Below are 55,169 nucleotides of genomic sequence, written 5' to 3'. Positions count from 1 at the left end.
CAACAACGTCACCTACTACAGCTTCTTCGATACGGCGGTGAACACCTACCTGATACAGGTCGGTGGTCTGGATATCCATGACGGTGAGGTGGTGGGATTCGTAGTCAGTTCGGCGTGCGATTACTTCGCCTCGATCGCCTTTCCGGATCTGATCGAGATCGGTCTGCGGGTCGGCAAGCTGGGCAACAGTTCAGTGCAATACGAACTGGCGGTGTTCAAGGTCGGCGAAAGCGAGGCGTGTGCGGCCGGGCGCTTCGTTCACGTATTCGTCGATCGGGCGAGTAATCAGCCGGTGCCGATTCCTGCCGAACTGCGGCAGGCACTGGAATCTCTGGTGGTGTAAGAAGGCAAAAAAAATCGCAGCCCTCGGGCTGCGATTTTTGTTCAAGCATTCGCCTTAACGATGGCGATAGTACTTGTGATGCTTGCGGTGGCCATAGGCATGGCCGCGACCTGGGTGGCCATCGCGGTAGTAGCGACGATCATCATGGCGACGGTCGTAGCGACGATCGTCGTCATCGCTCTTGTTGCCCATGTAGTTACCCAGCGCGCCACCGGCGCCGCCACCTGCTGCGGAGCCGATCAGGCTGCCGGTGGTGCCGCCCATGCTGCGGCCGACCACGTTACCGCCGGCTGCGCCCAGCGCACCACCGATGGCGGCTTCGCCACGGCTGCGTTTGTCGGCGCCGACCGCACTACCACCCGCGCCGCCCAGGGCTGCGCCAATGGTGGAACCTGTATTGCCGCCTAAGGACTGACCGACGACCGAGCCAAGAACCCCGCCCAATGCGCCGCCCACACCTGCTTCGGTGGTGCCGCCTGCGGAAGCAAAACCACTGACCAGGCCAAGGGACAACAAGAGAATCGAGGAGAACTTCATAGATGAGCCTCAAAGGGATGACGGCGCCGATCCTGAGGCTGTGTAACGAGCGTGACAATCGAAATCCGACGAATAACACGACTTGTATACAATTTTGCAAGTTGCTGTTTTTTCACCGGAACTTAACCGTTTTTCGCCGGTCTTTAGCTACTTCGGACAGGCCGTTTTTGTGAAAAAACGGCCTTTTTTGTGGGCCATGGAAACGCAAAAACAAGAGATGATCGTAACCATGCTCTGCGTGGTTATGCATCCTTCGACGCTCTGCGTCTGCTATTGGGACGCGGAGCGTCCCGGTCTGCGTTCCCACGCGGAGCGTGGGTACGATCAAAAGCAAAAAGATCGCAGCCTTTAAGCGGACTTGGCCATGATCAACCCAGTCTCACTCGCCGCTTCCAACCGAATCGCAATGAACTTAGACGTCGGCGTATGGCTGCCATCCCCGGTGCTCTCCAATGGCACCAGCGGATTCACTTCCGGGTAATAAGCCGCCGCTTGGCCCGCTGGAATATCAAACGCCAGCAAGGTGAAGCCCTTCACCCGGCGCTCACGACCATCGTCCCATATCGAAACAATGTCAGCCTTCTGTCCCGGCCGGAAGCCCAGACGAATGATGTCCGCCTCGTTGGCGAACAGCACATCACGTTGGCCCTTCACTCCGCGATAACGGTCGTCGAGACCATAAATCGTCGTGTTGTACTGATCGTGGGAACGCATCGATTGCAGGATCAGATCCGGCAATTGCCCGGTGGCGCGGGTGCGTTCGTGTACCAGATCTTTCGGCAGCATGTTCGCGCGGAAATTGGCCCGGCCCGACGGCGTGTTCCACTTGCGTGCGCCGGCGCTGTTGCCGAGGTAGAAACCGCCCGGGTTCTTGATCTTCTCGTTGAATTCTTTGAAGTTGGGAATGGTGTCGGCGATCAGTTCGCGGATGCGCCCGTAATCGGCCACCAGCCAGTTCCAGTCCACCGGTTTGCTGCCCAGCGTGGCGGCGGCGATGCCGGCAATGATCGACGGCTCCGAGCGCATCTGATTCGACAGCGGCTGCAACTGACCGTTGGAGGCGTGAACCATGCTGAACGAGTCTTCCACGGTGACCGCTTGCGGGCCTTCGGTCTGGATATCGATGTCGGTCCGGCCGAGGCACGGCAGGATCAGCGCGTCTTTACCGTGAGCCAGATGGCTACGGTTGAGTTTGGTGCTGATCTGCACGGTCAGGTCGCAATTGCTCAGTGCTTCGAATGTACGTGGGCTGTCTGGCGTGGCTTGGGCGAAGTTGCCGCCCAGACCGATAAAGACCTTCGCACGACCTTCGGCCATCGCATGGATCGCTTCGACCACGTTGTGGCCGTTGTGACGCGGCACCTTGAACTGGAAGCGCCGTTCAAGCGAATCGAGGAACGCTACTGGCGGACGCTCGTTGATGCCCATCGTGCGGTCGCCCTGCACGTTACTGTGGCCGCGCACCGGGCACAGGCCTGCGCCCGGTTTGCCGATGTTGCCGCGCAGCAGCATCAGGTTGGCGATTTCCTGGATGGTCGGCACCGAATGGCGATGCTGGGTGATGCCCATCGCCCAGCACATGATCACGTTCTTGCCCTTGGCGTACATGCGCGCAGCTTGCTCGATTTCTACGAGGGTCAGGCCGGATTGCTCGACGATCTGTTCCCACGGCGTGTCATCGACCACGCCGAGATACTCCAGCACGTTAGCGCTGTGGGCATTGAGGAAGTCGTGATCGAACACAGCAGGTTCGCCAGCCTTCTGCGCATCGCGCTCCCATTGCAGAAGGAACTTGGCCATGCCGCGCAGCAGCGCCATGTCGCCACCGAGGGCTGGACGGAAGTAGGCGGTGTTGGTCGGTTTATCGCCGTTGGTGAGCATTTCGATCGGGTGTTGCGGGTGCTGAAAACGCTCCAGTCCACGCTCTTTCAAAGGATTGATACACACCACTTGCGCGCCGCGCTTCACCGCTTCACGCAGCGGTTCGAGCATGCGCGGGTGGTTGGTGCCCGGGTTCTGGCCCCAGACGAAAATTGCGTCGGCGTGTTCGAAGTCGTCGAAGGTCACGGTGCCTTTACCAACGCCAACACTCTGCGCCAAGGCGACACCGCTGGCCTCGTGGCACATGTTCGAGCAGTCAGGGAAGTTGTTGGTGCCGTAAGCGCGCACGAACAGCTGATACAGGTACGCCGCCTCGTTGCTGGCGCGACCCGAGGTGTAGAACTCGGCCAGATCCGGGCTCGGCAGGCTTTGCAGGTGCTTGGCGATCAGCGTGTAGGCGTCGTCCCAGCTGATCGGCTTGTAGCGATCGGTTTCGGCGTCGTAGACCATCGGCTCGGTCAGGCGGCCCTGATATTCCAGCCAGTAATCGCTCTGCTCCAGCAAGGAGGTCACGCTGTGTTTGGCGAAGAACTTGGCGTCGACGCGGCGCTTGGTGGCTTCCCAGTTCACCGCTTTGGCGCCGTTCTCGCAGAACTTGACCATGCCGCTTTCCGGCGAATCGCCCCAGGCGCAACCCGGGCAGTCGAAGCCGCCGTTCTGGTTGGTCTTGAGCATCATGCGCAGGTTTTTCAGCGCGTTGTCGCTGGTCAACCAGGCCTGAGCCACACTGATCAGGGCACCCCAGCCCCCGGCGGCGCCTTTGTAAGGCTTGTAGCGCGGGACAGGTTTCTGGTCGGCTTGATGATGTTGGCTCACGCTTGATTCTCCATCGCGGGGCTATACACCCGCGGCGCACTTTTCTGCGGCAGGTGGATGAGATTGAGGTTGTGTCGACGGGCCCATTGCACGGCAAGGCCCGTGGGTGCGGACAGGCTGACCAGGGTCTGGATGCCGGCACGCAAGACTTTCTGGATCAATTCGAGGCTGCAACGGCTGGTGACAATCGCCAGGCCGCCGTCTGTGGATATCTTTTGCCGGATCAGTCCGCCGATCAGTTTGTCGAGGGCGTTGTGCCGGCCGATGTCTTCGCGGCCGAGCAGCAATTCGCCGCTGGCATTCATGAACACCGCCGCGTGCACCGCACCGCAGTACTGGCCCAAGGGTTGAAATGCACTGATGCGCTGACGCAAACCGTCGAGCCATTCAATCGGCGGCAACGGCGCACCGGGCAGGACTTTCAGATCAGGCAACGCCTGTTCCACCGCTTCGACACCGCACAAACCGCAACCGCTGGTGCCGGCCATTTGCCGACGCTGTTGCTTGAGGTTCCAGAAGGCGCGGTTGGCGATAGTCACTTGTGCGTATTGCGCCGAGCCTGCGCCGGTCAGTTGCAGGTCATAAATATCGCTGGCGTCGATGATAATGCCGCTGCCGAGGCTGAAGCCGACGATGAAGTCTTCCAGGTCGGTCGGCGTCACCAGCATCACCGCCTGGCTGATGCCGTTGTAGGCGATCGCCAACGCAACTTCCTCGGCCAGCGCAGTGCTGGCCGATTCCTCGCGGGGTAAATCGCTGTAACTGTAGGTCTGGCTGGCGGCAGGCGCGGGCGTTTCGATTGCTGGCGCCGCGCAGGCTGGGCGCTTGGCGTTCATGGCATCACCGACGGTTTGATCAACGTTAAGACTAGGCGCGGCAAGTTGTCGCGTCTAATCGCTAGTGTCGATCTATTGATAGAGGCCGTCGATCATGAAGCGTCTGGCGATTGCTGATACAGCGCAAAACAGGCCTCGGCCAGCGCCGAACGGGGGGCGCTGCGGCGCATGATCAAGCCCAGCGGGGCGAGGGTCTGGGCGTTTTCGATGGGTTGCAGGCGCAGGTGATCGGTGAGTTTTTCCAGACCACCGTCCAGCGGCATGATCGCGCAGCAAAAACCGCCGTGCACCGCTTGTAACAATTGATGCACGGCGTCGGTTTGCAGCAAGGGTTGCGGGGTCAGGCCACGGCTGTGGAAGTTGTGGTCGATGGACTGGCGAAAATGCATGCCGCTGGTGAGCATGCCCAGCGGCAGTTCGATCAGTGACTGCCAACTCAACGGAGCCTCGCCAAAGGTGAAGGTGCGCTGGTCGTAGAGCAGGCCCATGCGGGTTTCGTTGAAGGTGAGTGATTCGAAGCGTTCGTGATCCAGACGATCAAGATAGGACACGCCGAGGTCTATGCGGTTGTTCGCCAAATGTTCGAGGATCTGTTCGGAACTCAGCGCCGACATTTCGAAACGCAGATCCGGGTGTGCGGCATGCAGGCGTTGCATCAAGGGCAGCGGATCGAAACTCGACAGTGGCACCACGCCCAGCCGCAACGTGCCGATCAGGTTGCCGCGACACGCCGCTGCTTCAGCGTGTAAACCGTCATAAGCCGCCATTACCGAACGTGCCCACGCCAGCACACGCTCGCCGGGTGCGGTGAAGCCTTCGAAACGCTGGCCACGGTTGACCAGCGGCAGGTCGAGTTCTTCTTCGAGGTTGCGCAGGCGCATCGACAGGGTTGGCTGGGTAATGTGGCAACGCGCGGCGGCCTGGCCGAAGTGGCGGGTTTCGTCGAGGGCGATGAGGAATTTCAGCTGCTTGATGTCCATCTTCGCTCCGGGCGCTGGCAGGGGTGGCCGATTCTACCGCTTGCGCGGTGGTAGGGTCATTGGTCGGCTTGGAACCGGGTTTGCTTGAGGTGGTCTAGGCTTGGACGACTGACCCTTTATTCCATGGAGAGAACCACGATGAGTCTTTTAAGTTTTGTAAAAGAAGCCGGTGAAAAGCTGCTCGATCTGCTGACCCCGGGTAACGCCAATGCCAGTGAGCAGTTGAAGGAACACATCAGCAAGGTCGGCCTGGGCAATCCGAATGTGCATGCGACGGTGGATGGCGACAAAGTGACCGTCACCGGTGAAGTCGCGAGTCAGGAAGAGAAAGAGAAGATTCTGCTGGCGGTGGGCAATATTGCCGGTGTTGGCAGCGTGGATGATCAGATCACCGTGAGCGGGCCAGTTGTCACTGCCGCGCAATTTGTCGTGGTCAAGTCGGGTGACACCCTCAGCGCGATTTCTCTGCGCGTGTACGGGGATGCCAACAAGTATCAGAAAATTTTCGACGCCAACAAACCGATGCTCAAGGATGTGAACAAAATCTATCCGGGGCAGACGCTGCGTATTCCTGAGTAACACGTCGTAACGCCACGCGAGCAGGCTCGCTCCCACATTGGATCGCATTCCAAATGTGGGAGCGAGCCTGCTCGCGAATGGGGCAACTCGATATCAAAGTCCTGCAATCAAACTGCGATAATCCTCAACCGCCGCAAACTCTGCCGTGTCCTTCGGCCCCTTGCGACTGTCCGGCTCTTTCACCGCCAGCAAATGCGCCACACCAAAATCCCGCGCACTGCGCAGAATCGGCAACGTATCGTCGATAAACAGGCTACGCGCCGGATCAAAGCCGATATCGGCCTGCAAGGCATCCCAGAACTGCGGGTTCTCCTTGGGATAACCATAATCGTGGGAGCTGATCAGCCGCTCGAAGTACGGTGCGAGCTCAATCCGTTCCAGCTTCAGCGACAATGAATCGCGGTGCGCGTTGGTGATCATGATCACCCGTTTGCCGGCGCGTTTGATCGCGTCCAGAAAGGTATCGGCATCCGGCCGCAAGGCGATCAGGTGCGCGGTTTCCAGCTTCAGTTCGCGTACCGATAACTTCAGCTCGGCACTCCAGAAATCCAGGCAATACCACTGCAACTGACCGGCATGCCGTTCGAACAACGGCTGCAGCTCCATTTCGGCCATGGCCCGGCTGACCCCGTGCAGTTCGGCGTAACGCTGGGGCAGGTGTTCCAGCCAGAAATGATTGTCGAAGTGCAGATCCAGCAGCGTGCCGTCCATGTCGAGCAGAACGGTATCGATGTCGGACCACGGTAATGAAGGCATGGCAACGTCTCGAAACGGTAGAAAGATATCCGACATAAACAATCGGGAAAGCCGCGTTATAGTAGCGCGTTCACGCCAAGGAGCTTTGCATGCGCCAGAAACCCACCGTACTTGCCCGCGAGATCGTCGCCACCAGTCGCCTGTTTTGCGTCGAAGAACTCAAGCTGCGTTTTTCCAACGGCGTGGAGCGCACGTACGAGCGTCTGGTTGGCAAAGGTGCGGGCTATGGCGCGGTGATGATTGTAGCGATGCTGGATGCCGAGCACGCGGTGCTGGTCGAAGAGTATTGCGGCGGTACTGACGAATATGAGTTGTCCCTGCCCAAAGGCCTGATCGAGCCCGGCGAGGATGTATTGGCAGCGGCCGAGCGCGAACTCAAGGAAGAGGCCGGTTTTGGCGCGCGACAACTGGAACATCTGACCGAGCTGTCGCTGTCGCCCGGTTACATGAGCCAGAAGATTCAGGTGGTCCTGGCCACTGATTTGTACGAAGAGCGTCTGGAAGGCGATGAGCCTGAGCCGATGCGTGTCGATAAGGTGAACCTGCGCGAACTGTCGTCGCTGGCGCTCAATCCGCAATTTTCCGAAGGACGCGCGCTGGCGGCACTTTATTTGGCCCGGGACCTGCTGACCCAACGAGGGTTTTTTGCGTCATGAGTGAGATGTCGATGAAATTTCCCCACCCGCTGATGGCGTCCGTGGTTGAACTGGCATTACAGGCCGGCGAGGCGATTTTGCCGTTCTGGCGCTCCGGCGTTGAAGTCACGGCCAAGTCCGATGACTCGCCGGTGACGGCGGCGGATCTGGCCGCGCACCACCTGATCGTCGCCGGGCTGACGATGCTGGATCCGAGCATTCCTGTGTTATCGGAAGAGGACGCCAACATTCCCCAGAGCGTGCGCGCTGGCTGGCAGCGTTGGTGGTTGGTGGATCCGCTGGATGGCACCAAGGAGTTCATCAGTGGCAGCGAAGAGTTCACCGTCAACATCGCGTTGATCGAAAACGGTCGAGTGGTGTTTGGCGTGGTGTCGATGCCGACCAATGGTCGCTTCTACGTCGGCGGTGCCGGGCTTGGCGCATGGCGCTGCGACAAGGGCGGCACGCCGGTTGCGATTCAGGTGCGCGATGTGCCGGCACCGGGAGAGGCATTTACCGTGGTGGCCAGCCGTCGGCATTCGAGTCCCGAGCAAGAGCGTTTGCTGGCTGGGTTGAGTGCGAGTCTGGGCGAGTTGCAATTGGCCAATATCGGCAGCTCATTGAAGTTTTGCCTGCTGGCGGAAGGCGCGGCGGATTGCTATCCGCGACTGGCGCCGACTTCGCAATGGGACACGGCGGCGGCGCAAGGTGTGCTGGAAGGTGCGGGCGGTGAGGTGTTGGATCTGCGTGGGGCAGCGTTCTGTTATCCGGCGCGGGAATCACTGCTTAATGAGTTCTTTTTGGCGCTGCCGGCGAAGGCGGCGTGGCGTTCCAGATTGTTGGAGTTGGCTCAGGGTTAAGTGGGCTGATCCGCAATCCCCCTCACCCCAGCCCTCTCCCCCAGGAGAGGGAGCCGACCGAGGGATATTCGAGAGTAGCGCCGACCTGGTCGAACTGTGCTGAATCCATAGTCGCTGCGATCTTTCAGGTCGATGTACAACGCCAGACACCTCGATCAGTCCCCTCTCCCTCGGGGAGAGGGCTAGGGTGAGGGGCTGTTGATCTTCAGCGATGCAAAACGTACTGCCCGGTAAACCTCACTGCATCCTCATCGCTACCCGCATTGGCGATCCGCGTATCGAGCGCCAACCGCGCCCGCCCATAACGCCGATACATCGTCAGAAACTTCTTCCACACCGCTGAATCCGGCGCCGGGCAAATCGCCACGGCATCTCCAGTGACCGGAAGCGGATAACTGATCTGCCCCTCCTGAATCACGATGTGCCCGTCGGTGATTCCTTCTTCCTTCAAGCGCAAATGCAACCAGCCCCAACCGGCCAGCACCGCGCCGCAGTAAAGGCTGCCGCCGAACATGGTGCTCTTGTGATTGACGTTCGGATCGAGGGGCAGATGCAGACTCAACTGCTGCTCATGCCAGGCAAGCACTTTCAGCCCCATGTCCCGGGTCAGGGGAATGTCGTGATGCAGAACCGACTCCAGATAGCGACTATCTGTGCTCATTCGTTCTCGTCCCCATGGCTACTGTCGCCGAAGTTGAGGCCATGCTTGCGCAATTTGTCATGCAGGGTTTTGCGCGGAATGCCCAAGGCTTCGGCGAGGCTGCGCACTGAACTGTGGGAGCGCCCCAGTTCGGCCGCGATCAAGGATTTTTCGAAATTTTCCACCTGCTCGCTGAGCCCGCCGCCAGTGACTTCCACGGTGGCGCCGGCACCTTCGGCGCCGCTGTTATCCAGCGCCAGTTCCAGTCCAAGAGCAAAGCGTTCGGCGGCATTCTGCAGTTCACGCACGTTGCCCGGCCAGGTGTGGCGCAGCAGCAAGGCGCGCTGTGCCGGTTGCAGTTCGTGTGGCGGCAGGCCGTGGCGGGCGCTGGCTTCATCGGCGTAATGCTGGAACAGCACCAGCGCATCTTCACCACGTTCGCGCAGCGGCGGGATGCGCAGTGGCGCGACGTTGAGGCGGTAATACAAGTCGGCGCGGAAGCGGCCTTGATCGGCGGCCTGACGCAGGTCTTCCTTGGTCGCGGCGATGACGCGGATGTCCAGCGGGATCAGTTGATTGCCGCCCAACCGTTCGACCACGCGCTCCTGCAACATGCGCAGCAGTTTCACTTGCACGTCCATGCTCATGCTTTCGATTTCATCGAGAAACAGCGTGCCGCCATTGGCGAATTCGAATTTACCGATCCGGCGTTTTTGCGCACCGGTAAAAGCGCCGGGTTCGTGGCCGAACAGTTCGCTTTCGACCACCGACTCGGCCAGTGCGCCGGCGTTGATCGCCACGAACGGGCCGTTACGGCGGCTGGACAAATCGTGCAGCGCACGGGCGACCACTTCTTTGCCGGCGCCGGTTTCGCCGAGGATCAGCACGTCAGCCTTGGTCGCGGCGAGCGCGCCGATCTGCTCACGCAGACGTAGCATCGGCGTTGAGTGGCCGACCAGACGTGCACTCAATTCGTTGCGATCGCTGAGGGCCAGGCGCAGGCTGCGGTTGTCCAGCACCAGCCGGCGTAGCGCGAGGGCGCGACGCACGCTGTCGAGCAGCGCGTCGCTGGCGAAAGGTTTTTCAAGAAAGTCATAAGCGCCGGCGCGCATGGCCTGCACCGCCAGCGGCACATCGCCGTGCCCAGTGATCAGCAGCACGGGTAATTCCGGATCCTGCGCGTGCAGTTCGCTGAGCAATTCGAGACCGTCCATCCCCGGCATGCGGATATCGCTGACCACCACACCCGGCCAGTCACGCTCCAGCTGTGCGGCCAGGCCCTTGGCTTCGGACAGCGGCAAGATTTTCAGGCCGGCCAGATCCAGGGTCTGGCCGAGGGCCTGACGCAGGTGCGGATCGTCGTCGATCAACACCACCTGAATGCGATTGTCGATGGTCATGCACTTCGATCCTCGGACGGTTGCAGGCTGACCCCGGGCGCACCGGCGCGCAGTCGCAGGGTAATCAAGGCGCCACCTTGCTTGTGGTTGGCAAACGACAGTTCACCACCGAAGGCGCGCATCAGCGTTTCACAGATGGCCAGCCCCAAACCCAAGCCCTGAGTGCGGGTCTTGGTGGTGTAGAAGGGCTCGCTGGCGCGGCCGAGGGCTTCCATGCAGAACCCTGGGCCGTTGTCGCGAATGTACAGATTGACGCCCTCGGCGGTGGATTCGGCACTCAACCACAGTTTGCGCGGCGGGCCTTTCTCGGTGAGGGCATCGAGGGCGTTGGCGAGCAGATTGCCGAGCACTTGGCGCAGGCGGGTTTCCCCGGCCTCGACCCACAGCGTGGCGGCCGGCAGATCGCGAATCAGCTCAACCTCCATGCTGCGGCGCCGTTTGGCGAGCAAGGCCAGCGCATCGTCGAGCGCCGGTTGCAGGGCAACGCTTTCCGGCGCGTGGCGATCGCGGCGGGCAAAGGCGCGCAGGTGGGCGATGATCGAGGCCATGCGCCCGGTCAGTTCGCTGATCAGTTTGAGGTTGCCGCGTGCATCGTCGGTGCGCTGATGATCGAGCAACACTTCGGCGTTTTCCGCGTAGCTGCGGATCGCTGCCAGCGGCTGATTGAGTTCGTGGCTGATGCTCGCTGACATGGTCCCCAGCGCCGACAACTTGCCGGCCTGAACCAGATCGTCCTGGGCGCGCACCAGTTCCTGCTGGGCTTGTTCACGTTCCAGTACTTCTTCTTTCAAACGCCGGTTGAGGCCTTCGAGGTCGCTGGTGCGCTCGGCGACGCGGCCTTCCAGCTCGCGGCGTGCCTTGGCCTCGAACGCGATGCGTTCCAGATAATGCCGACGGCGCTGCATCAGCAGACCGAGCAATAGCATCAGTACCAACAACGTGGCGCCGCCGATGGCAACCACGGTCCGCACCGGGCGATCAATCAGCGTGCGCGGGGCAAGGATGCTGACGCTCCAGCCTGTTTCGGCAATGTCGTGGGTCTGGATCAGCCACGCCGTCGGGCTAAGGTTAAGCGGGCGCGGATTGCGGGTCGGGTAGGGCTGGATGGCAGTGATCGCCGAGCGTTCGCTGTCGCTCAAGTTACGGGTCGAGCGAAAGCGCCATTCCGGGCGCGAAGTGAGGATGACCACGCCGTTGTGGTCGGTGACCAACAGTTGTTCCGGGGTTTTGCCCCACAGACTTTCGGTGTGGTCGAGGTCAACCTTGATCACCAGCACGCCGATGATTTTTTCGCCGTTACGCACGGCGGCGGCAAAGAAATAACCGCGCTTGGCCGACGTGGTGCCGAGGCCGAAGAAGCGCCCGAGACGTCCGGCCATGGCTTCGCTGAAGTACGGGCGGAACGAGAAATTGCGGCCGACAAAGCTGTCGTGCTTGTCCCAGTTCGACGCCGCCAGTGTCTGGCCGCTGGTGTCCATCAGGTACATGACTTCGGCGCCAGTCTGCGCGGCAATGTTCTTCAGCAGGCGGTTGGCATTGCCTTGGGTGACGCCGTCGTCCGGCGCACCGAGGACCGCGCGCAGCGCCGGCAGGTCGCCGAGGATTTGCGGCAACACTTCATAGCGGTGCAGGGTGCCCAGCAGGTTGGCGACGTACAGGTCGAGGGTCTGGCGGTTCTGGCCGGCCAGTTCGCTGCGGTAATAGCGCTCGGCGAGATGTTCCAGCGGCCACAACAGCGGCGCCAGACACAGGGCCAGCAGGGCGAGACTGCGCCAGCGAGGTCTGGGGGGAAGGGTTGGTTTCATGAGCCGATGCGCCTGTAGGGACAGGCGCATTATGCCCGGCCTCAGGCGAAGACGTCAGCGTCCTTGAAGAAGGCTGCAGCCTGATCTTTGGCGGACAGCTTCGGGGCTTCGTCCAGTTGCCAATCGATGGCCAGATCCGGATCGTCCCAGCGAATGCTGCGTTCTGCCGACGGCGTGTAGTAATCGGTGGTCTTGTAGAGGAATTCGGCGAACTCGCTCAGCACGACGAAACCGTGGGCGAAACCTTCCGGGACCCACAACTGACGGTGGTTGTCTGCCGACAGGCGCACGGCCACCCATTTACCGAAGTGCGGTGAGCTGCGGCGAATGTCCACGGCGACATCCAATACTTCACCGACGGTTACGCGGACCAGTTTGCCCTGGGTGTTTTGCAGTTGGTAATGCAGACCACGCAATACGCCTTTTTGCGAGCGCGAGTGGTTGTCCTGAACGAATTGCGTGTCCAGCCCCGTTGCGTTCTGGAAAGCCTTGGCATTGAAACTTTCGTAGAAAAACCCGCGCTCGTCACCAAACACCTTGGGTTCGATGATCAGGACACCGGGCAGGTCGGTGGTGATTACATTCATGGGGTTTCCATAGGCCAGTGTGAATGGTCGACATTCTTGCGCAAACGGCCGGAGGGTGCGAGTGCCGGAAGACAAATAGCCCGGATACCTTTACGCGGTTGGGGGGTTGCGGATCCTGCCAAGCAATGGCGATATAGGCGCCTAATAAAATTTCAGGGGTCGTTTCATGCCGCTCGCCACTTTGATTCATCGCGCCAGTTTGCCCAGCCCGCAGGTGTCTGCCGAGCAGGCCCGGCAATGGCTGGCGGAGCACTACGGGCTCAGCGGCACGTTACAGGCTCTTGGCAGTCAGCAGGATCTGAATTTTCGCGTCGACAGCCCGCGCGGGCGGTTCGTGCTGAAAATCTGCCGAGGCGATTACGCCCTGGTGGAGCTGCAAGCCCAGCATGCCGGCCTCAAGTACTTGGCTGAGCATTCTGCGGTGACGGTGCCGCGAGTGATCGTCGCCAATAACGGCGAAGACCTGCTGTCACTGGAGGTTGGGGGCGAAGCCGTTCATGTGCGGCTGCTGGATTACATCGAGGGCCAGCCGCTCACGCATCTCGATCACTTGGGGCACGACGTGGTAGCGGGGTTTGGCCGGCTCTGCGGTGAGATGGATCTGGTGTTGGCCGGGTTCGACCATCCGGGCCTTGAGCGTACGTTGCAGTGGGATGCACGTCACGCCAGTGCACTGATCAGCCATCTGCTGCCAGTGATCAAGGATGAGCAGCAACGCGCAGTGATTGCCGATGCGGCCGAACAGGCCGAGCACCGTTTGCAGCCGTTGCGGGGCAAGCTGCCGGTGCAGGCGATCCATATGGACATCACCGATGACAACGCCGTTTGGGCGCGCGATGCCCAGCGTCACTGGCAGTTGCAGGGCGTGATCGACTTTGGCGACCTGGTGCGCACGTGGCGCATCACCGATCTGTCGGTGACCTGTGCGGCGTTGTTGCATCACGCCGGTGGTGATCCGTTTGTCATCCTGCCGGCGGTGCAGGCCTACCACGCGGTCAACCCGCTACAACATGAGGAGCTGCAAGCACTGTGGCCATTGATCGTCGCGCGCGCGACGGTATTGGTGCTTAGTGGCGAGCAACAGGTCAGCATCGACCCGACGAATACTTACAGCCGCGACAACCTCAGCCATGAGTGGGAAATCTTCAGGGTGGCGACATCGGTGCCACAGGCGCTGATGGAAGCGGCGATCCTCACGGCCGTCGGTCACGCATTGCCGGCGATCGACAGCGCAGGTTTTGCGCCATTGCTGCCCGGTCTGGTCGGGCGCGAGTTTGCGCTGATCGATCTCGGTGTCCTGAGTCCGCATTTCGAGGCCGGTAACTGGGAACAGGCAGGCATCGATCAGCACCTGTTGAACGAAGCAGCGGCGGCCCATGGTTTGGCGGCGAGCCGTTATGGTCAGTACCGTTTGTCGCGCACTCGTCCCGACAGTGCCGTTGAACCGGACACCTTCCCGTTGCACGTGGAATTGCGCGTGCCCGATGGCACCGCCGTGGAGGCGCCGTTCGCAGGCGTCGTGCATCAGGCAACTGACGGCGTGCTGCAACTGGATGGCCCGCAACTCAGCGTGCGCCTGTGGGGCGTGACACCTTCGCTGCACAGCGGCGCGGCGCTGGTCAAAGGTCAGGTGCTGGGCGCGGTCAGCGGCCCGTTGCGGGTGCAGTTGTGTCGGGGCGCGAAGCTTAATGCGCCGCTGTTTTGCACTCCGGCGCATGCCGCGGCTTGGCAGGCGCTGTGCCCATCGCCGGCCGCATTGTTGGGGCTGGCCTGCGATGCCGAGCCGGAGCTGGACGCGAAAACGTTACTCGAACGCCGCGATGCCAGTTTCGCCCGCACCCAGAAACACTACTACGTCGACCCGCCGCGCATCGAACGCGGCTGGCGCAATCACCTGATCGACATGCAGGGCCGCTCCTATCTGGACATGCTCAACAACGTGGCGGTGCTCGGTCACGGTCACCCGCGCATGGCGGCGGTCGCGGCGCGCCAATGGTCACTGCTCAACACCAACTCGCGCTTCAACTATGCGGCTGTCGCCGAATTCTCCGAGCGCTTGCTGAAACTGGCGCCGGAAGGCATGGATCGAGTGTTTCTGGTCAACAGCGGCAGCGAGGCCAACGATCTGGCGATTCGTCTGGCGTGGGCCTATAGCGGCGGTCGCGACATGATCAGCGTGCTCGAGGCCTATCACGGCTGGACCATTGGCGCCGATGCGGTCTCGACGTCGATTGCCGACAACCCGAAAGCCCTTGAAAGTCGCCCGGACTGGGTGCATCCGGTACCTGCGCCAAACACTTATCGCGGTGAATTCCGTGGCCTCGATTCGGCGCCGGATTACGTGCGCAGCGTTGAGCATCACCTGGCAAAACTCGCCGAGCAGAAGCGCCAGTTGGCCGGATTTATCTGCGAGCCGGTGTACGGCAATGCCGGCGGTATTTCACTGCCGCCGGGTTATCTGAAGCAGGTGTACGCGCTGGTACGCGCGCAAGGCGGCGTGTGCATCGCCGACGAAGTGCAGGTCGGTTACGGGCGCATGGGCCACTTCTTCTGGGGCTTTGAAGAGCAGGGCGTGGTGCCGGACATCATCTGCATGGCCAAGGGCATGGGCAACGGTCAACCGCTGGGTGCGGTCATCACGCGGCGGGAAATTGCCGAGGCGCTGGAGGCCGAGGGCTATTTCTTCTCATCGGCGGGCGGCAGTCCGGTGAGCTGCCAGATCGGCATGGCGGTGCTCGATGTCATGGAAGAAGAAAAGCTCTGGGAAAACGCGCAAGTAGTCGGTGGCCATTTCAAGGCGCGGCTTGAAGCGCTGATCGATAAACATCCGTTGGTGGGCGCGGTGCACGGTTCCGGGTTCTATCTGGGGCTGGAGCTGATCCGCAATCGCGAGACGCTGGAAGCGGCGACCGAAGAAACTGCTGTGCTGTGCGATCGCTTGCGCGAGTTGGGGATTTTCATGCAGCCGACCGGTGATGATCTGAACATTCTCAAGATCAAGCCGCCGATGGTGACGTCGCGTCAAAGTGTGGATTTCTTTGTCGATATGCTCGATCGAGTCCTCAGCGAAGGTCTGTAAGCACGCACACTGACCCCTGTGGGAGCGAGCCTGCTCGCGAAAGCGGTTTCTAATTCAACAACTGTGTTGATTGAATAAACGCCTTCGCGAGCAGGCTCGCTCCCACATTTAGTTTCGGTTTCTAATTCGATTTGTATCGGTTTTTTCTCGGTTTATTTAGACGAAAGGCATTTAACAAGCTTCTAAAGTCGATATTTATCGGCTATAAAGTCGCCATTGCTCCGGCACGGCGTCTTGCTATCCGGTGCGCGCGTTTTCTTTTCGGTCGAATTGTCGACCGCCAAAGCACTTGCCCGGAGATGATTCATGAGCCGTATCGTTACCGTTGCCGCCACTCAGATGGCCTGTTCCTGGGATCTGGAAGCCAACCTCGAAATCGCTGAAAGGCTGGTGCGTGAAGCTGCCGCCAAAGGCGCGCAGATCATCCTGATTCAGGAGCTGTTCGAGGCGCCGTACTTCTGCCAGAAGCCAAACCCGGACTATCTGCAACTGGCGACGACGGTAGAAGACAACGTCGCGATCAAGCACTTTCAGAAAGTCGCCAAAGAACTGCAAGTGGTGCTGCCGATCAGCTTCTACGAACTGGCTGGCCGTGCGCGCTTCAACAGCATCGCGATCATCGACGCCGACGGCAGCAACCTCGGGATTTATCGTAAAAGCCACATCCCGGATGGCCCGGGTTACCACGAGAAGTACTACTTCAACCCGGGCGACACCGGTTTCAAAGTGTGGAATACGCGTTACGCGAAGATCGGCGTGGGCATCTGCTGGGATCAGTGGTTCCCGGAAGCTGCACGCAGCATGGCCTTGCAAGGTGCAGAAATACTTTTTTATCCAACCGCAATCGGCAGCGAGCCGCACGACAAAACCATCTCCTCGCGCGATCACTGGCAGCGCGTGCAACAGGGGCATGCCGGCGCCAACCTGATGCCGCTGATTGCCAGCAACCGCATCGGCAACGAAGAACAGGACGGCTACGACATCACGTTCTACGGCTCTTCGTTCATCGCCAACCAGTTCGGCGAAAAAGTGCAGGAGCTGAATAAAACCGAAGAAGGTATTCTTGTGCACACTTTCAACCTCGACGAGCTCGAACACATTCGCAGCGCGTGGGGTTCATTCCGCGACCGCCGTCCGAACCTGTACGGCGCGTTGAAAACCCTCGACGGTTCCCTGGAGTCCTGATCCCGATGACCACCTTGAAAAGTACCCCGCGCGCCGACGGCTTTCACATGCCGGCCGAGTGGGCGCCGCAGACACAAACCTGGATGATCTGGCCCGAGCGCCCGGACAACTGGCGTCTGGGCGGCAAACCGGCGCAAGCCGCACACGCAGCGGTGGCCAAGGCCATTGCGCGTTTTGAACCGGTAACCGTGGCCGTGTCCGCCGGCCAATATGAAAACGCTCGTGCACGCCTCGACGTGCCGAATATCCGCGTGGTCGAGATGTCCAGCGATGACGCCTGGGTACGCGACAGCGGCCCGACCTTCGTCATCAACAACAGCGGCGAAGTGCGTGGTGTGAACTGGGACTTCAACGCCTGGGGCGGTTTCGATGGCGGTCTGTATTCGCCGTGGAATCGTGATTCGCAGGTCGGCGGCAAGATCCTCGAGATCGAGCGCAGCCCGCGTTATCGCACTGAAGGTTTCGTGCTCGAAGGCGGTTCGATTCACGTCGACGGCGAAGGCACGCTGATCACCACCGAAGAGTGCCTGCTCAACCGCAATCGCAACCCGCACCTGGGTCGCGAAGAAATCGAAGCGGTGCTCAGTGCCAATCTGTCTGTGGATAAAATCATCTGGCTGCCGGACGGTTTGTTCAACGACGAAACCGACGGCCATGTGGATAACTTCTGCTGCTACGTGCGTCCGGGCGAAGTGCTGCTGGCGTGGACCGACGATCCGCAGGATCCGAACTACCCGCGCTGCCAGGCTGCGATGAAAGTTCTGCAAAGCAGCACCGACGCCAAGGGTCGCCCGTTCACGGTGCACAAAATGCCGATTCCGGGTCCGCTGTACGCGACCGAAGAAGAGTGCGCCGGTGTCGATCCGGTGGACGGCACGCAGGAGCGCAATCCGTCCGTGCGCCTGGCCGGTTCCTACGTGAACTTCCTGATCGTCAACGGCGGCATCATCGCGCCGAGCTTCGACGATCCAATGGATGCCCCGGCGAAAGAGATTCTGCAGAAGCTGTTCCCGCAGCACGAAGTGGTGATGGTGCCGGGCCGTGAACTGTTACTGGGTGGCGGTAATATCCACTGCCTTACCCAACAGCAACCCGCGCCGCACAAAGAGTGAGTTGAGTCGTAACAGCTTGAGTTGATTAACAAATCGGCCGAGCAATGATTAGCTCGCTATGCATGCACAGAAGCCCGCAGCCCGGTTGGACTGCGGGCTTCTTTGTATCCGCTTGTCGACAACAGCGAAACATTGGCATAGCTCTTGTATTCATCACCCGTGCACTAGGGAGGGGGGAGAACTTCAACAGTTCTGTCATAAACCTTGGATAACGTAGCCGCTCATGAACGGGGAGAGAGCGCTGAAATGAACGCCGAAGTGAACGTAGTCAGCGAGCGGACGTTGCATCCCATGGCCGTTAACGGCGAATCGCTCCAGATTGTCGCGCACTGGTTGAAGTCCAATGGAACGCGTCAGATCAGGCAACCTGATCCGCGCCGGATGATGATCGAGCGTTACCCCGCTGACCTGTTCAGCGAGGCCGAACTGGACGCGTTGTGGGCTGTGATGGAAGGATAAGAAGAACAACAGGGATTGGTCAAAGCGCTGCCGGGATGGCGGCGCTTTTTTATGCCCGATTATTTTGTACGCACCCATTCAATGTGGGAGCGAGCCTGCTCGCGAATGCGGTGGATCAGGTTACGACGATGTCGACTGACCCGACGCTTTCGCGAGCAGGCTCGCTCCCACAGGGATGTGTGTGAAGTCAGAAACTGTAGGTGCCGGTCATCACCACGCTGCGTGGTGCGCCCGGCTGGATTTGATACTGGCTGGTCGCCGACGCGTAATACTCGCGATCAGTGATGTTGTTCAACGCCCCACGCAAATCCCAATCCTTGAAGCGATAACCGACCAGCGCATCCCAGCGGCCGTAACCCGGCAACACGGTGGTGTTGGCGTTGTCGGCATAACGCTGGCCAACCAGAGTCAGACCGGTTTCGCCGTACCAGCCCATTTCCGGTTTCCAGGTCAGGAACAGGCTGCCGTTGTGCTTGGCGACGTTGTTGATGCGTTTGCCTTCCAAGCCGTTGTTGTCCTTCTCGATCTTCGCATCCTGCACACCGACGCCACCGCGCATGTACCAGTTGCCGACGATGTTACCGGTGGCGGTCAACTCGATCCCGCGCGAACGTTGCAGGCCGGACATCACGATCAGGGTCGGGTCATTAGGATCGCTGGTGCGGCGGTTGTAGAGCTCCAGGTCATAGATCGCCAGCGTGGTGCTCAAGCGGTCATCAAACCAGTCGCTCTTCACGCCGATCTCTTTCTGCTTGGTCAGTTCGGGGCTGAGGTCGTTGGTGTTGCCGGCCGCGCCAGGGGTGATGCCGATCAAGCCGCCGCCCACGGGTGAAAATGTCTTCGACCATGAGGCATAGAACGAATGGTTTTGCAGCGGCGTCCAGACCAGGCCCACACGCGGGCTGGTGCTGTGGCTGTCGCGGTCTTCGGAGATGTTGCGCAGCTTGTTGGTCGACTCGATATCGAAGGTGTCGTAACGCAGCCCCCCCAGCAGTTGCCATTGATCGTTCAGGCGCAGTTGGTCCTGGACGTACACCGCACGGCTTTCGACTTCGGTGTGGCTGCTGCTGGAGACCTGCATGCTGCCGGTGTGGCGCAGATCGCGGTTCGGGTTATACAAGTCGAGCGACGGCACCGGCTGCGCGCCGGGCGTTCTGCCAGTGGCGGCGTTGTACAGCGTCGGATCGCGGCGCTGGCTGCCGATCTCGACGCCCGTGAGCAAGCGATGCTCAAGCCCGAAGGTATCGAATCCACCTTCCAGTTCGAGGTTGTTATAGACGTTGCGGGTGGTCAGATCCTGCTGCCAGTGCTGGCGCGTGACCTTGTTGGTCGCCGGCGTGTAACCGGTGAGGTAGGTGTTGTCGAAATCACTGTCGAGCTTGAACACGCCGAGGGTCTGGCGCAGTTGCCAGTTGTCGTTGATTTCGTAAGTGAGTTTTGAGCGCAATGACTGCGACTTGTCATCGATGAAGTCGTGATCGTTGCCATAGGTCGTGTCGCGACCGACATCCGCCGGGCGTCCGTTGACGCCGGGGATGCCGCGATCCGGGGTGCGGTTGTAACGGCTGTATTCGTACTGCACCAGCCAGTTCAGATCCGGCGTCAGTTGCCAGCTCATCGACGGTGCGAACAGTTGGCGGTTGCCACTGACGCCGTCGCGGAAGCTGTTTTCATCCATGTTGCCCATGTTCAGGCGCAGGCTGATGTTTTCGCTCGGGTCGGTGCTGAGATCGGCGTAAAGACTGCGCAAATCTTCGCTGCCAGCCTGGGCTTCGATGGTCGAGCGGCGGCCGAACTCCGGCATTTTGCTCACGCGGTTGACGATCCCGCCCTGACTGCCACGGCCGTACAGCACAGCGGCTGGGCCTTTGAGTACTTCGACGCGTTCGATGTTGTGCAGGTCGCGCTTGTATTGGCTGTCGTCGCGGATGCCGTCCAGATAGAAGTCGTTGCTGGCGTCGAAACCGCGAATGCGCAGGCTGTCGAAGCGAGTATCGGCGCTGCTGCTGACGTTGGGCATGCCGCTCAAGGCGTCGGCGATGTCATTGGTGCCGTAGTTGGCGACGTTTGAAGTCTTGATCGAATCGATCGCCTGCGGCACATAGCGCACGGGTGTCGAGGTGCGGGTCGCGGTGCTGCTGAGCTTCACGCGCGGGTCATCGGCTTGCGCTTCGGCACTGATCGCGGTGGCGGGTAATTCGGTCGCCGAATAGGCAAAACCGCTCGACAGAAAAGCAGAAAGCCCAAGGGTGACGGGCGTAAGACGGAACGGGGCAGGCATTGAACAGCGCATCCGAAAGGGTGGAGGAATTCGATCGCGCGAATGGTAATGCTTTGCATTTGCTTCCGTTAATTATTCCTTATAAGTTCACTTGTCTGATTGTTTCAATTTGTGTCCGGTTCGACACAATCTGACCGGTCGGCCAATTCGACCGATTCGTGAAACAGACTGAAAGCCATTCCAGCGTTTTTCCGCATGAGTGCGGGGACTAATCTGCCGCCATCGATTTTCCTCACTTTTGCCGGAGTTTTCCCATGATTCTTCATTACATCTACGACCCGCTGTGTGGCTGGTGTTATGGCGCCAAGCCGCTGGTTGAAGCCGCGCAACAGGTGCTGCCAGTGATTGCCCATGCCGGGGGCATGATGAGTGGCGCCAACCGCCAGCCGGTTTCCTCGCAACTGCGCAATTACGTCATGCCCCACGACCGACGCATTGCCGAGTACACCGGCCAGCCTTTCGGCGAGGCGTATTTCGACGGATTGCTGCGCGATCACTCGGCCGTGTTCGATTCGACGCCACCGATTGCGGCGGTCATGGCGGCCGAAGCCATCGACCGAGGCGGCCTGCGCATGTTGGGGCGGTTGCAGACCGCGCACTATGTGGAAGGGCGACGCATTGCCGATTCAGCCGTGCTGTTGGAATTGGCCATGCAGATGGGCTATGCGCAGGAAGATTTCCACATTGCGTTTGAGTCCGTTGATAGCGAGGGGCATATAAAAGCCAGTCGCCAGTTTTTGGCTCAATTGGGCGGTCAGGGTTTTCCTACGATTGCTCTGGAGCAGAATGGCACGTTCCAGTTGATCGACATCAGCCCCTGGCTGGGCAAGCCGCAGGCATTTGCCGATTGGTTGCAACAGGCAATCATCCTCGATGAAACCGGTAAAATTTCTGCATTTTGTTCTATCGATGGTTGCGCCTGATACGCGCTGGATTCACTGGCTGTTTGCATTTCCCAGCAAGGAGTCAGCGCAAAATTTACGTTTCTTAGACGATTTTTACCTATTTAAAGACGATTCTTGAAATTGACACATTGTTCAGGGCGCGGCTACGATTCGGCCCAACGCCTGTGGCCAACCGCCATGACTCAAAACAAGGAGCAGGCCCGCCATCACTTTATCGTGGGCGGGCCTTTTTGTTTCGGGGTGAATAAAAGAGTGCAAAAGCGCCGTTTCCGCCGTTCGACACAGCGCGTTTCAACCCGTAATAAGGAAAACAAAATGTTGAACAAGCGAATCAGTCTGATCGCACTGGGGATGTTGAGTGCCACTCAGGCCATGGCTAACGACCAGGCCGAGTCCAAGGGTTTTGTTGAAGACAGCAGCCTCAAAGTGCTGCTGCGCAATGCCTACATCAATCGTGATTACAAAAACGGTAACGACGACAAGGCCGAGTGGGGCCAAGCGGCCATCGGTACGTTCTCGTCCGGCTTCACCCAGGGCACCGTGGGTGTCGGTGTCGACGCTTTCGGTCTGTACGCACTGCGTCTGGACGGCGGCAAGGGCCGCAGCGGCGCCGGTGGTATCGATTTCTTCAAGCAGGAAAATGACGGTCGCGCGAACCATGACATAGCCAAGGGCGGTGCCGCGGTGAAGTTCCGCTTCTCCAACACCGTCTTGACCTACGGCGACCAGATGCCGGCCCTGCCGGTGCTGAGCTACGACAATGTGCGTCTGCTGCCGGAAAGCTACACCGGTACCCTGATCACTTCCAAAGAGATCAAAGGTCTGGAACTGAACGCCGGTCGTTTCACCGCCGAATCGCGCAAGAGCGACGAAGGCCGTGACAGCGGTGGTCTGAAGTCGATCAACGTGTTGGGCGGTAGCTACCAGTTCACCGAGAACTTCAAAGGTGCGTTGTACGCTTCCGACGTCGAAGACGTATTGAAGAAACAATACGTGAACGCCAACTACGTGTTGCCGTTCAACAAGGATCAGTCGCTGACCCTGGACTTCAACGGTTACCGCACCAAGCTGGACAACTCCTATGTCCGCGAAAACGGTGTTACCGGCGACGACAACAAGATCTGGAGCCTGGCTGCAACGTTCGCCACTGGCCCGCACTCGTTCACCGTGGCCCACCAGCGTTCCACCGGCGACAGCAACCTGGGCTACGCCTATGGCGGTTACCAGAAAGATCAAGGTCGTGTCGGTGATGGTGGTAACTCCATCTACCTCGCCAACTCCTACTGGTCGGACTTCAACGCTGAAGACGAGCGCAGCTGGCAGTTGGGCTACGGCCTCGACTTCAGCGCATTCGGCGTACCGGGCCTGAGCTACAACTTCGCTTACGTGCGTGGCGACAACATCACCACTTCCACCAGCGAAGGCGGCACCGAGCGCGAGATCTTCAACCAGTTCAAATACGTCGTGCAGTCTGGCCCGGCCAAAGACCTCAGCGTGAAACTGCGCAGCTCGATCCTGCGTGTTTCGCAGAAATCCAGCGAGTACAACGTCAGCGGTAACGAACTGCGCGTATTCGTGGACTACCCGATCAACATCTTCTGATGCCTGATCAAGTGTAAGAAACATGAGAAAAACCCCGACTGGTTCGGGGTTTTTTTTCGACGGTTTTTCGGTGGAAACCGGAAAAAACCGCTGTTTTTGTCATGTAAAAGTTGTTTTCAGGTGACTGCAAACGCCGTTTCAAACAGGGCTTTAAATGCCTGAAATTCTTTCTCATGGACGCAAATTCTGCACCTAATAGATTAGGCCGCTCAACGCAGCGGAGAATTTGGTAATGATCGTTTTGAACAGAGAAGTGGGCGAATCGCTACGGCGCGACAAATATGTCAACGTCCAGGGTGGTGACTTCAATCTCTACGGTCATTTTGCCGACTTCGTCAGACTGACCAAAAGTTGGGAAAACATGGAGCCTGACAGTTACTACGGTCAGGCCGAAGCCGGCATGCGTTACCGTCGTTACAGCGACTTCGAGTACAACCCCAAGACTCGCGAGTTGAAGCAACTCGAGCATCGCGCCTACGTGCAGTCGAAAGAGAACAACGCTTATGTTGGCGGCCTCGTGCGGCACTTCCAGGACTTCTCCGATGAAGTGATTACTTCACCAGTGATGCGCAGCCTGATCGACACCGATTTCGAAGTGTACAAAAGCGTACTGCCGGAAGAGCTGCACGATGAAATCTGGCAGTGCCAGATTCATCAGATCCGCATCGAGATCAAACCCGGCAAACAACTGGAAATCACCCCTGAAGGCATTCACTGCGATGGCTATCCGTTCAGCGGTGTGCACTTCTGGGGCCGTAACAACGTCGAGGGAGCGGAGAGTCGTCTGTACGACATCCACGAGCATCAACTGGCGTCGACCACTTACCAGGAAATTCTCGACACCACTTACTTCCTCGATCGCGACATGCGCCACTACGTGACCCCGGCGCGCAACACGCACACGCATGCGATGGCGTACCGGCAGATTCTGGCGATTTCCTTCTCGCGGCCCGGGACCGCTTTCGACATTGTTCGCTAATCAGATCACCCCAGTCGACGGCGTCGAGTGCTCGACGCCGGTGGTGCTGCGCCGCGCCACGGCCAAGGATGCGCAGCGCATGGAGCGCTTCTTCCGCCAGTTCGACGAAGTGTCCTTCTGCGAGTGGCAGGACGCCAAGTGCCTGCGCGGCGTGCTGATCCAGAAAACCACCACGGCCTATCTCGCCTTCGACGTCGCCGGCGAAATCGTCGGCGCGGTGCTCGGTGGCATGCTCGGCAGTCGCGGCACCATCAATCATTTGGCGGTCAGCCCGCGCTATCGCAGCCAAGGCGTCGGTCAACGACTGGTTGAAGCCGCGTCGTCCGATATGAAACGGGTCGGAGTGTTGCGGATGTTTCTGTTCGTCGACGATGCTAACCTCGCGGGCAAGCGTTTTTGGACCGCCCAAGGTTTTTGCGAGCCTCATGGCGAACGGACATTTGAGAGGGATCTATGAATGAAACGTCCGGCAGTGCGCCGCTGATGGCTGCCAATCAGCCGTCGCGCACGTTCGCCGAAGCCAGTCCGGTGGTCGCCGGATATTTCACGGTGTCATTTGTGTTCGGGCTGATGGCCGTCAACGCAGGCCTGCCGATGTGGTTGCCGGTGGCGATGTGTTTGTTCGTTTACGCCGGCGCTTCGCAATTCGCTGCACTGGCGCTGATCTCCAGCGGCGCGTCGCTGACCACCATTGTGCTGACCACGTTCCTGATCAACGCGCGGCACATGTTGATGTCGGTGTACATGGCCAAAGCCCTGCGCGCGTTGGGGCTGAGTCGCATGGAGCGCTGGGCTTACGCCGGTGGCCTGACGGACGAATCCTTCGCTTTCCACAGCGTTAAACTCGGCACGGGTGCGCCGGTCAACGTGCGTTACCTGATCGGCTTCAACCTGTTCTGCCACACCTCTTGGGTGCTCGGCGGTTTGCTTGGCGCGGTCTGCGCGCAATACGCCGCGCACCTGATCAAATATCAGCTCGACTACGCCCTGACGGCGATGATGCTCTACGTGCTGGTGTCGCTGTGCAACACGCGCAACAAACTCATCGCTGCCGCTGCTGCGGTGATTTGCATGGGCGCACTGAGCCTGGTCGGCAGCTCGCCGTTCAACGTTTTCATCGCCACGTTTGTGGGCTGCGGGGTGGGTGTATGCCTGACCAAACGTTCCTGATTCTGGTGGTCGCGCTGATGATGGCCGTGACCTTCCTGCCGCGCGCCTTGCCACTGCAAGTCAACACCGAGCACTGGCCGCCGTTTGTTGCGCGGGCGCTGGAGTACTTGCCGGTGGCGATCGTCGCTGCGATCAGCCTGACACCCTTGTTGATCAAGGATCAGCACATACAGCTCGATCGCCCGGAATTCTATGCCGCAATTCCGACGTTGTTATGTGCGTATTTCAGCAAAAACCTCTTTCTCAGTGTGGCGGTTGGGACGGCTGCGTACATTGCGCTCGGCTCGTTCATGTAGCGGCAGATCGACGACATTGTTCAACGCCTGGCTCGACAACTCCGGATTGTTCACCGCCAGGCGCACTTCGAGGAAATCCTCGAAACCGGGGAAAATCGTCAGGCCGTTCTTCTGCGCGGCCTCACGCGAGACCATGCCGACCGCGTCCATCTGCGTGATCAGCGACAGCGTCAACGTTTCACTGCACGAATAAACCATGCGCTGGCCGTTCTCGTGATTGCCCAGCCCGGCGTCGAGAAAACGCAAAAAGCTGTGGGAATACGGACAATCTTCCGCAGGACGCACCTGAAACTTGTTGCCCAGCAACGTCAGTGGATCGTTCTCCTGCCCGCAATGCGCGCCAACTACCTGCACCTGTACATCGGGCAGGACGATGCTCGGCAACCCCGGCCGCTGCGGGCCGATCAGCACCGCAAGGTCAAAGTCTTCGTTCTTCAGCTTGCTGAGGTTTTCCATCGACTCGGCATAGCTGAACTCCATCTGATAATCGGGAAACACCTCGATCAGGCGCCCGATCATTCGCCGATTGAAATCAGGCGACAACGTGTTGTTCAACGCCACCTTCAACGTACGCTGGCCCGGCACCTTCAGCGCCTCGACCTTTTCTTCCATCTGTCGCGTGGCAATCAGCACTTTGTCCATATAAGGCGTCAGCTCGGTGCCCTGCGGCGTCAGCGTCAGCCCTTTGTTGGAACGTCGAAACAAGCGGAAACCGAACTGCTCTTCGACCTTGTTCAACTGCGCGGCCAACGCCTGCACAGTCAGGCACGAATGCTCGGCTGCGGCCGACAACGAGCCGGTCTGCACGATGCGCATGAGGTTTCGTAAGGTTCTGCTATCCATGGGTAATGCCCTCTGAAGTGGGCTGGGTATTGTTGTTTACGAGACTGCCGGTCAGGCGCCATATGCTGGCTATATTCCTGTACCTGAGCATAGTTGTCGCGGGTTTAGTAGCGAATTGATGTCCTCGCCGATGGCTGGAGGCTGACACAGGATCGGGGTTTTTGGTGACGTGGGGGTGATGGGGGTCAAAAAAAGTGCGTGGTTTTGGTGCGTGAGATGGATTTTTGTCGACGGTTTCTGGCGAAACTCTAATTCGTTTATGTATTAAAGATTAATTTTTATCCGTATCTGTACTAGGCTCATATTCAGGTCCCTAACCAAGGAGGCGGCCACATGACCACCTCATCGCAGGCTGTAACCCCACGCGAACAACTCGACGCCCCCGAAGCCGGCCGCGTTGCGCTGAAGTTCTTCTTCAACCTCATGGAACGTTGGGGTTGCAGCGCCGAGCAGCAACGCACGCTGCTGGGCGGCGTCGGCAACACCACTTTCTACAAATACAAACACCTGCCGAACATACGTCTGCCTAACGACACCCTTGAGCGCATCTCCTACCTGATGGGTATTCACAAGGCGTTGAGCATCATCTTCAGCAACAGCCGCGAGCGCGCTTACACGTGGGTCAGCAGCCCTAACACGGCGGCGCCGTTCAATGGGCAAACGGCGCTGGATTACATGCTGGCCGGACGCGTGGTCGATATCGCCGATGTGCGCCGCTACCTCGATGGGGTGCGCGGTTGAAGGCGCCCGATTTGGTTGATGTGCCGTGGCCGCGAGCCTACCGGATCGTCAACAGCAGCTTCCCGCCGATTGCGCTGTTCGAAGACGTGCTCGATCCCGAAGACCTGGAAGTTGCCTACGCGATTGAAGCGCTGACCAATGATCGCCTGATCGAACAGGCCGGGGTTCTCGCCCGAGTGCGTCCGGAGGATCGACTCTCCGGCCCCGGCTCGACTCCGGTGATGGCCGCTTTCACCCACATCGGCAAACGCAGTCGTTTCTGTGATGGCACCTTCGGCGTTTACTACGCTGCGAGCAGTCAGGCTGCGGCCATCGCTGAGACTTGTTATCACCAGGAGCGATTTCTTGCGGCGACCCAGGAAGCGGATCTTGAGTTGACCATGCGCACTTACGTCAATCGGGTGGTTAAACCGTTGCACGATGTTCGCCACGATCACCCCGAAGTGCACAATCCGGATCCCGAGGCTTATGGGCCGTCTCAGGTTTTCGCCCGGCAACTGCGCGAAACCGAGTCGTGGGGACTGCTCTACAACAGCGTCCGCCTGCCGGGCCATGAATGCGTTGCCGCGTTTCGCCCGCCAGCGGTATCGATTCCGAAGCAGGGCAAGCATCTGCGTTATGTGTGGAGTGCGAGTCAGCAGAAGATTTCGTTTGTGCTTGAGATCAGTCAGGTCTGAAATGCAAAAGCCCTCGCATCGGCGAGGGCCTGAAACCGGCGTTTACATCAACGGCTTGTCCGGCGGCGCATCCATCACTTTCACTACATCATCGATCAGCGCTTTGCTCAATTCCTGCAAATATTGCGAGGCATAAGCGTGAAGATCAGGATCGCGCGAGACTGAAGTGTCCGCAGTGAGCAGTCGTGAAATATGAAGCAAGTGGGATGCGTGGGAAAGGGCGGCTATTACCGGCACACCACGATTGGTGCGGAACATTGCTTGATTGGAGTGGAAAGAAAAGTGGGTGAGGCCGAGGGTTTTCAGATCTTGAGAATGGGTCATTTCGCTTCACCTGCCTTTCGAGAAGGGCTGCGTGAAGTGACCGAGGTTACTGACGGATCAATGGCTTTCATTTGTGAACTCCCTGTATCAAATGAGAGCTGCCAATTCGTTATCAGACGAATGGGTGGCAGCTATGCGCGGGCTGATAAACCGGAGATACAGGAACCCGGCAGACCCGAAGGTCTCCCACGCACAGCCGCCATTGCACGGTAATGCAGACACAAAAAATGCGCCGGCAAACGTGAGTTGGGGCGCTGGTGCGCCTGTATCTTACCCGGGTTATCAGGCCCGGTCGCTGAATTGGCAGCGACGGGTTTGACGGTAGCTTGCGGAGGACGGATGCGCAATCGTGGCCAGGTGGTGGCTGCTGGTGTTTCGTTGTAGTGCAACACTTATGTTGCATGTGCAGCAAATATGTTGCACATTCGCTCTACCGAAACGGCGAGTGATGCACATGAAGTACAGCGAGTTTCGGCGATGGTTGAAAGCCCAAGGCGTAGAGTTCCAAAACGGCAAGGGTAGCCACTTCAAGGTTTCCTTGAACGGCAAATCAACTGTGTTTCCCGACCACGGAGCCAAGGAAATGGGCGAAGGGTTGAGAAAATCGATAATCAAACAGCTGGGCCTCAAGGATTGAGGCCCAGCTGTACCCCATGAGAGGAATCGTGATGTTCGAATATGCGTTGGAAGTTCACGAAGAGCCGGACAGTGTCTGGTTGTCCTGCGCAGAAATTCCAGAGATGCACGCCGTTGGCGACACCCTTGAACAGGCGCTCGACAGTGCTATCGATGCCATCGAGACCGCCCTGTCGATCTACGTCGATGATCGTCGATTGATTCCGACAGGTGATGCGGGGGAGCAGGAAAGTGACGCGGTGCTGCGGCTGCCTGCACTGACTGCGGCAAAGGTTGCGTTGTGGAATACGCTTCTGGAGTCTGGGGTCAGCAAAGCTGAACTGGCACGACGCTTGGGTGTACAACGGCCTCAGGTAGATCGGTTAGTCGATTTCCTGCATCACTCCAAGATCGAGAATGTCGAGCGTGCTTTGCAGCAGCTTGGGCGTCGGATTTTGCTTTCGGTTGAGGCTGCGTAGGATTGTAGAAAGCCCCCGACAGCGATTGCTGTCGGGGGTTTTTCATTTGGGATGGAAAAAAAACCCAGAAACAACAAAGCCCCTGCATTTCTGCAGGGGCTTCGTTTTGTATGGTGCGGCACCAGGAGTCGAATTTTCGCTTATGTTATTAATTTTTTTATATTTTTTTGTTGGTTTTCTAAGGGGTACCCTTAAAATTACCCTAATTAGCATGATACGACTATCCAACCCCAACTTTAAGATATTTAGAAGGCCGGTATAATAGCTAAAGTCTCGAAAAAGACTGTTCATCTTTAAATTGTAAAGTTAGATCGTGAACTTGCTTAATAGAAGTGACAGATATGATTGTATCTAAGAATTGTGTTTTAAGAAAACCCGAGGAGACCAGGTTTTCAAATAATGAAAGCAATGGCTTATAGAAGTCTGAAATGTCTACTAAAAATATTGGTTTATTGTGCTCCCCTATTTTTTGTGCGGAAATGTAGCTAAGTATCTCATCAATAGTGCCAATGCCGCCTGGAAGCGCAAGTATTAGATCGGACTTAGCAAGAATGGTCTCCTTTCGGTTGGCAGTATTGGCAGAAATAGTTATGTTGACGATGCGCTCATCTATACTTTCTAGTTCTTGTTTCAGGATGACTGCTTGTATATTCTCCGGATCTGCATAATTTTCTATGAACGTACCTATTAAGCCAGTTTTTCCGCCGCAGCATATTATTTCGCAATCTAGTGAGCTTAGCGCAGCTGCCAGATCAATTGAGGCTGATTGATATTCAGAAGTCTGGCCAATTGAGCTGCCGCCAAGGATAGCTATTGAAAATTTGGCCATCAACGAATCTTCAACGTTGGCTTAGGGGAAGGGATCGATCTCTGATAGCTAGAAATATCTGACTTCAGACTTTCCAAGGCTTCGTCAAGCTCGGTGCGCTTTTTATTGAAGCTGTTAACATCTTTGTCAAGTTGCAGGCGTTGGTTCTCGATTTTTTTTGCAGATTCAGCCGCGCTTTCTACGCTCTTAGTAATTTCTTTAATATCCTCGCCTACTTTTTTCTGTGACTCACTAAGTGAGGTAAGTTGCCAAATAGCGATTCCAGCAAATATTGCGACTATTGCCCAAAATGCGGCAAGGTTGATGTTGAACGTGGACTTAATTTCAGAGTGCTTACTGTTTATATATTCTAATATTTGACCCCCTGGCTTTTGTGAGTCGTTTCCGTCTAAAAACTCTGTAAAGTCACGCTTACCTTGGTATTGAGCCATGTAGCCGTCGGCACTATTGCTGGATAACGTTTGGAACTGTATTGTCGCGAAATGCTGTCCGCGATTTAGCCCGACAGGGGAACCGCTGGCATTATATAGCATACAAAAAAGCCCGCCCTGATATCCAGGGTCAACTTGTGGGCCATTAGATAAAACAACTCCGGAAAAAAATAATTTCACCCTGAGATCGAAGGTGCCACATATAAAGCGCGGGAACACTGCAGTTTCAGTCGCCTGAACCAGAACAAATGAGTATGGAGGTATATGAGCGGTTGGATTTTCCAAAGTTAGAGTATGATATTTACCCTGACACCAGTATTTGTCAGCCAAAACCAAATCATAACTGGCAGTTTGAATTCTTTTCGAATCAGCTTCTTGAAGAAGTGAATCCGCTTTTATTAATGTGGATATGGTTTTTTTACCTAAGACGCCCCCTCGACCTCCTAAGAGGTTAGCAATCTCAAATACAGCTTCGAATATTGTTTCTTCATTGCCTCTGATAACTATATCGCAATTCTGTACAACAATTTTATCAGCGTCAAAAGTTGCCTGGGTAGCTTTTCTGCTTCCCTCATTGTTAACTCGTTGGTGTTGAGCTGCGAGGTCAGAAATCGTGTCAAGACCAACAGTCACGATCTCAAAATTCCGGCTAGTAGCAGATGCAGCTAAACTGCCGATATGAGCAGGATGGAAAACAGTAATCCCAACTTGATCAATTTCTTCAAGTTGAGATTTTCTCATGCCATATTTGGAACTTCCTACGTCAATGGTCCAAGCATAGTGCGTATCGACCCATTGGTCTACATAGTCGTATTCGGTGTCACCTACGTAGCGAGGCGCTCTAGTAGTACTAGGCTGAAGAACACGATATGAGGTCTCAGAAGCAATCCGATTTAGAGCCGTAGATTTTCCTGAGCCCTGTAAGCCAACCAATATAACTAATGTACGCATCCATTTATACCTTAACTATAATTTCCAAATATGTGGATGGTTTCTCGTTTGATTGAAGTCCACGACTGTCGCGCTCGAACCTGTCTTATAGACCGATCTACTTCAATTACTTTTTCCCATCGATTTTTAATTAGGCAATCGGTCATTGCCTGTGTTCCGATGTCTCTGCCTGCGTCTTTGTGCGGTAGAACAAATACTGCATGTCCTGAATGTTCTATATAGCTTAGTTGGGTATTAAGCGCTGCAGAAATTTGGTTAGCCCAGTCAACATGTGAGGTTGATAGGAAGCGCTTTCTACGGGCGCCGATTTCCTTTTGGCACATGCTAGCTACTGTCGAATCGGCAAATCCAAACATGTAGAGTGACAGCCTTTGAGCTAATGTGTAGTCAATTGCTCCAGCGTAAGGCGGACTGGTCACAAGTAAAACACCAGTTTGGTTCGGTATATCAGTTGGAGGGGTTGCATCGCCCCAGTTGTGCAATGAGACGGTAAGTCTGATATCGTTCGATTGCTTTTCACTGAGTGTGTCAACTTCCGTATTTCGCAGCATCGTTTCAAATCGCGTTAGCCATCGACCGGCCGTACCAAAAACATCCTTTTGTACACGTTGTTTAGGCTTAACGTTATCTGCAATATGGCCCCAGCTTTTATTTTGAGAAGAGCAGGCACGCAGAATAGACGACGTCATGGCTTTTATGATGAGTCCAACAAAATCGCTGCCTAGGTTCCAGTTATCAAGATTGTTGAGTATTAACACTCGTCTTAGCGTGTCCTCCTCGAACCAATCAGAAAGTAGATCCGTACAGCTATCATTTGTATAGACTTTTATGAATTTTTCTGGAGAGGGAGATATCAGTCCATTCATGATATTGTCAATATCAAATGTAAGGGATGCTGTTCCGTCAAGTAAAGGCTGAGTATCCAAATCTCCCGCGAGTTGCTTTAATTTTTGCCTTATTTGATTAAAGATCAAGGCCACCAATCGCGGATCTATCGTTTTTAGTAGTACCATTCCCCCAGCAACATACGCCGCTAAACAGCCGATTGGATTAGCTTCTAACATCCATGCCTTGCGGGCCTGACGGACTGCCTCTAATCCTGTGGTACCAACGCCACCATAAGGGTCGATAACTAAGTCATCAACTTTTGATAAGGCTTGGATAAGTGTCGCTGGTAAGTCGGATGGATACGTACCAGGGTACCAATGGATGCTCTTAGTTATTCCTGGTAAATGTTCCGAGAAATCCCAGTCTACAACTTCAAGTTGTCGCTTTATTTTCTCAGTAATCATAATAGTGAGGTTTGGCTCATTGGCGCTGTACCCATAGGATCATCGAGTTCAATTAAGTTTTCTAATCCTTCGCTTTGGAAAATATCCAAAGAGGTCTTTATTATATCCCGGTGCTCGGCTTCCGAAAGTAGTGATTGTGAAAATAATCCAATTAAAAGTTGTCTGCTGTCTTGGCCAACAACCATTTCTTTTGATTCTTCGGTTGAAATAAATGTGACACTACGTTCGGTCTTTCCTTTATCTAAAATTAAGTGAAGTAAAATTTTAGATGTTTTGGACTTTCCGGATGTCAATATTTTTTTCTCGATTCTGCTTTTGGCCTCTGTTGTCGACAGCTCTTGGTATTTACTAATACTCGTGGAGGATAACATTGTTATAGGGTGATACAACTCGCCTCGGCGTAGTCGGAGAACCAGTTCTTTTATTTCCTGTGGCGCACCAATCGATTGGCTTTGAATAAAATCTAAAAACTCTAGGTCTGTTTTTATCCAAGAGTCGGCGCCAATTATTTTATATCTGGCGGCAAGCTCTATTGCTTTAGTTAGCATAGCTTTCGCAGAAAACTCTGCCCAGTCGAGTAGCAACAAGCGATAAAGATTTGTTCTAATGACTTGCCACCGTTCGATGAGGGAGGCGGAGGCGCTTGGAAGGGCTAGTCTTCCATCTTGAATACAGATATTTTTCAAAAGCTCTAAGGGTAATTTCTTTTCGCTCTGATCGACTATCCCGACGTGAAAAGCAAGTCTCACAACATTGTCTATATTGTCTAAATCCATTGTCCCAGCTATCAACGGACCATATAATCCATCGCCGTGAATAATGCTGGTCACGTTTTCCCACCGACTGCCTAGAAAACGGGATGCAGAAAATGTCTTACCAGCAAAGGCTGCACCTGCTAGCATCTGTTGATGATATGTAGATCTCCATCCATGTTTAATATCATCGTGCAGAAATTCTTCTTCTCCCAAGTTATCCTCTAACACGTATTGCATGGAGTGGCCAAAGGGTCCAGTTTGCATGTCGTGGAGAGCCGCAGCTGCTACCAGGTCGCGCGCTTCGCTTTCAGGTAGCTTTTGAAGCTTTGCCCACTCTTTCGCCAGATGCATCACTCCGATAATATGCTCAAATCTAGATATCTCGGAAGCTCCGGTCACCAGCATGGAATTTATATTGCACATGCGTACGTAACGTAGTCGCTGGATTTCAGGGAGCAACAACAGACTATTTTCAAACTCAGAAAAATCGATGCGCCCATAAAGGGGATCCCAAGATCGCCTAACGTACATCTCCATACTCCTCTGCCGCAAACCACCCCGAGATTGCAGCTTGAAGTAGTCCCCGAGCATGTCCAGAACTATCGCCCAGTGCGTACAGTCCTGGTTCTGTTGTTTTATGAGACTCTGGGAGCGCAAATGTGCTCCAATGCCAATCTAAAAGCGGCAAATGGATTTTATGGTCCATGCGCGTATCCCAAAGTTTGCATGAGTCTAGCATTCGACCGAACTGCTCTAACTCATTAACTATTTCGTCCCCGAATAGATTACGCATTATAGATGGGATTGTGAATTCCTGCTCGGATTTTCTTACAATGTCACTTTCTAGTAATAATTCTTTATGTGATAAGTATGCTGTATTTTTGAAGTTTTGAAGAATTAAATCTTTGTCGCTTGTTCGGCAAAGTATTCCGACATTGGCCGTATTGATCGTGTCATCGGCAACGACCCCGCCAGGTATGCTGCCGCTTAAATAGTCATATCTGTAGATCGTTCCTGGGGAGTTCAAGCAAAACGTCCTACAGTTTCCATTAAGTATTTTCGCGTCAGGTCCATAGCTTCGCAGCCCCGATACCCCATCCTTAGACAAAAACTCAACTCTAACCCCGATATCCAGTCCCTTTCCCGTAGTTGGTAATGCGCCAGCGGCCGCAATTATATTATTGGATAGGCGACCTGCGGCATAGAATACGGTACTACATGTAATGGTTTTCTCTATTTCTTGTCCGTTGTCGATGCGTACTGACCACCCTTCTTTCGATTTTACAATATGAGTTGCTTTTCCGGCTATAATTCTGGTGCTGGAGCGAACTTTGTGGTCTAGTTTATCTAAGAGTATGTCAATTTCCGTAGGGCTGAGAACTATAGAGCTATACTTTCGCAGGGTTGCGTTAGAAGATAGTTCAACAAAATTATCACTAGATAGGGCAGTGTTTTTTTGTTCAAGTGATAATATCTTTAATATTTTTTCAATTGCTTCGGACAGCCGAATCTCTGACCCCGCCACATGTACTAACCCCATGCCTGCCGGGGGTAATGAGAATTTAGCACCTGAAAATCTTGCAAACCCCCCAAGTCGAGATTTTGCGTCCGGGAGTGGGTTATCGATCAATATATGTGGAATTCCCTGATTAGATAAATTTATCGCAGAAAATATTCCTGCTAGGCCCCCTCCAATAATTACCACTTCAGTATCGGTTATAGTATTGGAAGCATAATTTTCATTATCCATGTGTCTGACACCCTCCCTGCTCATGCATATTAGATATTGATGTGATGATAACCCGTAGCCAAGCACACCTCTGTGCAAGAGTGGGTTGAACCTACCTAGCCCACCTAATCTACCGCATTCAGGTGCCTACCATATAATCCCGAGTCTTGGGTTGTGAACGAAGGATTGTGGATTGCGGGTACGGACTTGGCAGTATTTATAGTGGTGCGTCCATGTTGTCGACCCCCGCTTTCCTTGTTGGAGCCACACTGTAGTGACCGGTCTGGAGGGAGCATCGATGCTGAATATTGCTGAATTGCCCGATGCAGTATTCCAATGGAAGCTCCATTGTTGAAGGCTTGATTTGAACACATTGGCTGGGTAGCGCCCGCTAAGCTACAGATCCTGCAAGGCACTCTCCACGTCCGTCCAGAGCTCAACAGTGGTGTCGTCGGCCCATTCCTCGCCCATAGAGGGGCAAAGGTACGCGCTTCGCCAAAATGGCATGATCCTAGTGCGCAAAACAGGGAGGCAGACCACGATAATCCGGTAGGCCCATCGTATTAATTCTCATGTTTCGTACCAAAACAAGCTTTGCTATGCCTAGTGGCTGAATTTCCGGGATTTTCCTAATCGTTTTGTGAGCAGCTGCACCGTCAGTAAAAAGTAATAGCGTGTCGATTCCGCATACCTATTCACGTGGTGATTTAAGAACCACTCGAAATGCTTTTGCTTCCACGTCCATGGATTGTCTCGATGCCAGCGGTCGGCAATTGCAATCTGGATGGCCTTGGCCTGCCGAATGTGGCGCAATCGTGTGGTATGCGATCCGCTCAGGACGCTCGCCAGGAATAGCTCCATATCGAATGCTTTACTCATGTCCGGCCACCGATGTACGCCGATACCACGTCGATTCGACCGTGTCCCAGCTCATAGCTGATTTTTAATCGTGCCTCTCGATCAAGGTGTGGATCGAGCCGTCTGCACCCGCCACTGTTGGTGGGCGCTAGGTGATGGGTGATCTGTTCATAGCGCTCGCACGCGTAGGCCGCGCGCAATTCGTGGAACCCTTTGAGGTAGTGCTTATGGAGGATGTCCCGCGCGAGGCGAACGATCCGCTGTTGGAAACTTAGGTAGCTTTCATCCGGTGCCAGCAGGTTGCGGCTACCATCGGGCGAGACCTGATGGGCGAATGCCAGGGCATCGCGGATGTAATCGTTCACTGTGATCCAGCGAGGTGCCGACGCGCCTGAGCGGCCACCCTTGGTGCCGTCTTGGATGTTGATCTTGCCGTATTGTTCGGCCTCACGATTAAGGCGCGGAAGGTCGGCCAAGATCGCCTCGCGCAAGCGCATGCCAGTGGCGCGCGCCAAGAGGGCGATGGCGGCAGCACGTGGATGCTGTTCACGAAGCGCTTCGACGATGCGCATAACTTGCTCATGAGCTTGGCCTTGGGGAGCGGTTGTGCGAACGGTGGTCCGTTGCATTCCCAGCGCGTCACTCGGGCTCGGCACTTTTACATACTGATCACCACGAAGCGCGGCCATGGTCTGGTTCACGCTGGACAACCGGTTTTGCGCGGTGGCGGTGCCTATAACGCCTTGTTCTACTTGCTTACGCAGATGTCCTGCGTAGTCCAGCAAGGTCTGCCGATCAATCTGGCGCGCGTCGTTAAACCCGGGTCCATCCTCCGACCGACACCAGCGCACAAACGCCTGCCACCGATCACTGTGTGCTTTGACCGTGCCGTAATGCCCGCCGCCAAACATGTCCCGCAACGCCTGTGCCCCGGCATAACTCAATTGCCGGCCATAGCCAAAATTTCGCCCGTTTCGTCTACCTACCAATGCCATGATCAAACTCCTCTCGAAGCCAAAACCTTTGAAACTTTCCCCACGTCATCCCGCCAAGAATGTTGAGTGTTATCAGGGATCAAGGCCCCTGCGACCTGTGAGGTTTGTCCACTGACGCGGGACTGGCGGCTCTTTACGACCGAGAGCTTGGGCATCTCATGATCTGGCCTCCTGAACACCGATAGCGGTGGGCGGGTGGAGGCTGCACTGGCTGACGAGACCGGTGCCGCGAGATCCTGAGTCAGGTGAAGGCAGCGAGGCGATGACCGGGGCATACCTGACTGTCAGTCAGGGGCAGTCCATTCCGTGGGCTGCGGCATCATCATCGGCATCTCTGTGGCGAGTGAGCATTCGGTGTTTGTCATGCCGATTGTCACGAGGGGGAAAGCCGCCAAGCCCGATGCGAGCAGGGCTGCAGCAGTTTGAAAGGCGCCCGTCTCTTTCCGGAAGAAAGAGACGGGCGCAGGTTGGCGCAATGAAATGGCCAAGCGGATAGGTTGCTGCAGGGCAGCTATAAAGGGGTATGAGTTGCCGCAGTGGGCACTCTGGTAGAAGTAGGCATCCATCACATCGCTGTGACCGTGCGAGCCACCGGACGCTAATCGCACTTTGGGAGAACCACCACCGTGTGGCGTAGCCTTAAAGGTTCTGGCTACCTGGGTTGCTGTCGACGACAGCGTTTTGCCCGATCTTTTCTACGCCTGTGGATAATTCGGGTCAAGACACCAATTTTCGGGAGTTCTGCGGCTGTGGATGAAATTATCCACCGGTGGAAATCTGTGGTTTTCCACAGACAGTTGCGTGGGCTTTAGTTTTTTTTAAGTGAGGTCCATCCAAGCAGGGCGGCTTTGCGGCCCTGTTTAGATGGACCCGCGTGGACAAGCGGATCACTGAGATATGAAGACCGAGCGCTTACTCGGTTGCGCCACGTTTTGCTTTTAGGCGAGTGACGTTCGCTCCGGTCTGGTTCGCGAACTCGTGTGGAGTGATATGTTCCTGCCGGTTCGCCTCTAGGTACCGGCTCCACCAGTTCATGATCAGCCTGCGCTCCTCGATGAACTCGGCCTTGTGGATGTAAGCGGCGCGGACGTTGTTGCGCTCCTTGTGGCTCATCTGCCGTTCAATAGCCGTCTCCGACCACAATCCTGACTCGATCAGTGCGCTGCAGGCCATCGAACGAAATCCATGCCCGCAGATATCGGTTTTGGTGTCGTATCCCATCGTCCGAAGCGCGTTGTTCACGGTATTTTCGGACATGGGCTTCCAGGGTTTGGCATCCCCTGCGAAGACCAATGCGAATTTGCCTGTGAGTGCATGGATTTTTTCGAGTAGCGCCACTGCTTGCGGCGATAAGGGTACTAAATGGATATCCCCTGCCATCTTCGTACCCCTTGTGGAAAAGGGTACTCCCTCCAACGCAGGTCGAGTGTCCGGTATCTCCCAGGTGCCGCGCTTGAGGTCGAACTCGCTCCAGCCGGCGAAACGCAGCTCGCTGGACCGTACAAACACATGCAGCGACAGCATCACCGTCAGACGGGTAAGTGCCCGGCCTTTATAGGTGTCGATCCGCTCCTGCAGTTCCGGCAGTCGCGATAAGGGTAGAGCGGGGCGATGTACCACCCGCGGGGCTTTGATCGAGCCTTCGAGATCGTAAGCAGGGTTTATGGCAATAAGTCGGAGGCGCTTTGCCTCGCGCATGATGCTCTGCAGGTAGTTTTGTACCCTTAAAGCAACGTCGATCGTTCCGCGCTTCTTGATCGCTTCCAAGGGCTGCATAAGGTCATGGGTATCGAGATCAACAATGGCGCGTGCGCCGATCAGCGGGAATACGTGGGTTTTGAGGCGGCTCATCACTGTCTTGGAATGGCCTGGCGCCCACTTGGCCGACATTTCCGTATGCCAGTCGAGCGCAACGCTTTCAAAGGTTCTGCCTTTGATTACGGCTTCCGCCTTAGCTTGGTGCTTGGTCTCTATAGGATCAACGCCATCTGCCAGCATTCGCTTGACTTCCAAGCGCTTGCGGCGCGCATCGGCGAGGCCAATGACGGGGTAGTTGCCGAACGAGGTCAGTCCTTCCCGTCCGTCAGGTTTGACGTAACGGAGCCGCCAGCCTTTGCGGCCATTGGGTTGGACTAGGAGATAGAGGCCATCGCCGTCGAAAAGCTTGTAGGCGCGGTCTGTAGGTTTTGCCAAGCGGCAAGCTGCGCCGGAGAGCGGAGCTGTGGTGCGCGACATAAGGGTACTCCCTTTTATCGAAGTGACCTGTATCCCAAACTCTACCCTTAAAACGGTTGGAATCCACCAGTTTCTGACGGAAACCGATGGAACGCCAAAACGAAAAAACCCGCCAGAAGGCGGGTTTTTCGGGGATTCCAGAGATTTTGAAAGCTTTCTATGGGACCTTGTATGGTGCCGGCACCAGGAGTCGAACCCGGGACCTACTGATTACAAGTCAGTTGCTCTACCAACTGAGCTATACCGGCGTTGTGGGCGACGATTATAGCGATTGGGAAGATCCTGTAAACCCCTGAATTCAGACTATTTTTACATCGCAGCAAATTAAGCCCTGCGCAATGCGTAACGCAGCATTTGCGCCTTACGCAAGATAGGGCTGTTTTGCAGGACAGGCAGTTGAGTTTCGGCTTTCGTGAGGCCGCAATTATTCGCTCGGTAAGCCCATTATTCGGCGGTTATGTCGTTTTGATTGGCAGCTTATGCACAACTGACAGCCACGAAATCGGATTCAGGCGGGGTTTTGTGAACCCATTCTCATTTTGTTCGCAAATCCCTGTTTTACAGGTTTTTTATTCATGTGAACAAAAAATGACCAGTGCTGTTAACGTAGAGAAACAGGCGCAGATATTGGATCCATGGGAAAACCATCAACAGAGTTATCCACAGGCTGCGATGTTTTAAACGCGTTCGGCCAGTAGCAGCAAATTACGCGGAGTCAGCGGGGTGTCGCAGAAGGTGCCGAGTCGGACGGCGTAGCCCTGTTCTTCAAGGAAAAGCGCTCGATCCAGATTCAGCCAAAGCTCCAGCGGCCGTCGGAACAATCCGCGAAGCAATTCGAGATTGCGAACTTCGGCTAACCGCTGCCAACCGGCCGCTTCCAATGCTGACCAATCTGGTGAGCCGATTGTGGATAACTCTTTGAGCGCGGCCAGATCGCGACAGTAATCGGCGAACGGTTTTTCCAGCCAGGCGCTGGGCAGGGAGGGCGTTGGCAGGTATTCGTCGACGCCGCGCACTTGCCGTTGCAGCAGGTCAAAGGCCAGGCGACGGGCCATTGAGGTGTCACGCTGACGTCGGACGCGAGCACCGGCGGTGACGGTTTCACTCATTGGCAGCGCCAGATCTTCCAGCGAGAGCTGTAGGAACGTTCTCGATCCAGCCGAGGACAATGGCTGATATTCGCTGCGACTGATGCGGTTGTAGCAGCAAGGCGCAATTGCCATTTGCTGGCAACCCACAGCACTGGCCAGTTGCATCAATCGCACATGCAGGTCACCGCAGGCGTGAAGGGCGACGGGCGTGTGATTCGCGCTCAATACAGCAGAGGCGTCCGCCGCCAGGACATCCTGTTCCACATGCAAAGCGTGCAAGTGATGACGCTGACTTAACGCCTGACCGCTGGCGACCAATAAAGGATCGTATTCAACGCAAGTCAGTTGCTGCCCCGCAGCCAACAAGCGTCGCCCCAAATGCCCCTTGCCCGAACACCAGTCCAGCCAATGCGTCGGCTGCGAGGCAAAAGACAAGCGACTGGCAAACGCCTCGATCTGCTGCCACTTACGCCCCGGCACATCGACATTCAATCGATGCCCCGCAGCCTCCAGCGCATGTCCCGGCAACTCGCCAATCGAGCTCAACTCAGCCGACATCGCCGCCAATGAAGCGAACGGCTTCGGCGCATCGGCAAGATCAGCAGGTTGGTTGTGAGCGCTTTCCGCGTCTTCCAGTGAGCGCCCACGCAGCCAAGAGGCCAGCTCCGGGTAGGATTCTTCCCAAGGAAGATGTAGATGAGTGAACGGTCGAGGTTTCCACAGCGCCTGATGCTCAATCAAAAAAGCATTCAGCGCCGTGAAACGGGCGAGTAAGTCCTCGCCCGTCAGCACGTGGGAAATGTCAGCGCCCTTGGCAGGCATCGACGCGCAGCCAGCGCTCCAGCAGCTTGAAGCCGCGTACCAGCACGTAAGCCATCAGCAGATAGAACACGCCCGCCGCGAAGAAGATCTCCACCGGCAGATAGGTGCGCGCAATGATCGTGCGCGCCATGCCGGTCAGTTCCAGCAGAGTCACGGTGCTGGCCAGCGCACTGGCCTTGAGCATCAGGATCACTTCGTTGCTGTAGGCCGGCAGGCCGATGCGCGCGGCACGCGGGAGGATGATGTAGAACATCGCTTTGGGCTTGGACATGCCCAAAGCCCGCGCCGCTTCGATTTCGCCGGGTGGAATCGCCTGAATCGCCCCGCGCAAGATCTCGGCGATGTACGCCGCCGTGTGCAGCGTCATGGTCACGGTCGCACACCAGAACGGATCGCGCAGGTACGGCCACAACGCGCTTTCACGCACCGCGTCGAACTGCGCCAGGCCGTAATAGACCAGGAACAGTTGAACCAGCAACGGCGTGCCACGGAAAAAGAAGATGTAAGCGTAAGGCAGCGAGCGTACGTACCACAGCTTCGAAGAGCGGGCGATGCCCAGCGGAATTGCCAGCAACAGACCGGCAATCACGGCGATGGCGACCAGTTCCAGGGTCAGGGTCGCGCCCTGTGCCAGTTTCGGCAGCCACTTGATGATGACTTCCCAGTTCATTAAGCGCTCCTCGCAAAGCCGCGAGCGGCGCGTTTTTCCAGGAAGTGCATGCCGGTCATCGCCAGCACCGTAAGGCCCAGGTACATGATCGCGGCGACCATATAGAAGGTGAACGGTTGTTTCGACACGGTTACGCCGATTTGCGCGTGACGCATGATTTCTTCCAGGCCAATCACCGAGACCAGCGCGGTGTCTTTCATCAGGATCATGAACAGATTTCCCAGGCCGGGCAGGGCGATGCGCCACATCTGCGGCATGATCAGACGGGTGAAAATCCGCCATTTCGACAGGCCCAGGGCCTGGCCGGCCTCACGGTGGCCTTTGGGAATGGCGAGGATCGCGCCGCGAAACACTTCCGTGGCGTAGGCGCCGAAGCACAAGCCCAGGGCGATCACGCCAGCGGCGAAAGCGTTGAGTTGCAGGTCGGGGTTGCCGAAGAACTCACCGAGGGCGCGCATCAGGTTGACCGTACCGAAGTAGATCAACAGCACCCAGAGCAATTCCGGGACGCCACGCACCAGGGTCGAATAAGTGCCGCCAAGCCATTGCAGCGGCTTGTACGGGGAAGTCTTGGCCAAGGCGCCGAGCAGACCGAGCACCAGTCCCAGGCACAGGGCCGTAAGGGCCAGTTGGACGGTCATCAGCGCGCCGGCAGCGAGGGCCGGGCCGAATCCGTAGAGGTCGATAATCATGGGTTTCTGTTCAAATTGCGGCAGGCAAAGTCGGGAGCTGGCGCCGTTGCATCACGGCGCCAGTCCCACAGGTCAGGATCAGTAGATGCTGAACGGGAAGTACTTGTCGTTGATCTTCTTGTAGGTACCGTCGGCGACGATTTCCTTCAGGGCAGCGTTCAACTTCTCACGCAGTGGATCGCCTTTACGTACAGCGATGCCGATCTTGTCGCTTTCTACGACCGGGTCACCTTTGAACTCGTAGTTCTTGCCCGCGTCGCTTTTCAGCCAGTCATAGTTGGCGTACTTGTCAGCGAGGATCGCGTCGACACGACCGGAGGTCAGGTCGAGGTAGGCGTTTTCCTGGGTGTCGTAGAGGCTGACCTTGATGTCATCGGCGTAGGTGTCTTCCAGCCAGGTACCGGCCAGGGTCGCACGCTGGGTACCGATGGTCTTGCCTTTCAGCGAGTCTTTGTCGGTTTTGAAGTCGACGTTTTTCGGTGCGATGAACTGCAGCTTGTTCGAGTAGTACGGGTCGGTGAAGTCCACCGCGCCTTTGCGCTCGTCGGTGATCGACAGCGAGGAGATCAGGAAGTCGAACTTCTTCGCGTTCAGGGCCGGAATGATGCCGTCCCAGTCGGAAGTGACTACGGTGCACTCGACTTTCATCTTCGCGCAGAGGGCGTCGCCGATGTCTTTGTCGAAGCCGACCACGTTGCCGCTGGCATCTTTGTTGTTGAACGGCGGGTAGGCCGCTTCGATGCCCATCTTCAGGGTTTCAGCCATGGCACCGGCGCTGAACGCGAGGGTGACGGCGGCGGCCAGGAAGACCTTCTTGAAATTCTGCATGCATGTTGCTCCGTTAGCGGTTGCTGGACATGAATTGTTTGCAGCGCGCCGAAAGCGGGTTTTCGAACACCTGCTGAGGCGATCCTTGCTCTTCTATCAGGCCTTGGTGAAGGAACACCACTTCGCTGGAGACCTGACGGGCGAAGCCCATTTCGTGGGTCACGAGCAGCATGGTGCGGCCTTCTTCGGCCAATGCGCGGATGACACTAAGTACTTCCTGAACCATTTCCGGGTCAAGCGCCGAGGTGGGCTCGTCGAACAGGATCACCTTCGGTTGCATCGCCAGCGTGCGGGCGATTGCCGCTCGCTGTTGCTGACCGCCGGACAATTGCGCCGGATACGCATGGCGCTTGTCGGCGATGCCGACCTTGGCCAGCAGCGCTTCGGCGACTTCGATCGCCTCGGCTTTGCTCTGGCCGAGCACGCGACGCGGTGCCTCGATGATGTTGTCGAGGATGCTCATGTGCGGCCATAGATTAAAGTTTTGAAACACAAAACCAATCTCGGAGCGCAGGCGGTTGATCTGTTTGCCGTCGGCGGCAACCAGTTCGCCATTTTTGGCGGCCTTGAGCTTGAGTTCTTCACCGGCCACCAGAATCTGGCCCTGGTGCGGGTTTTCCAACAGGTTGATGCAACGCAGGAACGTGGACTTGCCGGAACCGGAGGAACCGAGGATCGAGATCACATCGCCGTCGCGGGCGGTCAGCGAGATGCCTTTGAGCACCTCCAGCTGTCCGTAGCGTTTGTGCAAGTTGCGGATTTCAAGCGCGGGCGTGGCCTCAGCCATGTGCGTTCCTCATATATGTTGCGCTCCTGCTGTTGGATGGCCTTCCTGGCGAGGCGGCCAAGCTAGCATAGCGTTTCAATGGCAGCCAACAGCGCTACGAGCGGTTAACGGGTGGCATGTGGCAGGTTGTCGCATCGGCACAGCAGACTGTCGCCCCATCAACAACCGAACGGGTGTTTGATCGTGCAAACCCGTGGGTGTCGCGTAAAAAAAGGCGCGATGTTGCCAGCTTTGGCGGGGTGTTGGAAGCGCTATCCGGCCGATCGTTCCTGATTCGCCCTTTTATTGTGCATCCCACACTTTTTCAGTGTGTTTCTGGTGCGCTGTTTCGTTTGAAAAGTGAGTCGCAGGGTAACGCTCTGGCGGATTGCCATTAAATCCAAGGACTTGCGATGACTGTCCGGTCGCGCGCAAAGCCGCAGCACAGAAGAGTTTGAAACATTTTGGCGCAAAACTTGCGTGCAGAATAAGGAACGCCCCGTTGGTTTCTTTTTACGAGAAAGAAAATGCCAGACGGGCCGGACGCAATCGCTTTCCTTGCAAAGGTAGTTTCGATGAGCAGTACCCCAAGCTCCAATGGCCTCGAACAGGGGCTCAAACCGCGTCATGTGACCATGTTGTCGATCGCCGGTGTAATCGGCGCCGGTCTGTTCGTTGGCTCCGGCCACGCCATCGCTGCCGCCGGCCCTGCTGTGCTGCTGGCCTACGCCGCCGCCGGTACCCTGGTGGTTTTAGTGATGCGCATGCTCGGCGAAATGGCCGTTGCCTCGCCGGACACTGGCTCCTTCTCGACGTACGCCGACCGTGCCATCGGGCACTGGGCCGGTTTCACCATCGGCTGGTTGTACTGGTGGTTCTGGGTGTTGGTGATTCCGCTGGAAGCCAACGCCGCTGCGACCATCCTGCACGCATGGTTCCCTGACGTCGGCATCTGGGCGTTCGCGCTGGTCATCACCATGCTCCTGACCATCACCAACCTGTTCAGCGTGAAGAATTACGGCGAGTTCGAATTCTGGTTCGCGCTGATCAAAGTGCTGGCAATCATCGGCTTCATCATCCTCGGCCTTGCGGCGATCTTCGGCTTTCTGCCGAACAGCCAGGTCAGCGGCGTTTCGCATCTGTTCGACAGCGGCGGCTTCCTGCCCAACGGCATGGGCGCGGTACTGGGTGCGATCCTGACCACCATGTTCTCCTTCATGGGGACCGAGATCGTGACCATCGCGGCCGCGGAATCGAAGAACCCGGGCAAGCAGATCTCCAAGGCCACCAACTCGGTGATCTGGCGGATTGGCTTGTTCTATCTCGTGTCGATCTTCATCGTTGTCGCCCTGGTGCCGTGGAACGATCCTACGCTGGCCAACCTCGGTTCCTACCAGACCGTGCTTGAGCGCATGGGCATTCCTAACGCGAAAATGATCGTCGACATCGTGGTACTGGTCGCTGTGACCAGTTGCCTGAACTCGGCGCTGTATACCTCGTCGCGCATGCTCTTCTCCCTCGGCAAGCGTGGTGATGCACCGGCCATGGCGACTCGGGTGAACAAAAGCGGTACGCCTTACTGGGCGGTGATGCTGTCCACCGGCGCGGCGTTCCTGTGCACCTTCGCCAACTACGTGGCCCCGGCTGCGGTGTTCGAATTCCTGCTGGCCAGCTCCGGTGCGATCGCACTGTTGGTGTACCTGGTGATCGCCTTCTCGCAACTGCGCATGCGTAAACAACGCATGGCACGCGGCGAGAAAATCGTCTTCAGCATGTGGCTGTTCCCGGGCCTGACCTACGCGGTGATCATCTTCATCGTCGCGGCCCTGACCATCATGCTGTTCCAGGAAGCGCATCGCGTGGAGATCCTCGCGACTGGCCTGCTGAGTTTGATGGTGGTGGCAGCCGGTCTGCTGGTGGCACGCCGTCGCAAGCTGGAAAAACGTGGCGCGGTGGTGTTGAACTGATCCGTAACGCGTAATGCAAAACGGCCGCTGTCAGTGATGACGAGCGGCCGCTTTTGTTTGTGAGCGTTGTTTATTCGCTCTTGTCTTCCTGCGCATCTACCGACTTGCCATAAGCATCCAGCGCAACCCCGAAATCGGTGATGAACTGCGGTTCGCTCAGCCAGGCCTGGGCTTCTTCGATCGTTACGCCTTCGGCCCACATGCGGTAGTCGATCAGCATGTCGGCGGCCAGGTGGGTGGCGGCCATGCCTTCGTTGTCGGCGTTTTCCATGTCCAGCAGCTCTGGATGGTCAACGATGACGAACGCCAGTTCGCGCAGCAGGGTCAGCAGCATCTCGTTGCGGCTGATGGCTTCGGCGTCGCGCATTTTGCTGAACATTGCCAGGACGTACTCCGGCACCGGCTCGGCGAGGTGGTCGAGGTCTTCGTCCTGTTCCAGCGGCTTGCGGCCGACCATACGGATTTGCTTGGCTTTGGCCTTGGCGCGTTTGGCGCGTTTCTGTTGCTTGTTCAGGGATGCCATGGGAACTCAGTTCTTCTGTTGGGTTTGCGCGGCGATTGCGTCGGACGCCGCCACATAGTCGGCCTGGAAGGCCGGTGATTCGATCCACGCCAGTGCGCCGGCCTCGTCGGTTTCCTGCGACCACTGGCGATACTCGATCAGTGCGGCAAGGATGAAGTCCATCGCGCCTTCTTCGCCTTCCTGTTCGTAAACCAGTTCCAGCAACGGGTCTTCGAGGAAGGCGCTGCACAGCGCTTGCTGGCTGATCTTCTCGGCGTCGATCATTTTCTTGAACAGCTCGGTCAGGTCCACCGATTCGAAGTCGATGCGGTCATCGTTCGGGTCCAGCTCGACCGGCACTTCGGCGCGTTTGGTGCGGTTCTGTTTGGCCTTGGTTTTGGCCCGGGTGGCGCGTTTTTGCTGCTTGTTGGCGGAGGCCATGATGTGTTCCGTCGTGCGTTGAGAGGGGCTCAGCTGCGCGGGACTTGCCGCCCGGGCGTGTCGGGGGCCAGTGTGCCGGTTTGCAGCCAGGTCAGAGCGATGGGCCATAGTGTGGCTTGGTATGCGTTGCGAAAAAAGGCGAAATGTCCGACTTGTTGTTCGTTGATGTCCTGCGGGGTGATGCGCAGGTGGGTTTTTTCAGCGTTGTCGAAGTAGCCGAGCAGGCGTTCGATGGCGGGAATCGTGCCGTAGGGATCGTCGCTGATGCTGATGGCGAGGGTTTTTGCGCGGACATTAGCGAAGGGCAGGGCGCCGGGTTTGTCCACGAGTGAGCGACCGCTCGGTCGGTCTTCGTAACGCGCGGCAGGCGTGCTCCAGTCGCGCACAACGCCTGTCGGTGTATCTTCCAGCCAGCCGAGACGTTTACCCGGGAAGAACCCGCAGAACAGCGTCAGCAACGGCATCACGACATGCCATTTGCCGAACATGCGCCAGCGATGCTCGGGGGCGTAATCGCGCCAGTACGCGAACTGCGCGCCGACGGTGACCAACCGTCGGATAATCTGTCCGGACTCGGCCAGCCCCGCCGCACAACCGCCAAAGCTGTGGCCGACCACATCGATCGGCTGACCGGGAAACTCTCGTTGTGCGCGTTTGAGCATCGCTTCGAAATCCAGTGCGCCCCAATCTGTCCACGAGGCGCTCAAGCCTTTGATCGACGCGGATCGTGATTCGCCGATGCCGCGGTAGTCGTAGGTCATTACGTCGAAGCCGTTTGCGAACAGATAAGCCGCGAAACGCGAGTAGTGGTGGCAACGTACCGACGTGGCGGCGTTGATGATCACTACCGGGCGTTGGCTATCAGGCAAGAACTGACGCCAAGTGAAACCACCAAGTGCAAAACCGTCGGCGGCAGCTTCTTTGAAAGGCTCACCTTGCTCAGCAGTCAAGTTTGGCGACCCGACTGCATGTCTTGCCTTGCGGGCGTGTCCTGACAGCTCATGACGCTCGACCTTGAAGAGTAAGTTGACAACGATAGTCTCAGCGCCGCCCGGCAACAATCCGCAAGTTTTACTCGGTGGATTGAGTGAGCCTGCGCTCCTCGATCAACGCCTGCTCGCGATTGAGTTCCGCGCGTAACTCGTCTTCACTCGGCAGGATCGTCTTGTAACTGCTGGCAAACAGTTGCTCATTGCCCTTGAGCATTGAGTAGCGCGCCACCGAGTCGTTGCTCTCGGCAGACAGAATAATCCCGACTGTCGGCTTGTCGCCCTCGCTGCGCATGAGTTCGTCGTACATGCGCACATACATGTCCATCTGCCCGACATCGCGGGCGCTGAGCTTGCCGCGTTTGAGATCAATGATCACAAAGCATTTGAGCAGGTAGTTGTAGAACACCAGATCGATGTACAGATCGACGCCGTCGGTACTGATGCGTTGTTGGCGGGCGACAAAGGAAAAGCCTTTGCCCAGCTCAAGCAGAAAGCCCTGCAGATGGTCGATGAGCGCTTGTTCGAGGCCGCTTTCCCTGACCTTGCCTGCCGAGGGCAGACCGAGAAATTCGAGCATGACGGGATCGCGAATGAATTCACGCGGATTGCATTTCATTGCTTCGATGTTGGTGGTGGCTTCTTCGATCACATCGGCTTTGTCTCGACTCATGAGAAGCCGCTCGTAGTAGAGCGTGAGGATCTGGCGGTCGAGGGCGCGGCTTGACCAGTTCAGGTTGGCGCATTCGTCCATGTACCAGTGGCGTGCTTTTTCATTGGTCACGCCCAGAAGCCGACGATAGTGGGTCCAGCTCAATTCGTGACGCAGTGCGTCACGAATTGGAAACGCCTGATAAAAGAGGCGCATATAACGCAGGTTGGAAGCGTCAAAGCCCTTCCCGAACTTCTCTGTCAGATCCTTTGCCAGCAGCGCTAGCAACTGTTTTCCATAGCCCGCACGCTGGGCTCCCTCTTGTTCAAACTCGACAATATGCCTGCCGATCTGCCAGCAGGTTTGCACTTGAATCGTGTCCACCGCACGCAGCACTTTTTGCCGCGCCTGGCGAATCAGTTCGCCCAGCTCCCCCAGCAACGAATCGATTTTCGGGTCTTGCGTGTCAGCAGGTTTTAGCGGGCTCATCGGCTCTTCCACATCGTTGGATACAGGCGTCAAAGCATGCCAAGAGTCGCCGCGTGGGTATGTCGGGCGAGCCGGTTAAATGGGACGGAAGAAGGGATTGATGTTGCAGGACGTTGCCGCTGAAAGATGCGCCAGAGAGTCATGGTCTGTAGTCCATTTCATACACGCGCCAAGTTCCAAACAATCTAAAACCCGCCCCGATACGCAAAATCTAAAAGGAGTAACGGTTGGGTTCTGCAAGAACCCGGGAGTCGTGATCATGAAACGCGTTCTTTCATTCATGCTGCCCATCGCCGCAGTTGCTGCATTGCTGTTTCCGGTGATGTTGCAGGCAGCCAGTCTTGAGCCCATCGACAGTGCCGGTGTGCAAGTTCAGCCGCAACAACAGAACGGCGTCATTTATCTGGCCGGCGGGATCGGTGAGGATGAGGCGAAGGCTATTCAACAAAGCAGCGGTTACAGCCTGCACATGACATTCGCCGTGGGCGCGCAAGATGAGTACACCGCTGATGTCGATGTAAGGATTGAAAAGTCTTCAGGGCAAACCGTACTTACGCTTAGCCAGACGGGCCCGCTGGTGTATGTGCAATTGCTGCCCGGCAAGTACACGGTGGTGGCCACGCGTAAAGGCGAAACGCGGCACGACGTGACCGACGTTGGCAGCGGCACCCCGCGCAATCTGGTGTTCCACTGGAATGACGCTGGATAGCGATAGGTGTGATGGCAGAGTTGAGGCGCGGGTACAATCGCGCGCCTCATCTTTTGTGACGTAGGGAAGCGCTGGTTTGAAAGGGATTTTGCGTGCTGTTGGTATTGCAGGCCTGGTGTTGCAGTTGGCCGGCTGCGGAACGTTTATCGGGCGTTTGAATGACGGTTTGTCCGATGCTCAGTATTACCGAGGGGTTGATGGCAACCTGCACCTGCTGGGTGTACGTGGTGGGGGCAGCGATGGCATGCCGGCGGCGATCGTCTGTTACATGATGATTGTCTGCCCGCTCATCACCGTCGTATCCCTGCCAGTGGATGCCGCGCTGGATACGGTTCTGCTGCCTGTCGATTACATCAATACGCTTTAGGTTTTCTTTGCGCGGCGTTTGCGATTCGCTGGCTTCGACGGCTTCTGCACTTTGCGGTAGATCCACACGCCGAACACCGCAATTGCCAGCAGCAACACCATGACGACGCCTTGCCGCACAAATTCAAACCAGAACCGCCGGGGTTGCTCGGCCAAGGTGTAGGTGCTGCGCGGGCCACGGTTGGTGGTGGTGATGGAGCCGCTGATCCAGCTGTCGATCAGCATCCAGATTGATGCGCCAATGGCGAAGGCAATCAGCACAACAAAGAGCACGGTCAGCCAGTAACTCGTGCGGCTCTGACGATAGGGCGGCGGATGAGGCAGGGGGACGCGGGTTCGTTTCTGGTTCATCGCGGGGATGACCCTCTTCCGTAAGGGGTCGCCAAAATAGCGCGTATTCAGCTGACTGAAACACTACTCACCCAATCGCAGGCATAAAAAAACCCTGAATCTTGCGATTCAGGGTTTTCGGTATTTGGTGCCCAGAGACGGAATCGAACCGCCGACACGGGGATTTTCAATCCCCTGCTCTACCGACTGAGCTATCTGGGCAACGGGGCGCATTAAAAGGGTTTTTCGGATTTACGTCAACGACTTTTTTAAAATTTCTTAAATTAATTCCGTCGCTTACGATCCCACCCCCGATTTTGCAGGGTTTACTCAGCAGGCGGAACGTAGCCTTCGGCCTTGGCGTATTCCTCGCCGGAGAAGTACTTGTCCATTTCGCCCTGAAGATATTTGCGATCTTCGGCGTTCATCATGTTCAGACGCTTTTCGTTGATCAGCAGGGTTTGGTGTTTCTGCCAGTCAGCCCAGGCCTTGGCCGAGACGTGGTCAAAAATATCCTGACCTTTGGCGCCCGGGAAAGGGGCGCGGTCCAGCGCGGGCAGTTCTTCTTTGTACTTGCGGCACATTACGGTGCGGGTCATGGCGACTCTCCTGCATTCAAGACGGCGGCCGCGCGTTCGAGCAAGGTTTTGACCGGGGCGGCGAGGCCCAGGCGCGGCGGGGTGGCGAGGTTATACCAGAGCCAGTCGGCCTCGGCCACGTGATGGGCGGCCTCCTGCACCTGAACCAGCCAAGGTTCGATGGACAGCTGGAAATGGCTGAACGTGTGAACGAGGTTCGGCAGGGCCTGCTGCTCGCCCATGGTCAGCGAGTGCTGAGCGGCGAGATGTTGCAGATCGTCGAGGTCATCGAGTTCCGGCAGGCTCCACAAACCGCCCCACAAACCACTCGAGGGGCGGCGGTAAAGCAGAATCGCGCCGTCGCCGTTGGCGAGCATCGGCATCAGCGTGCGCTTCTGCGGGATGGCTTTGCGCGGCTTGGGAATCGGGTAGCGGGTTTCGAGGCCGAGCATGTGCGCCTCGCAACCGCGCTCCAGCGGACACAGCAGGCAACTCGGCTTGCTGCGCGTACAAAGTGTGGCGCCGAGATCCATCATCGCCTGGGTGTAGGCGTTGACCCGATCGTGCGGCGTAAAGCGCTCAGCGTTGGCCCAGAGCTGTTTGGCGACCTTCGGCTCGCCGGGGTAGCCCTCTTGCGCAGTAAAGCGCGCCAGCACGCGTTTGACGTTGCCGTCGAGGATTGGCGCGCGCAGCCCCATGCTGATGCTGGCAATGGCGCCAGCGGTGGACAGACCAATGCCCGGCAGATCGGTAAGCTTATCAACGTCACGGGGAAACTCTCCACCGTACTGGCTGACGACGATCTTCGCAGTCTTCTGCAGATTGCGCGCACGGGTGTAGTAACCGAGCCCGGTCCACAGGTGCAGCACTTCGTCTTCGGGGGCCTCGGCCAGCGCTTCGACCGTCGGCAGCGCGGCCATGAAACGGTCAAAGTAATTGAGCACGGTGCTGACCTGGGTCTGCTGCAACATGATCTCCGACACCCACACCCGATACGGGTTGATGTCCTGCTGCCAAGGCAGATCGTGGCGCCCGTGGCGGTCGAACCAATCCAGCACCGCCGTGGAAAATTGCTCCGCTCTCATCGCTTGAACAGCCCCTTCAATGCGTTTTTCAGTTCCGGGCTGACCTTGTCACCGAGTTTTTCGTCGATTTTTTCACTGAGCTTGTCGCCGGCCAGTCTGGTCGCGACCTGACCGAGGCGGTCGTTGTCGACGCGGCAGGCTTTGGCGCCCAGTTCCAGAGGGCCACGGCAGCGCAGCGGCCATTCGACACCGACGAATTTTTCGCCGACCTGACAGGCTGGATCCGGCATGGCGCTGGTGTCGCCTTCGACGATGATGCCGACGCGGTAGTCCATGCCGAGCACGCGCAAATCGATGTCGCCGTCACCGTTGACGGTCATGCCGGGGATGCGCACTTTCAGGTCCGGATTGCTGGCGACGCCGTTGCGGAAGGTCAGGTTGCCCTTGAGTTCCTGGAATGGCGTGTCTTTGCCGCGTGGCTCGCCGCTGAGGGTTTTGCGGTTGAGCGTGGCGATGCCTTTACACAATTGCTGCTCAAGGTTGGCGTTGAGCAGCACGCCGTTGTTGATCACGAAGCTGGCGTTGCCGTTAAGCGTATCGATCAGTGCCTGCTGGCTGTTGCCGCTGCCAGTGACATTGCTGGTGAGGGTCACCAGACCTTTGACCGGTGGGTTCTTGCCTTGGCTTTCGAGGATTTTTTCTACAGGCACGCGATTGAGCCGGGTCTGCAGGTTCAGCACAGGCGCGCTCGGGCGTACATCGAGAGTCCCGTTGGCGGTGAAACCGCCGTTGTACAACTCGCCGCTCAGGTTGGTCAGGGTCAGCAGGCCGCCCTGGCCGGTGGCTTTCAGTGCGGCGTTCTGGATCGGCAGTTTATCGAGGGTCAACTGGCCGAAGGTCAGATCGGCGTCCACGTCGAGTTTGGCCAGGCGTTCAACCGGCAGCAGACGCTCGGTGCTCCAGGCGGTTTTGCTCGGTTTGTCCGGCAGCGGCGTGGAGCCGGCACCGGCCATGGCATCGGCTTCGGTGCTGGCGACTTCGGCCTGACGCACTTGCGTGGCGCTGTTGGCTTGCGCCGATTTCGGCGGCAGGTAGCGGTCGGCGTTGAAAGTGTCGGCCTTGAGGATCGCCCGCAGCGATTGCTTGGCGAAGTCTTCGACGGCGATGCGGCCGCTGAAGCTGCTGTCGTCCAGTTTCAGGTTGATATTGTCGAACGCGATGCTGCTTGGCGTGGCTGCCACGCGACTGACCAGTTCGACCTTGCTCAGGCTGCCTTCGGCCATGGCTGGCAGTTTCTGGCCGATGCTGTCGACGAATTTCGCCAGATCGAACTGGGCGATGGAGAGGCCGCCAGTGATTTGCGGGGTCTTGTCGAGGTCGTTGGCTTTGAGCTCGCCCAAGGCGCGCAATTGGTTGGCGGAGATCTTGATGCCGGTCCATTCGGCGACGTTCGCGGCTTTGTCCAGCGATAACTGGCCCTGAGCTGCGAAGGTCATGGTCTTGCCTTGCAACGGATCGCCGGCCAGCTCGCCGGACAGCTTCATGTCTTCGAACCTGTAGCGTTGCAGCGCGCGCTCGATGCGCAGCTCGCCGGTGAGCTCGGTACGCACGCGCAGGACGGGCTGGTTGGTGCCGAGGAATGCCGTGGCTTTCACCGGAATATTCGTCGAATCGTGCACCGGGCCGGTGCTCAGCTGAATGCTTTCGGCGCTGAACTGCTTGCCCGTCAGTTCATCGTTGTATTCAACACGGGCGTTGTTGACGGTCAGGCTGTCGATATCCAGACGGATCGGCTGTGGCGGTTTTTCGGGTTGGGCAGGGGCCTCGGCAGCGGCTGTGCTGGCCGGCGCCGGAGTGCCGGCAGGTGCGGCGGCTGTCGGCACTTTGCCGATGTCTTCCCAGTTACCGTGGCCGTTCTTGTCGCGTTTCAGGCGCAAATTCAGACCTTCAACGCGCACATCGCTCATTTGCACTTCGCGGCGCAACAGCGGTAGCACGCGCACGGACAGGCCGAGCATCTGCAGATCGGCATACGGTTCGGTCGGATTGATCAGGGTGGCGACGCTGGCTTCGTGCAGTTCCAGGCCGAGCCACGGAAACAGGCTCCAGCCGATGTCGCCATTGAGCGTCAGCTCGATGTGGGCCTTGTCACGGGCTATCTGGCGGATCTCGTCTTTGTAGTCGTTGGGATCGAAGAGGTGGGTCAGGGCAAATCCTGCCGCCACGATGATCAGCAACAGCCCGAGAAGTACCAGACCCAGGATTTTGCCGAACGCTTTCATGGGCGAGTCCTTGTAATTAGTCGAATTCGTAATTTAGCCGGGGAGTATAGCGCTGCAACTGCCCGGTTCGCTGTGCCGTCATGTTGCCGGGACTTCCAGCGGAACACACAATTTGGCGGCGAGTGCCTGAGCCTCCAGATGCCCGGCAGGCGCCAGCAGACGCAACTCAGCCCCCGCTTGCGACGCCATTTTCTGTGCTTGGTTCACCAGCCGTTCGGCAACTCCACGGCGGCGGGTAACTTTTCGTACGCATAAATGGGACAAGTACCAGACGTCGTGGTGCCTTTGCAGAATGCCGGCGCCGAGCAGGCGATCGTTGAAGCGGCCGGCAATAAGAGCCCCGTCCGCGAGTGCGCTTTCGATCAACCCGGCCTCTGCGGAAAACGGCGCCAACAGCCATTGCGGGGCGTCGCGATAGATCTTCTGCAGATCCTGTTGATCCTGATAACTGACGTCTTTCAAGGCTTGGACAATGATCGGCATGACGTTTTCC

General features: G+C 57.2%; 56 protein-coding genes, 2 tRNA genes and 1 pseudogene (1 of these 59 cut by a window edge). 23 read left to right on the top strand and 36 right to left on the bottom strand.

All coding sequences use genetic code 11. The features are described from left to right. A protein-coding gene (locus ACOYXJ_RS08010) for an acyl-CoA thioesterase (RefSeq protein WP_150649944.1) crosses the window boundary here: on the top strand, positions 1-343 show its 3' portion. It extends 83 nt beyond the left edge of the window; the window shows 343 of its 426 coding nt (coding positions 84-426); its start codon lies off the left edge, out of view; the stop codon is at positions 341-343. Between the two features lie 54 nt (positions 344-397). On the opposite strand, the gene ACOYXJ_RS08005 is transcribed toward ACOYXJ_RS08010, so the two are convergent. Further along, complete coding sequence (locus tag ACOYXJ_RS08005) at positions 398-880, bottom strand: glycine zipper domain-containing protein (protein WP_007909074.1); 483 nt, start codon at positions 878-880, stop codon at positions 398-400. Positions 881-962: 82 nt separating this feature from the next. Here ACOYXJ_RS08005 and ACOYXJ_RS08000 point away from each other — a divergent pair, with 82 nt between their 5' ends. Beyond that, positions 963-1,232 carry a hypothetical protein gene (locus tag ACOYXJ_RS08000; protein WP_460368814.1) on the top strand — a complete coding sequence of 90 codons (270 nt, stop codon included), beginning with the start codon at positions 963-965 and terminating at the stop codon, positions 1,230-1,232. Here the strand turns inward: ACOYXJ_RS08000 and ACOYXJ_RS07995 are convergent. The 3 genes from ACOYXJ_RS07995 to ACOYXJ_RS07985 form a co-directional block, all read right to left on the bottom strand. Beyond that, the gene (locus ACOYXJ_RS07995) at positions 1,229-3,577 is read right to left on the bottom strand and encodes an FdhF/YdeP family oxidoreductase (RefSeq protein ID WP_150794182.1); all 2,349 of its coding nucleotides are present in this window, start codon (positions 3,575-3,577) and stop codon (positions 1,229-1,231) included. The two genes, ACOYXJ_RS08000 and ACOYXJ_RS07995, sit on opposite strands and share 4 nt — an antisense overlap. Next, the gene (gene fdhD, locus ACOYXJ_RS07990) at positions 3,574-4,413 is read right to left on the bottom strand and encodes a formate dehydrogenase accessory sulfurtransferase FdhD (RefSeq protein ID WP_150794181.1); all 840 of its coding nucleotides are present in this window, start codon (positions 4,411-4,413) and stop codon (positions 3,574-3,576) included. The genes ACOYXJ_RS07995 and fdhD overlap by 4 nt, the downstream gene beginning before the upstream one ends. 92 nt (positions 4,414-4,505) lie before the next feature. Continuing rightward, a complete protein-coding gene (locus ACOYXJ_RS07985; protein WP_460368811.1) occupies positions 4,506-5,393 on the bottom strand; it encodes a LysR family transcriptional regulator in 888 nt (295 codons plus the stop codon). 138 nt (positions 5,394-5,531) lie between these two features. Here ACOYXJ_RS07985 and lysM point away from each other — a divergent pair, with 138 nt between their 5' ends. After that, complete coding sequence (gene lysM / locus ACOYXJ_RS07980; protein ID WP_150794180.1) at positions 5,532-5,972, top strand: peptidoglycan-binding protein LysM; 441 nt, start codon at positions 5,532-5,534, stop codon at positions 5,970-5,972. Between the two features lie 93 nt (positions 5,973-6,065). Here the strand turns inward: lysM and yrfG are convergent, their stop codons facing one another. Further along, entirely contained in the window at positions 6,066-6,728 is a 663-nt protein-coding gene (gene yrfG / locus ACOYXJ_RS07975) for a GMP/IMP nucleotidase (protein WP_460368809.1), read from the bottom strand. A gap of 89 nt (positions 6,729-6,817) precedes the next feature. Between yrfG and nudE the strand changes: the two genes are divergently transcribed. Next, entirely contained in the window at positions 6,818-7,384 is a 567-nt protein-coding gene (gene nudE / locus ACOYXJ_RS07970) for an ADP compounds hydrolase NudE (RefSeq protein WP_150708010.1), read from the top strand. A 5-nt stretch (positions 7,385-7,389) separates the two neighbouring features. Further along, the gene (gene cysQ, locus ACOYXJ_RS07965) at positions 7,390-8,223 is read left to right on the top strand and encodes a 3'(2'),5'-bisphosphate nucleotidase CysQ (RefSeq protein WP_460373103.1); all 834 of its coding nucleotides are present in this window, start codon (positions 7,390-7,392) and stop codon (positions 8,221-8,223) included. A gap of 205 nt (positions 8,224-8,428) precedes the next feature. On the opposite strand, the gene ACOYXJ_RS07960 is transcribed toward cysQ, so the two are convergent. Genes ACOYXJ_RS07960 through rfbC form a run of 4 tightly spaced genes read right to left on the bottom strand, consistent with a single transcriptional unit; the run spans position 8,429 to position 12,655 of the window. After that, positions 8,429-8,884 (bottom strand): YiiD C-terminal domain-containing protein, encoded by a 456-nt coding sequence (locus ACOYXJ_RS07960; protein ID WP_460368807.1) that lies wholly within the window; start codon positions 8,882-8,884, stop codon positions 8,429-8,431. Next, entirely contained in the window at positions 8,881-10,263 is a 1,383-nt protein-coding gene (locus ACOYXJ_RS07955; RefSeq protein WP_102899577.1) for a sigma-54-dependent transcriptional regulator, read from the bottom strand. Before ACOYXJ_RS07955 ends, ACOYXJ_RS07960 begins: the two co-directional genes overlap by 4 nt. Continuing rightward, positions 10,260-12,068: a sensor histidine kinase gene (locus ACOYXJ_RS07950; RefSeq protein WP_460368805.1), complete on the bottom strand. Its 1,809-nt coding sequence runs from the start codon at positions 12,066-12,068 to the stop codon at positions 10,260-10,262. The genes ACOYXJ_RS07955 and ACOYXJ_RS07950 overlap by 4 nt, the downstream gene beginning before the upstream one ends. A gap of 41 nt (positions 12,069-12,109) precedes the next feature. Further along, positions 12,110-12,655: a dTDP-4-dehydrorhamnose 3,5-epimerase gene (gene rfbC, locus ACOYXJ_RS07945; protein ID WP_102899576.1), complete on the bottom strand. Its 546-nt coding sequence runs from the start codon at positions 12,653-12,655 to the stop codon at positions 12,110-12,112. Between the two features lie 166 nt (positions 12,656-12,821). Between rfbC and ACOYXJ_RS07940 the strand changes: the two genes are divergently transcribed. The 4 genes from ACOYXJ_RS07940 to ACOYXJ_RS07925 all read left to right on the top strand — a co-directional run bounded on the left by ACOYXJ_RS07940 (position 12,822) and on the right by ACOYXJ_RS07925 (position 18,490). Then, the gene (locus tag ACOYXJ_RS07940) at positions 12,822-15,734 is read left to right on the top strand and encodes an aminotransferase (RefSeq protein ID WP_460368803.1); all 2,913 of its coding nucleotides are present in this window, start codon (positions 12,822-12,824) and stop codon (positions 15,732-15,734) included. A 306-nt stretch (positions 15,735-16,040) separates the two neighbouring features. After that, positions 16,041-16,919: an N-carbamoylputrescine amidase gene (aguB, locus tag ACOYXJ_RS07935; protein ID WP_460368801.1), complete on the top strand. Its 879-nt coding sequence runs from the start codon at positions 16,041-16,043 to the stop codon at positions 16,917-16,919. 5 nt (positions 16,920-16,924) lie between these two features. Further along, positions 16,925-18,031, top strand: coding sequence for an agmatine deiminase (gene aguA / locus ACOYXJ_RS07930; protein WP_095120796.1), 1,107 nt, complete (start codon positions 16,925-16,927; stop codon positions 18,029-18,031). 246 nt (positions 18,032-18,277) lie between these two features. After that, the gene (locus ACOYXJ_RS07925) at positions 18,278-18,490 is read left to right on the top strand and encodes a hypothetical protein (RefSeq protein WP_016986304.1); all 213 of its coding nucleotides are present in this window, start codon (positions 18,278-18,280) and stop codon (positions 18,488-18,490) included. A gap of 187 nt (positions 18,491-18,677) precedes the next feature. On the opposite strand, the gene ACOYXJ_RS07920 is transcribed toward ACOYXJ_RS07925, so the two are convergent. Then, on the bottom strand, positions 18,678-20,771 hold the full coding sequence (locus ACOYXJ_RS07920; RefSeq protein WP_460368799.1) for a TonB-dependent receptor: 2,094 nt from the start codon (positions 20,769-20,771) through the stop codon (positions 18,678-18,680). A 254-nt stretch (positions 20,772-21,025) separates the two neighbouring features. Between ACOYXJ_RS07920 and ACOYXJ_RS07915 the strand changes: the two genes are divergently transcribed. The 6 genes from ACOYXJ_RS07915 to ACOYXJ_RS07890 all read left to right on the top strand — a co-directional run bounded on the left by ACOYXJ_RS07915 (position 21,026) and on the right by ACOYXJ_RS07890 (position 25,723). After that, positions 21,026-21,694, top strand: a complete 669-nt coding sequence (locus tag ACOYXJ_RS07915) for a DsbA family protein (protein WP_460368797.1) — start codon at positions 21,026-21,028, stop codon at positions 21,692-21,694. A 297-nt stretch (positions 21,695-21,991) separates the two neighbouring features. After that, positions 21,992-23,278, top strand: coding sequence for an OprD family porin (locus ACOYXJ_RS07910; RefSeq protein WP_102899571.1), 1,287 nt, complete (start codon positions 21,992-21,994; stop codon positions 23,276-23,278). Between the two features lie 232 nt (positions 23,279-23,510). Further along, positions 23,511-24,257, top strand: coding sequence for a 2OG-Fe dioxygenase family protein (locus ACOYXJ_RS07905; protein ID WP_034151909.1), 747 nt, complete (start codon positions 23,511-23,513; stop codon positions 24,255-24,257). A gap of 79 nt (positions 24,258-24,336) precedes the next feature. Beyond that, positions 24,337-24,714 (top strand): GNAT family N-acetyltransferase, encoded by a 378-nt coding sequence (locus ACOYXJ_RS07900; protein WP_008080517.1) that lies wholly within the window; start codon positions 24,337-24,339, stop codon positions 24,712-24,714. After that, complete coding sequence (locus tag ACOYXJ_RS07895; protein ID WP_460368795.1) at positions 24,711-25,427, top strand: AzlC family ABC transporter permease; 717 nt, start codon at positions 24,711-24,713, stop codon at positions 25,425-25,427. Before ACOYXJ_RS07900 ends, ACOYXJ_RS07895 begins: the two co-directional genes overlap by 4 nt. Further along, a complete protein-coding gene (locus ACOYXJ_RS07890; protein WP_007952614.1) occupies positions 25,406-25,723 on the top strand; it encodes an AzlD domain-containing protein in 318 nt (105 codons plus the stop codon). Before ACOYXJ_RS07895 ends, ACOYXJ_RS07890 begins: the two co-directional genes overlap by 22 nt. Here the strand turns inward: ACOYXJ_RS07890 and ACOYXJ_RS07885 are convergent. After that, positions 25,640-26,566 (bottom strand): LysR family transcriptional regulator, encoded by a 927-nt coding sequence (locus ACOYXJ_RS07885; RefSeq protein WP_095190045.1) that lies wholly within the window; start codon positions 26,564-26,566, stop codon positions 25,640-25,642. The two genes, ACOYXJ_RS07890 and ACOYXJ_RS07885, sit on opposite strands and share 84 nt — an antisense overlap. Before the next feature lie 333 nt (positions 26,567-26,899). Here ACOYXJ_RS07885 and ACOYXJ_RS07880 point away from each other — a divergent pair, with 333 nt between their 5' ends. Both ACOYXJ_RS07880 and ACOYXJ_RS07875 read left to right on the top strand, forming a co-directional pair. Then, positions 26,900-27,307, top strand: coding sequence for an MbcA/ParS/Xre antitoxin family protein (locus tag ACOYXJ_RS07880; RefSeq protein WP_123592950.1), 408 nt, complete (start codon positions 26,900-26,902; stop codon positions 27,305-27,307). Positions 27,308-27,318: 11 nt separating this feature from the next. Further along, positions 27,319-27,984 (top strand): RES family NAD+ phosphorylase, encoded by a 666-nt coding sequence (locus tag ACOYXJ_RS07875; RefSeq protein WP_460373101.1) that lies wholly within the window; start codon positions 27,319-27,321, stop codon positions 27,982-27,984. 42 nt (positions 27,985-28,026) lie between these two features. Here ACOYXJ_RS07875 and ACOYXJ_RS07870 read toward each other — a convergent pair whose 3' ends face one another. Then, positions 28,027-28,308, bottom strand: a complete 282-nt coding sequence (locus ACOYXJ_RS07870; protein ID WP_064388945.1) for a DUF3077 domain-containing protein — start codon at positions 28,306-28,308, stop codon at positions 28,027-28,029. Between the two features lie 454 nt (positions 28,309-28,762). Between ACOYXJ_RS07870 and ACOYXJ_RS07865 the strand changes: the two genes are divergently transcribed. After that, the gene (locus ACOYXJ_RS07865) at positions 28,763-28,945 is read left to right on the top strand and encodes a type II toxin-antitoxin system HicA family toxin (RefSeq protein ID WP_095190108.1); all 183 of its coding nucleotides are present in this window, start codon (positions 28,763-28,765) and stop codon (positions 28,943-28,945) included. 31 nt (positions 28,946-28,976) lie between these two features. Beyond that, positions 28,977-29,402 carry a type II toxin-antitoxin system HicB family antitoxin gene (locus tag ACOYXJ_RS07860; protein ID WP_212620604.1) on the top strand — a complete coding sequence of 142 codons (426 nt, stop codon included), beginning with the start codon at positions 28,977-28,979 and terminating at the stop codon, positions 29,400-29,402. A gap of 265 nt (positions 29,403-29,667) precedes the next feature. Here the strand turns inward: ACOYXJ_RS07860 and ACOYXJ_RS07855 are convergent, their stop codons facing one another. From ACOYXJ_RS07855 to ACOYXJ_RS07815, 9 genes are all read right to left on the bottom strand, one after another. After that, the gene (locus ACOYXJ_RS07855) at positions 29,668-30,231 is read right to left on the bottom strand and encodes an LOG family protein (protein WP_460368791.1); all 564 of its coding nucleotides are present in this window, start codon (positions 30,229-30,231) and stop codon (positions 29,668-29,670) included. Continuing rightward, positions 30,231-31,613: a dCTP deaminase domain-containing protein gene (locus tag ACOYXJ_RS07850; protein WP_460368789.1), complete on the bottom strand. Its 1,383-nt coding sequence runs from the start codon at positions 31,611-31,613 to the stop codon at positions 30,231-30,233. The genes ACOYXJ_RS07855 and ACOYXJ_RS07850 overlap by 1 nt, the downstream gene beginning before the upstream one ends. Positions 31,614-31,624: 11 nt before the next feature. Then, complete coding sequence (locus tag ACOYXJ_RS07845; protein WP_339100713.1) at positions 31,625-32,905, bottom strand: DNA methyltransferase; 1,281 nt, start codon at positions 32,903-32,905, stop codon at positions 31,625-31,627. Next, positions 32,902-34,191 carry an HD domain-containing protein gene (locus tag ACOYXJ_RS07840; protein ID WP_460104794.1) on the bottom strand — a complete coding sequence of 430 codons (1,290 nt, stop codon included), beginning with the start codon at positions 34,189-34,191 and terminating at the stop codon, positions 32,902-32,904. The genes ACOYXJ_RS07845 and ACOYXJ_RS07840 overlap by 4 nt, the downstream gene beginning before the upstream one ends. Further along, the gene (locus tag ACOYXJ_RS07835) at positions 34,181-35,410 is read right to left on the bottom strand and encodes an FAD-dependent monooxygenase (RefSeq protein WP_460368786.1); all 1,230 of its coding nucleotides are present in this window, start codon (positions 35,408-35,410) and stop codon (positions 34,181-34,183) included. The genes ACOYXJ_RS07840 and ACOYXJ_RS07835 overlap by 11 nt, the downstream gene beginning before the upstream one ends. Positions 35,411-35,992: 582 nt before the next feature. Further along, complete coding sequence (locus tag ACOYXJ_RS07830) at positions 35,993-36,268, bottom strand: hypothetical protein (RefSeq protein WP_460368784.1); 276 nt, start codon at positions 36,266-36,268, stop codon at positions 35,993-35,995. After that, positions 36,265-37,242 (bottom strand): integrase domain-containing protein, encoded by a 978-nt coding sequence (locus ACOYXJ_RS07825; RefSeq protein ID WP_460104791.1) that lies wholly within the window; start codon positions 37,240-37,242, stop codon positions 36,265-36,267. The genes ACOYXJ_RS07830 and ACOYXJ_RS07825 overlap by 4 nt, the downstream gene beginning before the upstream one ends. A 912-nt stretch (positions 37,243-38,154) precedes the next feature. Next, entirely contained in the window at positions 38,155-39,477 is a 1,323-nt protein-coding gene (locus ACOYXJ_RS07820; RefSeq protein WP_460368782.1) for a tyrosine-type recombinase/integrase, read from the bottom strand. A gap of 172 nt (positions 39,478-39,649) precedes the next feature. After that, a tRNA-Thr gene (locus tag ACOYXJ_RS07815) sits at positions 39,650-39,725 on the bottom strand. A 148-nt stretch (positions 39,726-39,873) separates the two neighbouring features. Here ACOYXJ_RS07815 and ACOYXJ_RS07810 point away from each other — a divergent pair. Continuing rightward, positions 39,874-40,158: a hypothetical protein gene (locus ACOYXJ_RS07810; protein WP_460368780.1), complete on the top strand. Its 285-nt coding sequence runs from the start codon at positions 39,874-39,876 to the stop codon at positions 40,156-40,158. On the opposite strand, the gene ACOYXJ_RS07805 is transcribed toward ACOYXJ_RS07810, so the two are convergent. From ACOYXJ_RS07805 to ACOYXJ_RS07785, 5 genes are all read right to left on the bottom strand, one after another. After that, the gene (locus ACOYXJ_RS07805; RefSeq protein ID WP_460368778.1) at positions 40,155-41,390 is read right to left on the bottom strand and encodes a methyltransferase; all 1,236 of its coding nucleotides are present in this window, start codon (positions 41,388-41,390) and stop codon (positions 40,155-40,157) included. The genes ACOYXJ_RS07810 and ACOYXJ_RS07805 overlap by 4 nt on opposite strands. Continuing rightward, positions 41,371-42,060, bottom strand: coding sequence for an ABC transporter permease (locus tag ACOYXJ_RS07800; protein WP_007909164.1), 690 nt, complete (start codon positions 42,058-42,060; stop codon positions 41,371-41,373). Before ACOYXJ_RS07800 ends, ACOYXJ_RS07805 begins: the two co-directional genes overlap by 20 nt. After that, positions 42,060-42,752, bottom strand: coding sequence for an ABC transporter permease (locus ACOYXJ_RS07795; protein ID WP_007909165.1), 693 nt, complete (start codon positions 42,750-42,752; stop codon positions 42,060-42,062). Before ACOYXJ_RS07795 ends, ACOYXJ_RS07800 begins: the two co-directional genes overlap by 1 nt. A gap of 78 nt (positions 42,753-42,830) precedes the next feature. Then, positions 42,831-43,580: an ABC transporter substrate-binding protein gene (locus tag ACOYXJ_RS07790; RefSeq protein ID WP_008080539.1), complete on the bottom strand. Its 750-nt coding sequence runs from the start codon at positions 43,578-43,580 to the stop codon at positions 42,831-42,833. 13 nt (positions 43,581-43,593) lie between these two features. Continuing rightward, the gene (locus tag ACOYXJ_RS07785; RefSeq protein ID WP_007909167.1) at positions 43,594-44,367 is read right to left on the bottom strand and encodes an ABC transporter ATP-binding protein; all 774 of its coding nucleotides are present in this window, start codon (positions 44,365-44,367) and stop codon (positions 43,594-43,596) included. Positions 44,368-44,921: 554 nt separating this feature from the next. Here ACOYXJ_RS07785 and gabP point away from each other — a divergent pair. Next, positions 44,922-46,313, top strand: coding sequence for a GABA permease (gene gabP, locus ACOYXJ_RS07780; protein WP_127925477.1), 1,392 nt, complete (start codon positions 44,922-44,924; stop codon positions 46,311-46,313). Positions 46,314-46,383: 70 nt separating this feature from the next. Here the strand turns inward: gabP and ACOYXJ_RS07775 are convergent, their stop codons facing one another. The 4 genes and pseudogenes from ACOYXJ_RS07775 to ACOYXJ_RS07760 all read right to left on the bottom strand — a co-directional run bounded on the left by ACOYXJ_RS07775 (position 46,384) and on the right by ACOYXJ_RS07760 (position 49,386). Then, positions 46,384-46,836, bottom strand: a complete 453-nt coding sequence (locus tag ACOYXJ_RS07775) for a hypothetical protein (protein ID WP_150794170.1) — start codon at positions 46,834-46,836, stop codon at positions 46,384-46,386. 6 nt (positions 46,837-46,842) lie between these two features. After that, on the bottom strand, positions 46,843-47,256 hold the full coding sequence (locus tag ACOYXJ_RS07770) for a hypothetical protein (RefSeq protein WP_460368775.1): 414 nt from the start codon (positions 47,254-47,256) through the stop codon (positions 46,843-46,845). 29 nt (positions 47,257-47,285) lie between these two features. Then, positions 47,286-48,259 (bottom strand): annotated as a pseudogene (locus ACOYXJ_RS07765) (alpha/beta hydrolase family protein). Between the two features lie 68 nt (positions 48,260-48,327). Next, entirely contained in the window at positions 48,328-49,386 is a 1,059-nt protein-coding gene (locus ACOYXJ_RS07760; protein WP_460368773.1) for a PDDEXK nuclease domain-containing protein, read from the bottom strand. A 259-nt stretch (positions 49,387-49,645) separates the two neighbouring features. On the opposite strand from ACOYXJ_RS07760, the gene ACOYXJ_RS07755 reads away from it, so the two are divergent. Both ACOYXJ_RS07755 and ACOYXJ_RS07750 read left to right on the top strand, forming a co-directional pair. Further along, a complete protein-coding gene (locus ACOYXJ_RS07755; protein WP_460368771.1) occupies positions 49,646-50,095 on the top strand; it encodes a carboxypeptidase regulatory-like domain-containing protein in 450 nt (149 codons plus the stop codon). Positions 50,096-50,171: 76 nt separating this feature from the next. After that, the gene (locus ACOYXJ_RS07750; protein WP_150794166.1) at positions 50,172-50,462 is read left to right on the top strand and encodes a YceK/YidQ family lipoprotein; all 291 of its coding nucleotides are present in this window, start codon (positions 50,172-50,174) and stop codon (positions 50,460-50,462) included. On the opposite strand, the gene ACOYXJ_RS07745 is transcribed toward ACOYXJ_RS07750, so the two are convergent. From ACOYXJ_RS07745 to ACOYXJ_RS07720, 6 genes are all read right to left on the bottom strand, one after another. Then, positions 50,459-50,812 (bottom strand): hypothetical protein, encoded by a 354-nt coding sequence (locus ACOYXJ_RS07745; RefSeq protein ID WP_150794165.1) that lies wholly within the window; start codon positions 50,810-50,812, stop codon positions 50,459-50,461. The genes ACOYXJ_RS07750 and ACOYXJ_RS07745 overlap by 4 nt on opposite strands. Before the next feature lie 125 nt (positions 50,813-50,937). Next, positions 50,938-51,013, bottom strand: a tRNA-Phe gene (locus ACOYXJ_RS07740). 104 nt (positions 51,014-51,117) lie between these two features. After that, the gene (locus ACOYXJ_RS07735) at positions 51,118-51,390 is read right to left on the bottom strand and encodes an oxidative damage protection protein (protein WP_016986336.1); all 273 of its coding nucleotides are present in this window, start codon (positions 51,388-51,390) and stop codon (positions 51,118-51,120) included. Continuing rightward, positions 51,387-52,454, bottom strand: a complete 1,068-nt coding sequence (mutY, locus tag ACOYXJ_RS07730) for an A/G-specific adenine glycosylase (RefSeq protein ID WP_460368768.1) — start codon at positions 52,452-52,454, stop codon at positions 51,387-51,389. The genes ACOYXJ_RS07735 and mutY overlap by 4 nt, the downstream gene beginning before the upstream one ends. After that, complete coding sequence (locus ACOYXJ_RS07725) at positions 52,451-54,676, bottom strand: AsmA family protein (protein WP_460368766.1); 2,226 nt, start codon at positions 54,674-54,676, stop codon at positions 52,451-52,453. Before ACOYXJ_RS07725 ends, mutY begins: the two co-directional genes overlap by 4 nt. 78 nt (positions 54,677-54,754) lie before the next feature. Next, on the bottom strand, positions 54,755-55,159 hold the full coding sequence (locus tag ACOYXJ_RS07720; protein ID WP_460368764.1) for an acetyl-CoA sensor PanZ family protein: 405 nt from the start codon (positions 55,157-55,159) through the stop codon (positions 54,755-54,757). Positions 55,160-55,169: the final 10 nt, after the last annotated feature.

The organism is Pseudomonas sp. Tul2A7, from assembly GCF_054790505.1.
The sequence above is the reverse complement of the archived record's forward strand: the minus strand, read 5'-3'. Positions and strand labels throughout refer to the sequence as shown.

Bases quoted from the DNA above. Each gene is read 5' to 3' on its own strand.
- ACOYXJ_RS08005 (WP_007909074.1), bottom strand. From the start codon at position 880: ATGAAGTTCTCCTCGATTCTCTTGTTGTCCCTTGGCCTGGTCAGTGGT.
- fdhD (WP_150794181.1), bottom strand. From the start codon at position 4,413: ATGAACGCCAAGCGCCCAGCCTGCGCGGCGCCAGCAATCGAAACGCCC.
- ACOYXJ_RS07985 (WP_460368811.1), bottom strand. From the start codon at position 5,393: ATGGACATCAAGCAGCTGAAATTCCTCATCGCCCTCGACGAAACCCGC.
- lysM (WP_150794180.1), top strand. From the start codon at position 5,532: ATGAGTCTTTTAAGTTTTGTAAAAGAAGCCGGTGAAAAGCTGCTCGAT.
- yrfG (WP_460368809.1), bottom strand. From the start codon at position 6,728: ATGCCTTCATTACCGTGGTCCGACATCGATACCGTTCTGCTCGACATG.
- nudE (WP_150708010.1), top strand. From the start codon at position 6,818: ATGCGCCAGAAACCCACCGTACTTGCCCGCGAGATCGTCGCCACCAGT.
- cysQ (WP_460373103.1), top strand. From the start codon at position 7,390: ATGTCGATGAAATTTCCCCACCCGCTGATGGCGTCCGTGGTTGAACTG.
- ACOYXJ_RS07960 (WP_460368807.1), bottom strand. From the start codon at position 8,884: ATGAGCACAGATAGTCGCTATCTGGAGTCGGTTCTGCATCACGACATT.
- ACOYXJ_RS07955 (WP_102899577.1), bottom strand. From the start codon at position 10,263: ATGACCATCGACAATCGCATTCAGGTGGTGTTGATCGACGACGATCCG.
- ACOYXJ_RS07950 (WP_460368805.1), bottom strand. From the start codon at position 12,068: ATGAAACCAACCCTTCCCCCCAGACCTCGCTGGCGCAGTCTCGCCCTG.
- rfbC (WP_102899576.1), bottom strand. From the start codon at position 12,655: ATGAATGTAATCACCACCGACCTGCCCGGTGTCCTGATCATCGAACCC.
- ACOYXJ_RS07940 (WP_460368803.1), top strand. From the start codon at position 12,822: ATGCCGCTCGCCACTTTGATTCATCGCGCCAGTTTGCCCAGCCCGCAG.
- aguB (WP_460368801.1), top strand. From the start codon at position 16,041: ATGAGCCGTATCGTTACCGTTGCCGCCACTCAGATGGCCTGTTCCTGG.
- aguA (WP_095120796.1), top strand. From the start codon at position 16,925: ATGACCACCTTGAAAAGTACCCCGCGCGCCGACGGCTTTCACATGCCG.
- ACOYXJ_RS07925 (WP_016986304.1), top strand. From the start codon at position 18,278: ATGAACGCCGAAGTGAACGTAGTCAGCGAGCGGACGTTGCATCCCATG.
- ACOYXJ_RS07920 (WP_460368799.1), bottom strand. From the start codon at position 20,771: ATGCCTGCCCCGTTCCGTCTTACGCCCGTCACCCTTGGGCTTTCTGCT.
- ACOYXJ_RS07915 (WP_460368797.1), top strand. From the start codon at position 21,026: ATGATTCTTCATTACATCTACGACCCGCTGTGTGGCTGGTGTTATGGC.
- ACOYXJ_RS07910 (WP_102899571.1), top strand. From the start codon at position 21,992: ATGTTGAACAAGCGAATCAGTCTGATCGCACTGGGGATGTTGAGTGCC.
- ACOYXJ_RS07905 (WP_034151909.1), top strand. From the start codon at position 23,511: ATGATCGTTTTGAACAGAGAAGTGGGCGAATCGCTACGGCGCGACAAA.
- ACOYXJ_RS07900 (WP_008080517.1), top strand. From the start codon at position 24,337: ATGGAGCGCTTCTTCCGCCAGTTCGACGAAGTGTCCTTCTGCGAGTGG.
- ACOYXJ_RS07895 (WP_460368795.1), top strand. From the start codon at position 24,711: ATGAATGAAACGTCCGGCAGTGCGCCGCTGATGGCTGCCAATCAGCCG.
- ACOYXJ_RS07890 (WP_007952614.1), top strand. From the start codon at position 25,406: ATGCCTGACCAAACGTTCCTGATTCTGGTGGTCGCGCTGATGATGGCC.
- ACOYXJ_RS07885 (WP_095190045.1), bottom strand. From the start codon at position 26,566: ATGGATAGCAGAACCTTACGAAACCTCATGCGCATCGTGCAGACCGGC.
- ACOYXJ_RS07880 (WP_123592950.1), top strand. From the start codon at position 26,900: ATGACCACCTCATCGCAGGCTGTAACCCCACGCGAACAACTCGACGCC.
- ACOYXJ_RS07870 (WP_064388945.1), bottom strand. From the start codon at position 28,308: ATGACCCATTCTCAAGATCTGAAAACCCTCGGCCTCACCCACTTTTCT.
- ACOYXJ_RS07865 (WP_095190108.1), top strand. From the start codon at position 28,763: ATGAAGTACAGCGAGTTTCGGCGATGGTTGAAAGCCCAAGGCGTAGAG.
- ACOYXJ_RS07860 (WP_212620604.1), top strand. From the start codon at position 28,977: ATGTTCGAATATGCGTTGGAAGTTCACGAAGAGCCGGACAGTGTCTGG.
- ACOYXJ_RS07855 (WP_460368791.1), bottom strand. From the start codon at position 30,231: ATGGCCAAATTTTCAATAGCTATCCTTGGCGGCAGCTCAATTGGCCAG.
- ACOYXJ_RS07850 (WP_460368789.1), bottom strand. From the start codon at position 31,613: ATGCGTACATTAGTTATATTGGTTGGCTTACAGGGCTCAGGAAAATCT.
- ACOYXJ_RS07845 (WP_339100713.1), bottom strand. From the start codon at position 32,905: ATGATTACTGAGAAAATAAAGCGACAACTTGAAGTTGTAGACTGGGAT.
- ACOYXJ_RS07840 (WP_460104794.1), bottom strand. From the start codon at position 34,191: ATGTACGTTAGGCGATCTTGGGATCCCCTTTATGGGCGCATCGATTTT.
- ACOYXJ_RS07835 (WP_460368786.1), bottom strand. From the start codon at position 35,410: ATGGATAATGAAAATTATGCTTCCAATACTATAACCGATACTGAAGTG.
- ACOYXJ_RS07830 (WP_460368784.1), bottom strand. From the start codon at position 36,268: ATGAGTAAAGCATTCGATATGGAGCTATTCCTGGCGAGCGTCCTGAGC.
- ACOYXJ_RS07825 (WP_460104791.1), bottom strand. From the start codon at position 37,242: ATGGCATTGGTAGGTAGACGAAACGGGCGAAATTTTGGCTATGGCCGG.
- ACOYXJ_RS07820 (WP_460368782.1), bottom strand. From the start codon at position 39,477: ATGTCGCGCACCACAGCTCCGCTCTCCGGCGCAGCTTGCCGCTTGGCA.
- ACOYXJ_RS07805 (WP_460368778.1), bottom strand. From the start codon at position 41,390: ATGCCTGCCAAGGGCGCTGACATTTCCCACGTGCTGACGGGCGAGGAC.
- ACOYXJ_RS07800 (WP_007909164.1), bottom strand. From the start codon at position 42,060: ATGAACTGGGAAGTCATCATCAAGTGGCTGCCGAAACTGGCACAGGGC.
- ACOYXJ_RS07795 (WP_007909165.1), bottom strand. From the start codon at position 42,752: ATGATTATCGACCTCTACGGATTCGGCCCGGCCCTCGCTGCCGGCGCG.
- ACOYXJ_RS07790 (WP_008080539.1), bottom strand. From the start codon at position 43,580: ATGCAGAATTTCAAGAAGGTCTTCCTGGCCGCCGCCGTCACCCTCGCG.
- ACOYXJ_RS07785 (WP_007909167.1), bottom strand. From the start codon at position 44,367: ATGGCTGAGGCCACGCCCGCGCTTGAAATCCGCAACTTGCACAAACGC.
- gabP (WP_127925477.1), top strand. From the start codon at position 44,922: ATGAGCAGTACCCCAAGCTCCAATGGCCTCGAACAGGGGCTCAAACCG.
- ACOYXJ_RS07775 (WP_150794170.1), bottom strand. From the start codon at position 46,836: ATGGCATCCCTGAACAAGCAACAGAAACGCGCCAAACGCGCCAAGGCC.
- ACOYXJ_RS07770 (WP_460368775.1), bottom strand. From the start codon at position 47,256: ATGGCCTCCGCCAACAAGCAGCAAAAACGCGCCACCCGGGCCAAAACC.
- ACOYXJ_RS07760 (WP_460368773.1), bottom strand. From the start codon at position 49,386: ATGAGCCCGCTAAAACCTGCTGACACGCAAGACCCGAAAATCGATTCG.
- ACOYXJ_RS07755 (WP_460368771.1), top strand. From the start codon at position 49,646: ATGAAACGCGTTCTTTCATTCATGCTGCCCATCGCCGCAGTTGCTGCA.
- ACOYXJ_RS07745 (WP_150794165.1), bottom strand. From the start codon at position 50,812: ATGAACCAGAAACGAACCCGCGTCCCCCTGCCTCATCCGCCGCCCTAT.
- ACOYXJ_RS07735 (WP_016986336.1), bottom strand. From the start codon at position 51,390: ATGACCCGCACCGTAATGTGCCGCAAGTACAAAGAAGAACTGCCCGCG.
- mutY (WP_460368768.1), bottom strand. From the start codon at position 52,454: ATGAGAGCGGAGCAATTTTCCACGGCGGTGCTGGATTGGTTCGACCGC.
- ACOYXJ_RS07725 (WP_460368766.1), bottom strand. From the start codon at position 54,676: ATGAAAGCGTTCGGCAAAATCCTGGGTCTGGTACTTCTCGGGCTGTTG.
- ACOYXJ_RS07720 (WP_460368764.1), bottom strand. From the start codon at position 55,159: ATGCCGATCATTGTCCAAGCCTTGAAAGACGTCAGTTATCAGGATCAA.